Genomic DNA, 55,929 nt, shown 5'->3' on the forward strand with positions numbered 1-55,929 from the left:
CCGTTGTTGGTCTCCCGCACGACGATCTTCCGCGCCTTGCCGCCGGCGACCTCGATGGTCTCCTCGCGGGTCTCGAACGGCACCACCTTGCCGTCGTACTGGTAGCCGTCGCCGGTGATCTTCTCCAGGTAGAGGTCGGTGACGTCGACGCCGGAGTTGGTCAGGCCCCAGGCGATGTCCTGGTTGTGGCCGATTATCACGCCCGGCATGCCCGCGAAGGTGTAGCCGGTGACGTCGTACTGGCAGGTGGCGGAGACGTCGCGGCAGTGCAGGCCCATCTGGTACCAGACGGACGGCAGCGCGGCCGACAGGTGCGGGTCGTTGGCGAGCAGCGGTTTGCCGGTGATGGTGTGCTTCCCGGAGACCACCCAGGAGTTGGAGCCGATGCCGTCGCCGTTGACGCCGACGGCGGTGGGGAGGTCCTCCAGGACCTGCTGGAGACCGGTCAGCTGGCTCTCCAGGGCGGAACCGCCGGTGCCGGTACCCGTCCCGGTTCCGAGGCCCGTTCCGGTGCCGGTACCCGACCCGGTTCCGAGGCCCGTACCCGTTCCGGTGCCGGTGCCGGTGTCCGTGCCCGCCCCCGTGCCGTCCGCGTCCTCGCCCTGCACGTACGCCCCGGTGAGCTGGTCGTACTGACCCTCCTGGACCACCGGCTTGTTCCGGCTGTACGGGTACGCCGGGTACAGGTCGGCGATCTGCTGCGGGCCGAGGCGGCTGGTCATCAGTGCGCGGTCGATCTCGTCCTGCATGTTGCCGCGCAGGTCCCAGGCCATCGCCTTCAGCCAGGCCACGGAGTCGACCGGGGTCCACTTCCCGGGCTTGTAGTCGTTCTCGAAGCCGAGGGCCGCGTACTCCAGGGAGATCTCCTCGCCCTCCTTGCCCTCCAGGTAGGCGTTGACGCCCTTGGCGTACGCCTGGAGGTACTTCTTCGTGGCGGGGGAGAGCTTCTTCTCGTACTCCTCCTTCGCGACCCGGTCCCAGCCCAGGGTGCGCAGGAACTCGTCGTTGTCGACCTGGCCCTCGCCGAACATCTCCGACAGGCGCCCGGAGGTCATGTGCCGGCGCACGTCCATCTCGTAGAACCGGTCCTGCGCCTGGACGTAGCCCTGCGCCATGAACAGGTCCTCGTCGGAGGAGGCGTAGATCTGCGGGATGCCGTAGCCGTCCCGTTTGACGTCGACGGTACCCGTCAGGCCCTTGAGGGTGATCGAGCCCTCGGTCTGCGGGAAGGAGGCGCGCACGGTGCTGACGGACCAGTACCCCCCGTAGGCGACGCCGCCGATCAGGCCCAGCACCAGGACGAGCACGATCAGTCGGGCTTTACGCCCCTTCTTCCTGCCGGACTTGCCGGGTTGCTGACCCGTGGAGGCGGTGGTGTCGGTGGGCATCGCTGTCCTTGCTGTCCTAACGCGAGCGGCAGGTCGGGCTGTGCTTTTAACTGAGCGTTGAGGCAACGATAGGCGCAGGGCCCCGCGGCACTTGACGCGGAGTGGGGAACCAGCCCGGACGGACGTTCGATCATGCCCCCGGAAGCGTCAAGAACGCGTCAAGAGTTAGGTAAGGTAACGAAGTAGTTTGCCGCGAAAGCGGCGGATCGCATGCGATGTACGTGAGCTCACGCGCGCTGCGCCTGAGCCAGGGAAGGGAACGGCCGCTGACTGTCCACCACCTCAACCAGCTCCTGCTCGTCTGCTCGATCGTCCTGCTCGTCGCCGTCGCAGCGGTCCGGATCTCCTCGCGCAGCGGACTCCCCAGCCTGCTCGTCTACCTGGGCATCGGCATCGCCCTGGGCCAGGACGGCATCGGCGGCATCCACTTCGACGACGCCGGGCTGACCCAGGTCATCGGATACGCGGCCCTGGTCGTGATCCTGGCCGAGGGCGGTCTGGGCACGAAGTGGACGGAGGTGAGACCGATCCTGCCCGCCGCCGCCGCGCTCGCGCTGACCGGCGTCGCGGTGAGCGTCGGCGTCACGGCGTCGGCCGCGCACTTCCTGGTCGGGCTGGAGTGGCGGCAGGCACTGATCATCGGCGCGGTGGTGTCCTCGACCGACGCGGCGGCCGTCTTCTCGGTGCTGCGGAAGATCCCGCTCCCCGCGCGGGTGACGGGCGCGCTGGAGGCGGAGTCCGGCTTCAACGACGCGCCCGTCGTCATCCTGGTCGTCGCCTTCTCCGCGACCGGACCCGTCGAGCACTGGTACGTCCTGGTCGGCGAGATAGTGCTGGAGCTGGCCATCGGCGCCGCCATCGGCCTCGCGGCGGGCTGGCTGGGCGCCTGGGGGCTGCGGCACGTGGCACTGCCCGCCTCCGGCCTCTATCCGATCGCCGTCATGGCCATCGCGGTCGCCGCCTACGCGTTCGGCGCCCTCGCCCACGGCAGCGGCTTCCTCGCCGGCTACCTCGCCTCGATGGTGCTGGGCAACGCCAGACTGCCGCACTGGCCCGCCACCCGCGGCTTCGCCGAAGGGCTCGGCTGGATCGCCCAGATCGGCATGTTCGTCCTGCTCGGCCTGCTCGTCACCCCGCACGAGCTGGGCGACGACATCGTGCCCGCACTGGTCATCGGACTGGCGCTCACCGTGGTGGCCCGCCCGCTGAGCGTCGTCGTCTGCCTGCTGCCCTTCCGGGTGCCCTGGCAGGAGCAGACGCTGATGTCCTGGGCGGGACTGCGCGGCGCCGTGCCCATCATCCTGGCGACGATCCCGATGGTGCAGGGCGTCGCCGGGAGCGAGCGGATCTTCAACATCGTCTTCGTCCTGGTCGTCGTCTACACCCTCGTCCAGGGGCCGACCCTGCCCTGGCTGGCCCGCAGACTGCGCCTGGGCTCGGACTCCGCCGCCGACCTCGGCATCGAGTCGGCCCCCCTGGAGCGGCTGCGCGGACACCTGCTGTCGGTCGCCATCCCGGCCGGGTCGAGGATGCACGGCGTGGAGGTCGCCGAGCTGCGGCTGCCGGCCGGCGCCGCCGTCACCCTCGTCGTACGCGACGGCACGTCCTTCGTGCCGTCGCCGTCGACGGTGCTGCGCCGCGGGGACGAACTGCTCGTCGTCGCCACGGACCCGGTGCGGGACGCCGTCGAACGGCGCCTGCGCGCGGTCGGCCGGGGCGGCAAGCTGGCCGGCTGGCTGGGCGCCGACGAACCGCCGACGGAACGCTGACGGCTCACGGGCCGGCCGGCGACGTGCCCGATCTCACAGCGGACGGCAGGTGGTCCCTGTAGAATGCAGACGACCCCAGATCGAACCAACTCTGCCTGACGCAGAGCTGGCGCGACCGTATGGCGGCCGGAGCGCCCTGAGCTGTGGCGCCGGCATCTACCGCAGTCAGCGCAAGAGGACAGCTCTCGGCGTGCCCGCACACCGCGCGGGCCGCTACCAGGTGGCGGAAAGGCACGGGCCGTGGCATCCACGGTCACCACGTCGGAGGACCCGGCGGCCACCTCCCGACCGGGCTACGGCCGGCTGCTGCGCACGCGCGGCGCGTGGACGTTCCTGCTCCCCGGCTTCGCGGCGCGCCAGCCGTTCGCGATGCTCACCCTCTCCATCGTGCTGCTGGTGCAGCACACCACCGGCTCGTACGGCGCGGCCGGCGCCGTCGCGGCCGCCACCGGCGTCTCCATGGCGCTGTTCGCGCCCTACAGCGGCCGTCTCGCCGACCGCCACGGACAGCGCGCCGTCCTCGTGCCCGGCGTCCTGGTGCACACGGCGGCCGGACTGGCCCTCACTGCACTGGCGCTGTCCCACGCGCCCCTGTGGGCGCTGTTCGCCGCCGCCGTGCCCACGGGCGCCTCGGTGCCGCAGATCGGACCCATGGTGCGGGCCCGCTGGGGCGTGCGGCTCAAGGACTCCCCGCTGATGACCACCGCGGCGGCCTTCGAGTCCGTCACCGACGAGTTCACCTTCGTCGTCGGACCGCTGCTGGCCACGGCCCTGTGCACGGCCGTCGACCCGGCTGCGGGCCTGCTCACCGAGGCCGGGCTGACGCTGGTCGGCGGCCTGCTGTTCGCCGCGCAGAAGGGCACCCAGCCCGGGGCGGGACGCGACGGGCACGCGCGCGTGGAGCACGTCTCCGCGCTGCGCGTGCCCGGTGTGCGCGTGCTGATCGTGGCCTTCCTGGGCATCGGTTCCGTCTTCGGCGGCATGCAGGTCTCGCTGGCCGCGTTCACCGAGTCGATCGGCGAGCCCGGACTGAACGGCGTCCTCTACGGCGTCTTCGCCGCGGGCAACATGCTCTCCGGCGTCGCCTGCGGCGCGATCGCCTGGAAGGCCGCCCCGCAGCGGCGCCTGGTGATCGGCTACACGGCGCTCGCACTGACCGCGTCGGCCCTGTGGACCGCCCACTCGGCGCTGCTGCTGGCCGGCCTCGGCCTGCTGGTCGGCATGTGCATCGCACCGGCCCTGATCACCGGCTACACGCTGGTGGAGAACCTGGTCCCGGCGGGCGCCCGCACCGAGGCCTTCACCTGGCTGACCGGCGCCGTCGCGCTCGGCCAGGCGGCGGCCGTCACGGTCGCCGGGCAACTGGAGGACCGCCTGTGGGGCGGCGCCGGCTTCCTGGTGCCGATGGCCGGTACGGTGCTGGCCCTCGTGACGCTGCTGACGCTGCGGTCCCGGCTGGCCGCGGGCCCGCACGGACGCACCGCCGCACGTGGCGTGGGTCACCGCAGGCCCGCCGCAGTGGACTGAGCCCGCGGAATACGTCACTATGGACCGTCGTTAGCACTCATCGAGTGAGAGTGCCAGGAGGAAGACAGTGCCGACCTACCAGTACCAGTGCACCGAGTGCGGCGAGGGCCTCGAGGCGGTGCAGAAGTTCACCGACGACGCGCTGACCGAGTGCCCCGGATGCCAGGGCCGCCTGAAGAAGGTGTTCTCGGCCGTGGGCATCGTCTTCAAGGGCTCCGGCTTCTACCGCAACGACAGCCGCGGTTCCTCGTCGAGCAGCTCGCCGACGTCGTCGAAGTCGTCGAGCACCTCGTCGTCGGCGTCCTCCTCCTCGGACTCAGGTGCGGGCTCGTCGTCCGGCTCGGCCGGCTCCTCCGGTTCGGGCAGCACCGCCGGCACCACCGCCGCGTAAGGCCTCTTCCTCCCAGGACCCTGTCGTCGTCCGACGACGGGGTCCTCGGCGTTTCCGGGTGCGGTTAGGGTGCGGGGCATGGCGAACAAGGCGAACGCCGGAATCGGCGTGATCGGCGGCTCCGGTTTCTACTCCTTCCTCGACGACGTGACCGAGGTCCAGGTGGACACCCCGTACGGGGCGCCCAGCGACTCCCTCTTCCTCGGCGAGGTGGCCGGCCGTCGGGTCGCCTTCCTGCCCCGGCACGGACGCGGCCACCATCTGCCGCCGCACCGCATCAACTACCGGGCCAACCTGTGGGCACTGAGGTCGGTCGGCGTGCGCCAGGTCCTCGGGCCGTGCGCGGTCGGCGGCCTGCGGCCCGAGTACGGGCCGGGCACGCTGCTGGTGCCGGACCAGCTCGTGGACCGTACGAAGTCCCGGACGGGCACCTACTTCGACGGGCTGCCACTGCCCGACGGCACGGTGCCGAACGTGGTCCACGTGTCGCTGGCCGACCCCTACTGCCCCACCGGGCGGGCCGTCGCGCTGGAAGCGGCACGGGACCGGGACTGGGAGCCGGTGGACGGCGGCACGCTGGTCGTGGTGGAGGGGCCGCGCTTCTCCACCCGCGCCGAGTCGTCGTGGCACCGGGCGCAGGGCTGGTCGGTGGTGGGCATGACCGGTCATCCCGAGACCGCGCTCGCCCGTGAACTGGAGCTCTGCTACACCTCCCTGAACCTGGTCACCGACCTGGACGCCGGCGCCGAGACCGGTGAGGGCGTCTCCCACGACGAGGTGCTGCGGGTGTTCTCCGCCAACGTGGACCGGCTGCGGGGCGTGCTCTTCGACGCGGTGGCCGCGCTGCCGGCGACGGAGGAGCGGGGCTGTCCGTGCGCGTCGGCGCTGGGCGGCATGGACCCGGGGTTCGCGCTGCCGTAACCGCTCACGCGGCGGAACGTCCCGTTCGGGTGGGGGAGTTCTCCACAGGCTCGCGGTACGTCCACAGGGCCCGGCAGGGCGCGTCGCCAGGCCCCATCGTGGGAGTCGCAAGCCGGTCCCTCGTCTCAGGTGGTGGTCCCCGTGTCCCGTCCTCCCTCCTCGCTCCACTCCCCCTCCCTCACCGTCCCCCGCCCACCCGGCACCACTTCCCCCCGCCCACCCGGCACCGCTTCCCCCCGCCCACCCGGCCCTGAGGTCCCTCCCCCGTGCGAGGTGCCGCACTTCGCCCCGGTACGGGTGCGCAGCGCCCTGCCCCTGCCCGGCCGGCTGGTACGGCACCGGAGGCGGGCCGTGGCGCTCGGCCTCGCGGTCACGGCGGCGGCGCTGGTGGCGGCGGGACCGCGGGACACGGACCGGTCCCGCGGGCACCCCGACGGGTCCGCGGCAGCCCGTGCCGCCGCGGTCTCCCCCGGGGACCGCCCCGCGCGGCACGCGGGTACGACGGTCACGGCGGCGGTGCGGATCGTCGACGCGGCCACGGTACGGCTGCTGCGACCGGGCGACCGGGTGGACGTGATCGCCGCCGGGGAGACGGGGTCCGGGGGCGGGGCCCGCGTGGTCGCGCGCGGGGCACGGGTGACCGAGGTGCCGGAAGCGGCGGCCGGGGCGGACGACGGCGGGGCGCTGCTCGTGCTGTCGGTACCGCGCACCACCGCGGCCGGCCTGGTCGGCGCGAGCGCCACGGCACGGCTGGCGGTGACGATGTGGTGACCGGTGTTCTCCCGGTCCTCGCCCGCACGTGGGGCCCTTTCGCCGGGCGGCCCGGTTGGACCGGCCGGCACCGGTGTGACGTAGGTTGCGGAGCGCTTCCTTCCGCACCGTACGCACGAGAGATGGGGCCCCGCAGTGAGCGACCAGGAGAAGACGAGCACCCTGCAGGGCTTCAAGGCCTTCCTGATGCGTGGCAACGTCGTCGATCTGGCCGTGGCGGTGGTCATCGGCGCCGCCTTCACCAACATCGTCAACACGGTCGTGAAGGGCGTCATCAATCCGCTGGTGGGGGCCTTCGGCACCCAGGACCTGGACGGCTACAGCTCATGCCTGAAGGGCCCCTGCGAAGGCGCCGGCGATGCCGCGACCGGGGTCAGGATCCTGTGGGGCTCGGTCCTCGGGGCGACGCTGCAGTTCCTGATCACCGCGGCGGTCGTCTACTTCCTGATGGTGCTGCCCATGGCGAAGTACCTGGCCCGGGTGGAGTCCCGCAGGAAGGCGAAGGAGGGCACCCGCGAGGTCGTCGAGATCACCGAGCTGGAGGTGCTCAAGGAGATCCGCGACACCCTCGTCGCGCAGCGCGGCACGGGGCAGGGCCCGCGGTAGCGGCGGCCCGTCGGCGGGCGGGTCAGAGGTGGTGGGGCGGCTTCTCGTCGAGGAAGCGCTTCAGATCGGCGGCGCTGTCGCCGGACGGGCGCTCGCCCCAGCCGCGGCCCGTGTCGTCCGAGGACTGCTGGTCCAGCGGATCGTCGAAGACCAGCGCAGGCCGGGGCTCGCTCGGGCGGGGATCGGGAGCGGTGCTCATACGTCCAGGGTACGGCCGCCCCCGACCGGGCAGTACTGGCCCCATGACAACTGACGCTCTGACGGATGTGGCCGGGGTGCGCGTGGGGCACGCGACGCGTACCGGCGACGGATGGCTCACGGGCACCACGGTCGTGCTCGCGCCCGAGGGCGGGGCCGTGGCCGCGGTGGACGTGCGCGGCGGCGGCCCCGGCACGAAGGAGACCGACGCACTCGATCCGCGCAACCTGGTGCGGAAGGTCGAGGCGGTCGTGCTGACCGGGGGCAGCGCGTACGGGCTCGACGCGGCGTCCGGGGTGATGGCCTGGCTGGAGGAGCGGGGACGCGGGGTGCGCGTCGGGCCGGATCCCGCGCAGGTGGTGCCGGTGGTGCCGGCGGCCTGTGTCTTCGATCTGGGCCGGGGCGGCGACTTCCGGGCCCGGCCGGACGCGGCCATCGGTCGTGCCGCGGTCGAGGCGGCGGCGAGCGAGCGGGGCGCGGCGGTGCCGCAGGGGTGCGTGGGAGCCGGTACGGGCGCGGTGGTCGGGCAGGTGAAGGGCGGCATCGGCACCGCGAGCACGGTGCTGGAGTCGGGCATCACGGTGGCCTCGCTGGTGGTGGCCAACGCGGCGGGGTCGGCGGTGGATCCGGAGACGGGGGCGCTGTACGGGGAGCTGTTCCAGGGCCGGGTGCGTTACCCGGAGCCGGAGGTGCACGGGGCCGCGCTGCGGCGGCTCGCGGAGGTGGCCGAGCGGAACGCGGCTCCGCCGCTGAACACCACGCTCGCGGTGGTCGCCACCGACGCCGACCTGTCCAAGGCACAGGCGCAGAAACTGGCCGGCACCGCGCACGACGGCATCGCGCGGGCCGTACGACCGGTGCATCTGCTCAGCGACGGCGACACCGTCTTCACCCTGGCCACGGGCGCCCGCCCGCTGGACGCGGCGGACCCCCTGGCCCTGAACGAGGTCCTCGCGGCGGGCGCGGACCTGGTGACCCGTGCGATCGTACGGGCGGTGCGGGCCGCCACCCCGGTGGACGGTCCGGGCGGTTCGTGGCCGTCGTACGGGGAGTTGTACGGGGGGCGGTGAGCGGGCGGCGAGCGGGCGCTGAAAGGAGGAGACGGAGACCGACTGCCGAAGTACCGTTCACCCAGGAACAATTGACGCACGTCCGGGCGGTTCCGGGAATTACTCGTGTGCCCCGCTCGTTTTTGGCCATACGTTTTCTCGGTTCCTGGACACGACGTCCGGCCGAGGGGCTACGTTATGCACCCACAAGGTGACATGCAGCGACGCCGGGAGAAACCTTGAGCGTTCCGTACGAGACGGCAGCGTACGAACCATCCGACTCGCCCGATTCTCCGGAGGAGCACCTCGCGCGCCTCCTCGGGCGCGCCCTGAACTCCTTCGAGCTGCCGGACGAGACGATCCGGTCGCTGGACTGCGCGCTGGCGCACGACGGTTCACTGCACTCCGCGCACCACAGTGCGGGTCTGCACCGGGAGACGTACCGGCACACCTGGCTGCTCGCCGACGGTTCGGCGCTGACGCTCTGGGAGCTCGTGCACAACACGGTGCCGGGAGACGAACCGCAGCACGAGGTGTACGTGGACGAGGAGGAGCTGCGGACGGCCACGGCCAGGCTGCCGTTGCCGCCGGACGCACCGGACTTCGAACTGCCGGTGACGGTGCAGCTGCCGCCGCCCCCGGTGCTGCGGCACGCGTATGTTCCGGACGGTTCGGCGGATCACGCGCGCCGTTTACTGCGCAGGGCGGAGAACACGGACCGGCCGGGCGTGGAGACGGCCGCACTGCTGGCCACGGCGTGCGCGCACCGGATCACGCAGGCCTTCGGCCGCCCGTCCCTCGCGGGGCGTCCGGGACTGTCCTTCTCGCTCTACGAGCACGCGTTCCTGCTGGGTGACGGCGCGGAGCTGTCCGTGTGGGAGGTCGAGCACACGGTCACGCCGGACGGGCGGCACATGTGCGAGGTGTACGCCAGCGAGGACGCGGCGCGGGACGCGATGGAACGCCGGGCGGCGCAGGTCTCCTGACGCGGCGGCCGGGGCCGCGACTCAGGCCCCTTCGCTGAAGCGCCTCACCAGTACGGCGAACGCGTCGCGCTCCGCCGGGGTGAGCCGTACGGCTTCCTCGCAGGAACCGGTCCGCCGCTGGCGCGGGACCACCGGGGTGCCGTGAGGGGCGTGGCCGGTGTGCCGCTGACGGGCCGCCTCGCCGAAGGGCTCGCGTGCGCGCGTCCGTCCGCGTCGTCGCCGCAGGGCGTCGGCCAGGCCCGCCGCACAGGCCACGGCCACCAGGGTGAGGACGGTGGCTCCCGTCGTCCGCGAGAGCGTCGTGTACTCAGGCATGCGGCCCAGTACACACCACGATCCGGGGCCTTGACCCCGGATCGTGATGATCGTGATCTATATCGCAGTAGGCATGAAACGACCACACCTACCCAAACGGACGCACCGTCGTGCCGCTACGCGGCCACCGGCTGCCCGGTCTTCGTCGACGGCACCGACGTTCCCTCGCCCGCGCCCGTGGTGACCGGGGCCGGCCTGCGCAGGCCCTTGAGGACGGTCACCAGGGCCGTCGTGACGCAGACGCCCGCGGCGATGGCGACCAGGTAGAGGAGCGGGTTGCCGATCAGCGGGACCACGAAGATGCCGCCGTGCGGGGCGCGCAGGGTGGCGCCGAAGGACATCGACAGGGCGCCGGTGACCGCGCCGCCCGCCATGGAGGCGGGGATCACCCGCAGCGGGTCGGCGGCGGCGAACGGGATCGCGCCCTCGGAGATGAAGGAGGCGCCCAGGACCCAGGCGGCCTTGCCGTTCTCGCGTTCGGTGCGGTTGAAGAGCTTGCCGCGGACCGTGGTGGCCAGCGCCATCGCCAGCGGCGGCACCATGCCGGCGGCCATCACCGCGGCCATGATCTTCATTGCGGAGTCGCTGGGGCTCGCGACGGCGATCCCGGCGGTGGCGAAGGTGTAGGCGACCTTGTTGACCGGACCACCCAGATCGAACGTCATCATCAGGCCGAGGAGGGCGCCGAGCAGGACGGCGTTGGCGCCGGTGAGGCCGTTCAGCCAGTCGGTCATGGCCTGCTGCGCCTCGGCGATGGGCTTGCCGATGACGACGAACATCAGGAAGCCGACGACCGCCGTGGAGATCAGCGGAATCACCACCACCGGCATGATGCCGCGCAGCGCCGCCGGGATGCGCACCTTCTGGATCGCGATCACCACACCGCCGGCGATCAGACCGGCCGCGAGACCGCCGAGGAATCCGGCACTGACGGTGAGCGAGATCGCGCCGCCGACGAAGCCGGGCACCAGGCCGGGCCGGTCGGCCATGCCGTAGGCGATGTAGCCGGCCAGCACGGGGACGAGGAAGCCGAAGGCGACGCCGCCGACCTGGAAGAGCAGCGCGCCCCAGCTGGCGGCCTGGGTCCACACGAAGTGGTCCATCACCGACGGCGCCTCGTTGATCTCGTAGCCGCCGATCGCGAAGCCGAGGGCGATGAGCAGACCGCCCGCCGCGACGAACGGCACCATGTAGCTGACGCCGGACATCAGCCATGTGCGCAGCTTGGTGCCGTAGCCCTCGCCGCTGTCACCGGCCCGCTCGACGGGTGTACCGCCGGACGCGGCCGCCGCGGTGACCTCGCCGCGTCCGGCCTTGCCGCGGACCTCGGTGATCAGGTCGGCGGGGCGGTTGATGGCCGCCTTGACGCCGGTGTCGACGGTCGGCTTGCCCGCGAAGCGTTCCTTCTCCCGTACGGGGACGTCGTGGGCGAAGATCACCCCGTCCGCCGCCGCGATCACGGCCGGGTCGAGCCGGGCGAAGCCGGCCGAGCCCTGGGTCTCGACGGTGATCTCGACACCGGCTTCCCGGCCGGCGTTCTCCAGCGACTCGGCGGCCATGTAGGTGTGGGCGATGCCGGTGGGGCAGGAGGTGACGGCGACGATCCGGAACGAACCGCCCTCCTCGGGGGTGGCGGTGCCCGTGGCGGCGCCGGCGGAGGCCGCCGCCGGCGCCGCCACGGAGTCCTCGGGTCCGGCTTCCTCGCCCCGGATGAGCGCCGCGGCCGCCCCCGCGTCGCCCACCGACCGCAGGACATCGGTGAACTCGGCGTTCATCAGCTGCCGGGCCAGCGACGACAGGATCGTCAGATGGGCGTCGTCGGCGCCGGCCGGGGCCGCGATCAGGAAGATCAGGTCGGCGGGTCCGTCCGCCGCGCCGAAGTCGATCCCGGCGGTGCTGCGCCCGAAGGCCAGCGTGGGCTCGGTGACGTGCTCGCTTCGGCAGTGCGGGATGCCGATGCCGCCGTCGAGGCCGGTCGGCATCTGCGCCTCGCGGGCGGCGACGTCGGCGAGGAAGCCGTCCAGGTCGGTCACCCGGCCCAGGGCCACCATGCGCTCGGCGAGGGCGCGCGCCGCCGCCTCCTTGGTGTCGGCGGACAGGTCGAGATCGACCAGTTCCGCGGTGATCATGTCACTCATCGCGGGCTCCTTCGCACGCGTATCGCCCGTGCAGCGGGGTGGGCGGAAGGGGGGACGGGGGTGAGGAGGGGTGGTTCATGGCGCCGGCTCACGCAGCGCGCGGTCGGCGGGCACCTCGGCCGTGACGGTCACCGCGGCCGGGTCCAGGTCGGCCGGGGTCGGCATCACGCTGCCGGGGAGCCGGACGGCTGCCGCGCCGTGGGCCACCGCGGAGGCGAGCGCCTCGGGGCCGCGTCCGCCGGCGACGAGGAACCCGGCGAGCGAGGAGTCGCCGGCGCCCACGTTGCTGCGGACGACGTCCACCGCCGCGGTGCCGAACCAGGCGCCGTCGTCGTCCACGAGCAGCTGCCCGTCGGCGCCGAGGCTCGCGAGGACGGCCCGGGCGCCCATCCCCCGCAGCTCCTCCGCCGCCTTCAGAGCGTCGCCCACGGTGACCAGGGGCCGCCCCACGGCCTCCGCCAGCTCCTGCGCGTTCGGCTTCACCACGTCGGGCCGCTCGCGCAGGGCCGCGAGCAGTGCGGGCCCGGAGGTGTCCAGCGCGATGCGTACGCCGACGGCGTGCACCCGGACGACCAGTTCGGCGTACCAGGAGGGGGCGAGTCCGCGCGGCAGGCTGCCACAGCAGGCGATCCAGTCGGCGCCCGGGGACTGCCGGCGCACGGTGTCCAGCAGCAGTTCCTGTTCGGCCGGCGTCAGTTCCGGGCCCGGCGCGTTGATCTTCGTGAGCACGCCGTCCGCCTCGGCGAGCGCGATGTTGGAGCGGGTGGCGCCGGCGACCGGGACCGGAGCGACCTCGATGCCCTGCGCGTCGAGCAGGTCGGCGACCAGTGCGCCCGGCGCGCCGCCCAGGGGCAGCACGGCGATCGTGCGCCGGCCGGCCGCGGTGACGGCGCGCGAGACGTTGACCCCCTTGCCGCCGGGGTCGACGCGTTCGCCGGTGGCCCGGACGACCTCGCCGCGGTCCAGCGAGGGGACCTCGTAGGTGCGGTCCAGCGACGGATTGGGGGTGACGGTGAGGATCATGCGCGTACCACTTCCGTGCCGCCGCGCTCGATCGCGGCGGCGTCCTGCGGGTCGAGCCCGGTGTCGGTGATCAGCAGGTCCACGTCGCCCAGGTCGCCGAAGCGGGCGAAGTGTTCCTGGCCGTGCTTGGAGGAGTCGGCGAGCAGCACCACGCGGCGGGCGGCGGCCACGGCCGCGCGCTTCACGGCGGCCTCGGCGAGGTCGGGCGTGGTCAGCCCGTGTTCGGCGGAGAAGCCGTTGGCGGCCACGAACAGGACGTCCGCACGGATCTCGGCGTACGCGCGCAGCGCCCAGGCATCCACGGCGGCGCGCGTACGGTGCCGTACGCGCCCTCCGACGAGGTGGAGCTGGATGCCGGGGTGGTCGGCGAGACGGGCCGCGATGGGCAGGCTGTGGGTGACGACGGTGAGGGAGACCTCCGCCGGCAGGGCTCCGGCGAACCGCGCGACCGTCGAGCCGGCGTCGACGATCAGCGTCCCGTCGACCGGGAGTTCCGCGAGGGCGGCCCTGGCGATGCGGTCCTTCTCGTCGGCCGCGGTGGTCTCCCGCTCGGCGAGGTCCGGCTCGAAGTCGAGGCGTCCGGCCGGGATGGCGCCGCCGTGCACCCTGCGCACCAGGCCGGCGCGGTCCAGCGCCTTCAGGTCCCGGCGGATGGTCTCGGCGGTCACCTCGAACGCCTCGGCCAGCGAGACCACGTCCACCCGGCCGCTGTCGCGGGCGAGCCGGAGGATCTCCTGCTGGCGTTCCGGTGCGTACATGTCCGCCACCCCCTGCCCCTTCATGCCCGAACGTGTGGTTTCACTCGGAGAGTACGTCGAGATGTCCGGAAAGTAAACGGGCGAAGGAGGGGATCGGACATGAACAGACTTCCGCTTGTGTCCGTTCTCTGTGCCAGGGGATACCGGAGGGGCCCGGCACCCCCTGTGTGCCGGGCCCCTCCCGTCCGCCGCCCGCGTCCGCTCAGGACACCGGTTCCAGCTCCTTTTCCACCGTCTCCGGGGCCTCCGCCGCCCCCTCCACGTGCTGGGCGGGGCGCTCGGGCAGGGCGAACATCAGCAGGAGGATCACGCCCAGCACCGCGGCCACCCAGCCCAGCGCGTGCTGGAAGCCGTCCGCGAAGGCCGGGCCCACCTCGGCCGGGGCGAGGTGTTCGTCGATCACCCCGAAGAACACCACCGACACCAGGCCGAGCCCCAGCGCGTTCCCCATCTGCTGCACGGTGTTGATCAGGCCCGACGCCGACCCGGCGTGCTCGCGCGGCACCTCGGACAGCACCGCGTCCGTCAGCGGGGCCACGATCAGCCCCATGCCGACTCCCATGACCGTCAGCGGGAGCGCCATCTGCCAGGAGGTGATGTCCATGCCGTAGCGCTCGGACTCCCAGATGTAGAGCAGGACGCCCGCCGCCATCACCAGCGCGCCCGCCTGGAGCACCTTGCGCCCGTAGCGCGGTACCAGCAGCTGCACCGACGTCCCGGCCGCCGCGGAGACCGCGACGGAGAACGGCACCCCGGTCAGCCCGGCCCGCAGCGCGCTCCAGCCCAGGCCGATCTGCATGTACAGCGTCCAGACCAGGAAGAAGATGCCGAGGCCGACCCCGAACACCGTCTGCACCGCGATGCCCGCGGCGAAGCTCTTCACCCGGAACAGCGACAGCTCGATCAGCGGGGAACCGTCCCGCGCCCCCTTGCGCCGCTCGTACGCCACCAGCGCCCCGAAGACCACCAGCGCGCCGGCCATCGACACGTGCCCCCACAGTGGCCAGCCCAGCTCACGGCCACGGATCAGCGGGTAGAGCAGCATCAGCAGACCCAGCGTGACCAGCGCGACGCCCACCAGGTCCAGTCTCAGGGCGCGCGGCGCCTTCGACTCGGTGATGAAACGGCTGCCGAGGATCAGGCCCGCGACGCCGACCGGCAGGTTGATCAGGAAGATCGGCCGCCATTCCAGGCCGAACAGGTTCCACTCGGTCAGCAGCGCGCCGAGCAGCGGCCCGGACACCGCGCCCAGGCCGACGATCGCGCCGAACAGCCCGAACACCTTGCCCCGCTCGTGCGGCGGGAAGGTCGCGTGCACGATCGACAGGACCTGCGGCACCATCAGCGCCGCCGTGGCGCCCTGCAGGATGCGGGAGACGACCAGCATCTCCGGGTTCACGGCGAAGCCGCACAGCGCGGAGGCGAGGGTGAAGCCGCCGATGCCGAGGAGGAAGATCCGCTTGCGGCCGTGGATGTCGCCGAGCCGGCCGCCGGTGACCAGCCCGGCGGCGAAGGCCAGCGCGTAGCCGGCGGTGATCCACTGGATCTGGCTGAAGGTCGCGCCCTCGTCGCGCTGGATCGACGGGATCGCGATGTTGACGATCGTGACGTCGACGAGGTCCATGAAGGCAGCGGTCATCACGATCGCCAGCGCGTACCAGCGGCGACGGTCACCCGCGACGGGCCGCGGTGCCTGCGGAGTGTCGGTGGAGTTCATGTCCCGGAAGCTATTCCCCCATTAGGTCGGATCGTGTCCTAGTTGCACGGCATCCTCGTTTCATGACGACGGACACCCCGGCCCGGCTCCTCCAACTCCTCTCCCTCCTCCAGACGCCCCGCGAATGGCCCGGCGGCGAGCTGGCCGACCGGCTCGGGGTCTCCCGGCGCACGGTCCGGCGGGACATCGACCGGCTGCGCGAGCTCGGCTATCCCGTACAGGCGACCCTCGGCGCGGACGGCGGCTACCGGCTCGTCGCCGGCAAGGCGATGCCGCCGCTGGTGCTCGACGACGAGGAGGCGGTGGCCATCGCGGTCGGACTGCGGGCCGGCGCCGGGCACGCGCTGGAGGGCGTGGACGAGGCTTCCGTACGGGCGCTGGCCAAACTGGAGCAGGTGCTGCCCGGCAGGCTGCGCCACCGCGTCAGCACGCTCCAGGCCGCGACCACCCCACTGACCAGCGGCGACGGTGCGACGATCGCGCCGGAGACGCTCACCGTCATGGCCTCCACGGTGGCCGGGCACGAGCGGCTGCGGTTCGCCTACCGGGCCGCCGACGGCACCGAGTCGCGGCGGGTGACCGAGCCGTACCGGCTGGTGTCGACCGGGCAGCGCTGGTACCTCGTGGCGTACGACCTCGACCGCGCGGACTGGCGGACGTTCCGCGTCGACCGGGTGAGCGACCCCTTCGCGACCGGGGTGCGGTTCACCCCGCGCGAACTGCCCACCGGGAGCGCGGCGGAGTTCCTGCGCCGGTCCATGTACCGCGTGCAGGAGTCGTACGAGATGGTCGTCACCTTCGCCGCACCGGCCGGGAGCGTGGCGGCCCGCCTCCCGGGATGGCTGGGCCCGCCCGAGCCGCTGGACGAGAACAGCTGCCGGCTGCGCGCCACGATGAGCGGCGCCAAGGAATGGACGGCGGTACGGCTGGCGACGCTGGGGTACGAGTTCACGGTGCAGGAGCCCCCGGAGCTGGTCCAGGTGGTAAGGGAGTTGGGTGCACGGATGAGCCGGGCGGCGGGCGACGCGGCGTGACACGGCGTCGTGCCCTTCGGAAGCAACCGTGACCTGGCCCGGACTTCCCGGAAGAGCCGTGACCTGGCGTCGAGCCATAGGGAAAGGCTCACCCTCCGGCGTCGGCCCTCCCGAGAAGGACCCGCGCGTCACCGCCGGGCCCACCGGGAACGACCGCGCGTCGCCGCCGGACCCGCAGGAAAAACCGCACGCCGACGTCAAGCTCGCCGGGAACGACCGCGCTTCGGCGTCAGGACCTGCCAGGAGAAACCGCACGCCGACATCAGGCCTGCCGGGAGAAACCGCACGCCGACGTCAAGCTCGCCGGGAACGACCGCGCTTCGGCGTCAGGACCTGCCAGGAGAAACCGCACGCCGACATCAGGCCTGCCGGGAGAAACCGCACGCCGGTGTCACGTCCCCCACGCGAAGCCCCGTAGCGCCGCCAGGTTGGCGACCGCCAGTTCGGCCGGGCCCCGGGGCCCCTCGGCGGGGCCGTCGCCCGCTGCCCAGCTCTCCATGGCCGTGCGCACGGCCGCGCTCGCGACGGCGGCGGTGAAGCACAGCCGGGTGCGGTCGGCAACGTTGCCGGCGTCGTACGGGACGTGAGCGGCCGTCAGCCGCTCCGCCAGCGCCTCCGCCAGGATCCGCTCCGACGCCCGGCACGCCTCCGCCCACACCCGGCGCAGGGCGGGGTTCGCCTCGGCCAGCCGGATCAGGGTGCGCACCCAGTCCCAGGAGGCCGCCGACACCCCGAGGCCAGGGGTGAGCGTGTGACGCACGGCGTCCTCCAGGACCCGCGGCAGGGGCACCTCGGCGGGCGCGGCGCGCACCGCCGCCACCCAGCGCTGGGCGCCGGTGGCGTAGAGCGGGCCGATGGCCTCTTCCTTGCTGGCGAAGTACCGGTAGAAGGTACGCGGGGCGATACCGGCCGCCCGGGCGATGTCCTCGGCACGGGTGGCCCGCAGGCCCTGTCGGACGAAGAGACCGGCCGCCGCGCGGGCGATCTCCATACGGGTCTCGGCCTTGCGCCGTTCGGTCAGCGAGACCGTGGGAGGCGGAGGGGGCGAGGTCGGGGTGGTGCTGCTCACGCCCGGCAGGCTATGCCCATGTGACACAATCTGCCATCTGGCGGGCCACCCCGGGGTTCAGGTCCGGGGTGACCCGCTCGAGCGGCCGCTCGCCCGCACGAGAGAGCCGGGCCCGGCGCCCGGGGGGGGAGGGCGCCGAACCCGGCTTGGGAAGTCCCGGCGCCGGGGGGGTGTGCGTCGGGACGTGGCTCGGTGGGTCGAGGATCTCAGGAGACCCGAAGTCCGAACTCCTGGCCTGGAGTTCTTGTTCCCGGGGTGCGGCGGGTTGAAGCGACGGGGAACGGCCATGTTTTGCGCGGTCCTTCGCCACCCGGCGTGCGCGGCCGGGACCTGACACGGTCCCCATCGCTCCCCCTGTCTCCGGGCGACGGTATCGACGTCAGCGTGTCGGACCCGGCGGTCGCACCGCCGGCGGTCCGACCGTCACACCACCGCGCAGCCCGGATCCTCACGCTCCCACTCCGTCCGGATCCTCACGCCGCCGCGTCGAAGCCGGTGTCGCGGGCCAGCTTCTTCAGCTCGAGCAGTGCGTGCTTCTCGATCTGGCGGATGCGCTCGCGGGTCAGGCCGTGCTCCCTGCCGACCTCGGTCAGGGTGCGCTCGCGGCCGTCCTCGATGCCGTACCGCATCTTGATGATGGAGGCCGTGCGCTGGTCCAGGCGGCCGATCAGGTCGTCCAGCTCCTCGCTGCGCAGCAGCGTCAGCACCGACTGCTCCGGCGACACCGCCGAGGTGTCCTCCAGCAGGTCACCGAACTGTGTCTCGCCCTCGTCGTCCACCGACATGTTCAGCGAGACCGGGTCACGGGCCCAGTCGAGCACGTCGACGACGCGCTCCGGGGTGGAGCCCAGCTCGGCGGCGATCTCCGCGGGCTCCGGGTCACGGCCGTGCTCGCGGTTGAACTCCCGCTGCACGCGCCGTATCCGGCCCAGCTCCTCCACCAGGTGGACGGGCAGGCGGATGGTGCGCGACTGGTCGGCTATCGACCGGGTGATGGCCTGTCGGATCCACCAGGTCGCGTACGTCGAGAACTTGAAGCCCTTGCGGTAGTCGAACTTCTCGACCGCGCGGACCAGGCCGGCGTTGCCCTCCTGGATCAGGTCGAGCAGCGGCAGGCCGCTGCGCGGATAACGACGGGCCACGGCGACGACCAGGCGGAGGTTGGAACGGATGAAGACGTCCTTCGCCCGCTCGCTCGCGTCGACCAGGGCCCGGAGCTCCTCGGGGGTGGCTCCGGCCTTGTTCTCCTCGATGCCGTCGAGGATCTGCTGCGCGAACACACCCGCTTCGATGATCTGGGACAGCTCGACTTCCTTGGCTGCGTCGAGCAGCGGCGTGCGCGCGATCTCGTCCAGGTACATGCCGACCAGGTCGCGGTCGGCGATCTCGCCGCCATGGGCGCGGACATTGCGTGCCGAGTCGGCCGTCTCGCCGGTGGCGGACTGACGACGGGCGACGGCGCGGGTTGCCATGCGTGCTCCCTTGCGATGATGAGGTCAGCGGGTGGTCCTGTGGACGCTCGACACGTCTCCCAGGTCCCTCCGGACTCTGGTCGAGTGCCCTGCATCTGATGGAAACAACGACTGGAATCCGGACAGAATTCCCAACCCGCCCACCGATTTTTCTGATCATGCAGTACCCTGTCCGGCCACGCGAGGAGGCATGACGCCGCCGGAACACGGAGAGGCCCAGGTCAGACCGGACACCGAGGGGACCTGGCGGCTCCCACCGGCCCGTACGACCCCTCCGTACGTGAGACGTCGGTCACCTTCGGCGCGGCGCCCTTCGCTCCGGAGGAGCGCCGCCCCCGACCGCTCCCTCACCCTGTAGACGGCCCGCAGCGCCTGACGGTTGCCGCGGTCACCGGCGCGGGGATCCCGGAGTACACCACCTCCAGTCCCTTCCGCGCCTTGAGCCCGCCTGCGCGACCTCGGCGGAGACGGCGGCCCACCCCGCCTCCGGCGCCGGCCGGCGCGGCATCGGCACGCTCCTCCACGGACCCTCTTCGAGGCCCTGGCGGACGAGGACGTCCACCGCACCCACACCGGCGTCGCCCAGTCGAACGACGCCTCGGCGCGGCCGCACGGGCGTCCGACTGCCGGCACGTCGGCACGTACTCGAAGGTGGGCCGCACGTCCGGCCACTGGTGGGGCGTGGCCTGGTACGGGAAGGAGCTGCACACCCTCCTCGCCCTCGCCGTCCTCAGCCGAACTGCACCGACCGCTTGGCCAGCCCCAGCCAGAACCCGTCGATCACGGACTTCTGCCCCCCGAGCTCCCCCGTGGCGTCCGCGGCACCCATGGCCACGAAGAGCGGGGCGAAGTGCTCGGTGCGCGGGTGGGCGAGCAGGCCCGACGGCGACTTGCGGGTGAAGTCCAGCAGCGCGTCCACGTCCCGCGCCTCCAGGGCCTCCCGCCCCCAGGCGTCGAACTCCGTCGACCAGGCGGGGATGCCGCCCTGCCGCAGCGCGGCCAGGTTGTGGGTGAAGAACCCGGAGCCGATGATCAGCACGCCCTCGTCGCGCAGCGGCGCGAGCCGGCGCCCGATCTCCATCAGTTCCACCGGATCCAGCGTCGGCATGGAGACCTGGAGCACCGGGATGTCGGCCCCGGGGTACATCTCGACCAGCGGGACGTAGGCGCCGTGGTCCAGGCCCCGGTCGGGGACGTCCTGGACGGGCGTGCCGGGGCCGCGCAGCAGCTTGCGCACCGAGTCGGCGAGCGCGGGGGCGCCGGGGGCGCCGTAGGCGACCCGGTAGTAGTGCTCGGGGAAGCCCCAGAAGTCGTAGACCAGGGGGACGGTCTCGGTGGCGCCGAGAGCGAGCGGGGCCTCCTCCCAGTGGGCGGAGACGACCAGGATCGCCTTGGGGCGGGGCAGGCCGGCCGACCAGGCGGCCAGTTCGCCGGGCCAGACGGGGTCGTCGGCCAGGGGCGGGGCGCCGTGACTGAGGTAGAGCGCGGGCATGCGCTCCTGAGTGGCGGCGGTCATGACGGCGACTCCCTTCGGCGGACTCCCGAGAACTTCCGAGAACTCCCAAAGTTACTTGAACTCTCAAATTGCACCACCGACTGTACGTCGTTTTTGTTTAACCTTCAAGAATGCCAGTCGTACAGTGGAGTACATGAACACGGCACCCGCAGCATCATCGGCACCCGTCGGCGGACCCCGCTGGCTCACCGACGAGGAACAGTGCGTCTGGCGCTCGTACATCGAGGCCGCCACCCTCCTGGAGGACCACCTCGACCGCCAGCTCCAGCGCGACGCGGGAATGCCGCACATCTACTACGGCCTACTGGTCAAGCTCGCCGAGTCCCCGCACCGCCGGCTGCGGATGACGGAACTGGCGATGTCCGCGAAGATCACCCGCTCCCGTCTCTCGCACGCGATCGCGCGCCTGGAGAAGAGCGGCTGGGTACGCCGCGAGGACTGCCCCTCCGACAAACGCGGCCAGTTCGCCGTACTGACGGACGAGGGCCAGGAGGTGCTGGACCAACACGCGCCCGGCCATGTGAACGCCGTGCGCCAGGCGGTCTTCGACCGGCTCACCCCGGAACAGCAGAAGTCCCTCGGCGAGATCATGCGGATCGTCGCCGAGGGACTTCAGCCGAGCGGAGCGGGCGCGGACCTGCCCTGGCTCCGCTGACGGGTGGGAGCCGGGACAGGTCCGGGAAGCCGTACGGAGGAGGAGGCGCCCCCTCCTCCTCCGTACGGGCGGGTGAGGGACGAGCGGACCGTCAGTGCATGACCACCGGCACGGCCGCTTCGTCCCCGACGGTCTCGTCGGCGGACCCGGCGACCGCGGTGCCGCCCGGCCGGCCGGCGTTGATCAGGGTCAGGGCGACGGCCGCGGCCGCCACCAGGATCCCGACCGCGAGCCAGATCGCGCTGGTGTAGCCCTGCACCTGCCCCTGGAGCTGGACCAACTGCTGCTCGGACCGGCTCGTGGCGCCGCCGATGTGGTCGGCGACGTAGGACGTGGTGGCCGAGGCCGCGATCGTGTTCAGCAGGGCCGTGCCGATGGCGCCGCCCACCTGCTGCGAGGTGTTGACCATCGCGGAGGCGACACCGGAGTCACGCGGCTCGACGCCCAGCGTGGCCAGTGACATGGCCGGCATGAACGCCGTGCCCATGCCGAGGCCGAGCAGCAGCATGCCGGGCAGCAGGACGCCCGCGTACGAGGTGTCGATCTCCAGCCGGGTCAGGAAGAGCATGCCGAGCGCGGCGACCAGGAAGCCGGGGCCCATCAGCAGCCGGGGCGCGACCCGGGTCATCAGCCGGGTGCCGATCTGGGTGGAGCCCGTGATCATGCCCGCGATCATCGGCATGAAGGCGAAACCGGTCCTGACCGGCGAGTAGCCCTTCACGACCTGCAGGTAGTAGGTGAGGAAGAGGAACAGGCCGAACATCGCGATGACCGCCAGGCCCAGCGAGAGGTAGACCCCGCCGCGGTTGCGTTCGGTGACCACGCGCAGCGGCAGCAGCGGCGCCTTGACCCTGGCCTCGACGGCCACGAAGGCGGCGAGCAGCACGGCGGAGGCGACGAACATGCCGATCGTCAGCGAGTCGCTCCAGCCCTCGGACTCCGCGCGGGTGAATCCGTAGACCAGCGCGACCAGACCCACGGTGGACAGCACCACGCCGGGGACGTCGAGCGACGAGCGGTTGCGGGCGCCCTCGGGCTCACGGATGACGAAGTACGCGCCGGCCGCGGCGACCACGGCGAACGGGATGTTCACGTAGAACGTCCAGCGCCAGTCCAGGTACTCGGTGAGGAAACCGCCGAGGATCAGGCCCACGGCGCCGCCGCCGCCGGCGATCGCGCCGTAGATGCCGAACGCCTTGGCGCGCTCCTTGCCGTCGGTGAACATCACCGCGAGCAGGGACAGGGCGGCGGGCGCGAGCAACGCGCCGAAGACGCCCTGCAGGGCGCGGGCGCCGAACATCATGGCCTCGTTGGTGGCCGCGCCGCCGAGCGCGGAGGCCGCGGCGAACCCGGCCAGACCGAGCACGAAGGCCCGCTTGCGCCCCCACAGGTCGGCTATCCGGCCGCCGAACAGCAGCAGCCCGCCGAAGGCGAGGGCATAGGCGGTGACCACCCACTGGCGGTTGCCGTCGGAGATGCCCAGGTCCTGCTGGGCGGAGGGCAGGGCGATGTTCACGATGGTGGCGTCCAGGACGACCATCAGCTGGGCGAGCGCGATGAAGACGAGCGCCTTCCAGCGGTTGGCGTCCGGCCCGCCCGGGGCTCTCAGGGTCTTTCCGGCCGTCGAGGCTGTTTCAGCCATGGGGATACCCACTTCGGTACTTGTGAGGGAAAGCAAGAACGTGTAACGAAAATCGGGTGTGCTCGAGCAACGACCCGTCCCCCGTGGACGGCCGTCGGAAGTGATGCCCGTGGTCAGGCGGGCGGCGTATGTGGTGTCAGGGGGTCGCTCAGCGGCGCAGGTCCTCCACGGTCACGGCCGAACCCGGCAGGAAGGCCGGGGCCGGGGCCCGCATCCCGTCCAGGAACAGCTGCAGATGGCGGTGGACGAAACGGTCGGCGCTGTCGCAGCCGGTACCGGCCGGGGGCCGGCTCAGCTGGGCGACGCCCACCATCAGATCGCCGTACTCCACGTCGGTACGGAGCTGACCGGCCGCCTTGGCGCGGTCCATCAGCTGCGCGACGAGGCTCTCGGCGCGCCGGCGTGCGTCCTCCAGGTCGGGGTGGTACTGGTCGAAGGTGCTGGAGACCATCGGGCACAGCGCGCTGATCCGCTCGTCGGCAGCCGTGTGCGCGAAGCGCTCCAACGCCTCGAAGGCGTCCCCGGTCTCGCTGAGCGCCTGCTCGGCCGCCCGCACCGTACGGTCCATCACGGAGCAGACGACCTCGCGCACCAGCGCGTCGCGGTCGGGGAAGTTGCGGTACACCGTGGCGTTGCCGACGCCGGCCCGGCGGGCGACCTCGTCAAGCGGCACGTCGGGGCCGAACTCGACGAACATCTCCCGGGCGGCGGTGACGATCCGCTCCCGGTTGCGCAGGGCGTCGGCACGGGGCCGGGGCGCCTTGCGCGCTACGGGGGTGGCGGTCTGCACGGTGCACTCCTGGTCGTGGTGGCGTGATCCTTGTGTCATGTCCGCGATCCGGGGAGGAAGTCCCCGTTTCACCTGGGCACCGTTCCAAACGGGGAAACGATCCCCGGTTATTTCCCGTCCCCGAACCTTCCTCCCGTGATCCGCGTCACACCTGCCGGTCCGTGCGGAGCCACGATCGGACCTCCCGGCGGGCGCCCGCCCGCCCGGCGACGCAGGGTGAGCGGAAGGGTGCAGTCGGAGACCGGCGGCTGCCGTGTGGAGCGGAGGTCCCCGCATGCAGCCGCAGCCGAGCCGACGCCGGATATCCCCGCGCCGGCTGGCCGCCCTGGCATCGGTGACCGCCCTGACCCTCGCGGTCAGCACCTCGGCCGGCAACGGCCGGCTCTCCTCCGACGCCTCCACCGCCGGCGCCGGACCCGCCGCACTGTCCCGCACCTCCGCCCACGGCCCCTGCATGATCACCGCGGACCGGGAGACCCAGATGTCCGAGGGCATCCCCACGGCCCCCGGCTACACCCGCTCCACCGGCACGGTCCGCGCCCTCACCCTGATGATCGACTTCTCCGACGCGCCCGGCGAGGGCGACGCCCTCGACCGCTACCGCGAGTTCTTCCCCGAGACCCGCGAGTGGTTCGCCACCAGCTCCTACGGCCGCCTCGACTACCGCCCCGAACTCCCCGTCCCCGACTGGCTCCGGATGCCCAAGCCGTTCCGCGCGTACGGCATAGAGCGCGGCGCCCCCTTCGACCCCGGCTACCGCGACCTGGTCCGCGACATCGTGGCCGAGGCCGATACCGAGGTGGACTTCCAGTCGTACGATCTGCTGAACGTACTGGTGACCCCCAACGTGGGTCCTGCTGCCCTCGACACGGTCCTGTCCGTCACCTTCGCCGGCAACAAGGAGGCCCCGAGCGCGGACGGCGTCCCCGTCTCCAACGCGTCCTTCGTCTACTCCCGCCAGGACGACGGCTCCGGCTCCTACGACCGCACCGGCTACCGCGTGCTGCCGCACGAGAACGGCCATGTCTTCGGCCTGCCCGACCTGTACACCGCCGAGGGCGGCGGCGCGGTCGGCCACTGGGACATCATGAGCGAGGACTGGGGCGCCAACAACGACTTCCTCGCCTGGCACAAGTGGAAGCTGGGCTGGCTGGACGCGTCCCAGGTCGGCTGCGCGGCGAGCCCGGGCACGCGGGAGTACGCCCTCACCCCCCTGGCACGGGCGGGCGGCCCGAAACTCGTCTTCGTCCCCCTGAACGGCCACTCCGGCTACGCCGTCGAACTGCGCACCCGCGCCGGCAACGACGAGGCGGTCTGCCGTCCCGGCGTCCTCGTCTACCGCGTCGACGCCAACGTGGACACCGGCATGGGCCCGATCACCGTCTACGACTCCCGCCGCGACAGCGGAGGCTGCACCCGCTCCCCCAACGTCCACGCGGAGCTCTCGGACGCCACCTTCGTCCCGGGCGAGAGCTTCGTGGACCGCCGGGCGGGCATCCGGGTGGCGGTGACGGCGGCGGGGGGTGAGGAGTACCGGATACGGGTGACCCGTACGTCACGGAACTGATCCCCGGCATCGGCGCCTCGTCCCGGGCCCACGACGACAGGAAGGCACGACACGACACGACCGGTGACGACCACCGGGCCGGCCCCCCGCGGACCGGCGCCAACTGAAGTGCTTCGTATGTCGGTTGCCCATCGGCGGAGGAGCCTCATGACGGGGACGCAGCGGACGGTTCCGAAGTCCGGGGCGGCAGGAGCGCCCAGGGGACGCACCCGGTGGGGGTGGTCTCCGCACTCCTCGGGCTTCCGGTCCTGTCGGTGACCGGTTTCCTGGCCCTGATGGCGCTCCGGGTGCTGCTCGGCGAGGGCTGACGGGACCTCCGTACGGCTGTCGGTGCGAAGGGCGCCTTCGTGGCAGGCGAGAGGGCGGCACCGGCCGGTGCTCCGCCCACGCCCCACGGCCGTACTGTCCGACCTACCCGCACCAGCACCCGCCGCAGCACTGATCCGGTACCCTGTGGATCGAGCGCCCTGGCAGGCACTGCGGCACACACCGCAGCCGTCGGCTCCGGACGCTCAGGGCTCGACGGAGACATCCGCCCAGGACCGTCTCATGATCAAGCCCCGCCTTCGTAGCTCAGGGGATAGAGCACCGCTCTCCTAAAGCGGGTGTCGCAGGTTCGAATCCTGCCGGGGGCACGGTCTCGAAGGGGCCTCACCATCAGTTCTGATGGTGAGGCCCCTTCGGCTACACCGTGCCGGACTCGTCCTCGCTTGTCCCAGGGAACATCAGTCTCGCGCCGAAGCTGATCGCTCCCAGCGTTCCCAACGCAAGACCGTGACGTACCCACCGCATGTCGCCCTCCCAGTCTCCGGGGGGACCGAATACCACCCATGACGCAACGGCGATGCCGACCACCATGGTCACGATGCCAACTGCACGACTTAACCCAGGGCTCATGCCCTCATGATCCCTGATGCTCATCATGCCCCTCAAGGACAGCCGTACGGGTAGCGTGGCTGAGAACACCGAGGGTGCAGCGAGACATACGCGCACCTGATCGGTCGGCGCACCCGCCGCCGTGGCTGACTGTCGTCGGCTGAGGTTCAACGGGGCACAGCAAGGGTGTCCGCCGTCGCCGAGTGCGGCAAAGCTGGGCCGTCTCTGGGCCGTCCAAGGATGCTCGACAGTGGCCAATGACGACCGACGACGACCACCAGGCGCCCGAGCCCACCGCCCCTGACCAGCAAAAACGCAGATCATCAAGATTCCCGGCAAGACCCAGGGCAAGAAGACACCTGTGTGCGAAGGGCCTTGACCACGTGTGGCCGCGCAGGTCACGAACAGCTGTCCAACAGCACAGCGTGTGCATCATGAGGCATGGGGATTGATCTGGAGCTGCACTCATCACGGCCGGCGCGCAAGAACTGGCGCGCGACGCTCTTGCAGAGTTCCTACGGGCATGGCGACGCTCTGGCCGATGCGCTCGGCTCGCTTCAGCTCCTCGGCGTACCCGGGAGGCTAACTGCCGTCGATCTGTACGGGGACACGTTGATGAACGAGCAGGAGGCCGCAGCCGCCGTCCGTGAGATTGGCGATCTGAAGCAGAGATGCAGTGACGAGCGTCAGCTCGCCGCATTGGACGACCTCGCGAGGATGCTGGGTGAGTGCGCAGCCACTCCAGGCAGTTACCTGTGGTTCGCGGGCGACTGAAGCTCTCATAGCGCCTGCTGGGTGAGTGTCTAACTGCGTGACAACGCCGACGAACAACGGCGGACGAGCGCGGACGGCTGCGGACCATCAGCCCAGGTGAAGGGCACGCCCTCCCAAGGCAGAGCCCCCGTCCGAGTTGCTTCGGGACGAAGAGGTCCGTGCCCCACCCGTGCCCGATCGAGCGGGGAGCCACGGCGACGAGCGGGCACCGCGCAGCACAACGGCCTCTGACCATTTGACCTGGTCAGGGGCCGTTCTGCGGTGGGTATGGGATTTGAACCCACGGTGACTCGCGCCACGACGGTTTCAAGATTGTTGGCCTGCTGCATCGTCGCCTAGATCCGGAGGCAGGTGAGCCACCACCAGGCCGATGGCGTCCTCAGCCGTCGCGACCTCTCCGAGGCAGGTCGTGTAACCGGTCGTGTAGACGCTATAGGGCGGCTCACCCAGCACGATGAACGGCAGATCATCAACCGGAGGCTCGTGCCACGGGGGAGTATCACGGATGAACTTGAGCGTGCCGTGGGTGGGAAAAGGGAAGAGGTTGCGCAGCACAGGCTCCGCGTATGCGGCAGCCGCGATGGGCGACAACGTGTCGTCGAACGAGCCTCGGGTCCTTGGCCGACGCTCCAACAGCCATGTCCACGCAGTCTCAACATCAGTGGCCTCGGGCATGGTCGTACGATCCTGCATCCGACAGACGGCTGGCAAGGTCTCTATGTCGGTACAGCAGCGCCGTACTGCAACCCCAGCAACCGTCCCCGTCCGATACCGTCCCTCCAGGGCCTCGTAGCGGCCGGAATGGCCGTCACTGACCGATCCGGCTAGAGCTACGGATCAGAAGCCCAAGTACAAGGGTTTGCCCGTCAAGGCAGGCCCTTCGGCCGCTCGGGCAACCATCCGATGAGACCTACCCGTCGACGCGCTCGGACGACCAACCTCGGTCGGCTTGCCACTCCTGGAACCAGGCCACGAAGTCGGCCTCAGGCTCGCTTTCCTCCCCCGCGTCCGCGTACGGAGCCGCACATCCGTCCCCTAGCCACCAGACCCGGCCCCGCTGAGACCCCGTGACCACGAGCACCCAGAACTCGCAGTCACGGTTGCCACCCAGAAGGACCGAGCCGTTCTGATAGATGCCGTGGAGTAGAGGTGAGTGCTCATCGTCGTCGTAGTAGTCGTACTCCCACTGCCACTCCTCCACCAGCGGGAACGGCTCGGTGAACTTGCGTTCAGCCGTTCCATCAAATGGTTCGGGGCTGAGCCAACAATCGGCCTTCCAGCTCTGCCAGTTCTCAGGCAGTCTTCCCAGCGGAAGGAATCGGTGAGCCATAAATGCACCCTCCGACGAACCGTTGGAAACCTCCGCGACGAACGTACGGTAGGGCTCTGGTAGCTCGATGCCGTGAGCGGCTTCCCACGCCCGTACGCCAGCCCAGCCGAGGGGAGACCGTCGAAGATCTCCGGGGACAGTATCGCTGAGGGCAGAGATCGCACTTCTCAAGCGGTGCTGCTCTGAACTGCCTGTCATGCACCTAGTGAACACCAGACCGGGCAGCGAAAGCCGCCGCCCGGGTGCGACAAGAGTCAGCTGCCTCACCGCCACCGCAGGGGCGTGCCACTCTCGTGCCAGAACAGGCGGGGACTCACCGGGAACACCGGGAAACCAGCCGGCCGCCCGCCAAGCGCCGGCACTGCCCCGCCGCAGCTCAGCCAGGTGAACCGCTACGAGTCGCCTCAGCTTCCCAAGCTGATGTCTCGGCGGAATCCCCCGGCTCGCAGTCCCCAAGGTGGCCTACCGTTCCACGCATGACTCCGATCAGCACCGGAAACCCGCTGACCTCAGAAGGCGCCCAGGCGTTGCTTGCCATGCTCTCCGCCCGCGTAAAGGTGAAGCGAGGCATGAGCGAGCGAGAACTCGACCGCGTCGAGGAGCGCTGGGGGTTCCGTTTCGCGCCGGAGCACCGAACGCTGCTGGGCGCAGGGCTACCCACGGGGAGCCGCAGTTGGCCCGATTGGCGGGACGGCGAGCCGGAGGACCTGGCGGAGCGGTTGGCGTGGCCGGTGGACGGTGTGCTGTTCGACGTGGAGCACAACGTTTTCTGGCACCCGGACTGGGCACCGCGGCCGGCGGACGTGCAGGATGCCTTGGAAGTTGCTCGCATGTACTTGGCCAAGGTCCCTGTGATGGTACCGATCTACTCGCACCGGTACCTGCTAGCCGATCCAGACCGCACCGGTACGCCCGTGTTGTCGATGCACCAGACGGACATCATTTACTACGGCACCGATCTGGTCGACTACTTCCACCACGAGTTCGGTCGCCCTGTGCCGACACCCGAAGACCATCAGTACGCCACGATCCCCTTCTGGTCCTACTTCCTGGACTGAACGACCCCTGGTTCGAGACCGAGAGGTCGCGTGCCACAACCGTGCCAGATGCAGGGGTCAACTACGGTCAACACCGGTGCCCCGCGGTCGAGTAGCCGCTTGCTCCTCGGCCGGCGAAGCCGCAGCTCAGCCCGCAGATCGCCCAGCCGCTCTCCTAAAGCGGGTGTCGCAGGTTCGAATCCTGCCGGGGGCACAGCGCATTACTGCTCTGACCTGGGGTTTATCCCCCAGGGAGGGCTCCTACTCGGCCTCGGACTCCTCGTCCGGGGCCGTTCTGCGTGAGCGACGGGTACTGCTCGGCCGGTGGCGGGTCTGGACGCCGGGCCTCTTTCCGGTTCAGGCCAGACCGAACGTCTCGGCGTGCACCTGTCGCGCAGGGACCCGCAGGGTCTCGTAGGCCGACGAGCACGGCCCTGGTCATGGCGGGCGGGTGGGCCGCAGACGTACACGTCGCGTTCGGTGATGTCGGGGACCAGCCGGTGCAGGCTGCCCAGGCCGAGCGGCGGGGTGCCGCCCTCGCTGCTTCTGCTGGTGAGCAGGTGCAGCCGCCCGCCCGTAGCGCGACCAGGTGCGCACCTCTTCAGTAGCACGGCGTCGGTCTCGCTGCGCGCCCGGTAGAGCACGACGACGTCGCCGGGCGCCTCCTCCTCCGGCATGGCCCGCACGGGCGTGATCCCCACAACCCCGGCGATCAGTCGCTGCGCCGGGCCGAGTCCGGCGCAGCGAGGTGGACGCCCCGTATGATCCCTCGATGCGGGCGCGGCTGACGAGCAGGACGTTCCGCAGGCCGGCACTGGTTCCTCACTCAACCTGAGCTCACTGTCGGATGCCGGCAGCCAGGGAGGGGGCGTGAGCGAGAGCAGCGTGCCGGACGGATGGCAGACAGTACGCTGAGTCCAGTGGGATCGGGTCCGCAGCACAGCGTCCAGGAGGTGCTTCATGACGGCCGAGATGGTGGCTCCGGCGTGGATGCATGAGCAGATCACGGCGGAGGAGTACGAGTCCTGGTCCGAGGAGCAGTGCGCCGGTATCGAGATCGTGGACGGGATGGTCGTCGTGGGTCCGAGTGCGTCCAAGCGGCACAACCGGCTCGCCCGGATTCTGGCCAATGCCCTGGATGCCGCCGCGGGCCCGGAGTGGAACGCTGACACGGACTTCAACGTCCGGCTTCAGGATGTCCCGCTCACCAATCGCCGCCCGGACGTCATCGTGTACCGCGCAGACACGATCGACATCACCCCCACCCGCCCTGAGCACGTACTGCTGGTCGCGGAGGTGGTGTCACCAGGCTCGGAGACCACCGACCGGATCGTGAAGGTTGACCAGTACGCCAAGGCAGGCATCGGCTTCTACTGGCGGATCGAGCAGGCCGCGACAGGCGTTCCTCTCGTGTACACCTACGTTCTCGACCCAGCGACGAAGACCTACCGGGACGGAGACGTGTTCTCCGGCGTCCTCAAGGTAGTGGCCCCGTTCCTGGTGGAGATCGACTTCGGGCAGGTCTGACCAGGCGCTGCTCGGCAGCCAACAGCGCGTGAGCGATGCGCGAGCGGACTGCCCGATACGGAGCGGCATGAGCCGGATCCAGTGGCTCGCCACGCGGTTCTGACCAGGGGAAACAGCACCGCGCGGCAGCGCTGGGCATCCCCCGGCAAGGATTCGATCCCACTCCTGAAGCAGGTGTCGCAGGTTCGAATCCTGCCGGGGGCACAGAGAGAAGGGCCGGCTCGGGAGGGTTTCCCTCTCGAGTCGGCCCTTCGCCGTGTCCGGGACGGGCGCCTCGGTCAGCCCCTCCGCCTGCTGCGTTTCCACGGTGGGAAACCAACTGCGAAGGAAGGGAGTTCGGAAGAGGATGTCTGCATGCGGGTAGGAGTGGTAGGGCTCGGAATGGGGCTTCACCTCCACCCGCGAGGCCGTCGGCTACGCCATGGCCGACCACCACCGCGCCGAACGCGTCGTCGACGCACTCGGCATGGCCCACGGCCGGGGCGGACCGGAGCCCGGCCGCGTGATCCACAGCGATCGTGGCAGCGCATACACGTCAGCCCGGTTCCGGCCGCGAGTAACGGAGTCGGGGCTGCGGCAGAGCTGCGGACGCACCGGATCATGCTTCGACAGCGCCGCCGCGGAGAGCTTCTGGGTCCTGTCCGGAGAAGAGATCGGCACCCGTACCCGCACCCGGCCCGACCGGGCCACCGCCCGCGCCGGGGTCCTCGACTTCATCGGGACCTTCCACAACCGCCGCCGCCTGCGCAAGCACAAGACCTTCGGCTGTCCCGCCCCGGCCGAGACCAGGCAACGGCATCAGCACACCCTCACCGCGACCGTGCGCCCCGGCGCCTCGGCCCAGGCGTACCCGGCCCGTGCCGCCGGAACCGAGCCGGCCGAACAGCCGGTGGGGCCCACGGCCGTGGGCCCGTCCACGCCGAGCGGCCGCGTGGCGCCGCCCCTCCCCCCGTGCGCCGAAACCTTCCAGCAGGGGAGTGGGCGGACCGCTCGCGGCCTCAGGACCGGAGCAGCTCGACCTTCACGTCCGCCGGGAAGCCCGTCGTCGGCCCGACCCTGCGGGCGAACTCGGCGACCGCCTCCAGCTGCGGGGGGCCGAAGCTGAAGTCGAGGGTGGTGAAGTACTGCGCCAGGGTCGCCTCGTCGAAGGCCTCCCAGCGGGCCGCCTGCTCGGCGACCTTGCCGACCTCCTCCAGGGAGAGGTTGCGGGAGGCGAGGAAGGCCTCGTGCACCTTGCGGGTGATGACCGGCTCGCGCTCCAGGTAGTCGCGGCGCACCGCCCACACCGCGAAGACGAACGGCAGGCCCGTCCACTCCTTCCACAGCGCGCCCAGGTCGTGCACGTCGAGCCCGTAGCGGGGCCCGTCGAGCATGTTCGCGCGCAGGGCCGCGTCCCCGATGAGGACGGCCGCCTCGGCCTCCTGCATCATCAGGCTCAGGTCGGGCGGACAGGTGTAGTAGTCGGGCCGTACGCCGTACCGCTCGGCGAGGAGGAGCTGGGCGAGGCGTACGGAGGTGCGGGAGGTCGACCCGAGGGCGACCCGCGCTCCGTCCAGCCGGTCCAGCGGGACCTGCGAGACGATCACGCACGACATCACGTCGCCGTCGCAGCCGACGGCGATGTCCGGGAAGGCGACGAGCTGGTCCGCGTGCTTGAGGAACTCGACGAGGGTGACGGGCCCGATGTCGAGGTCGCCCTGCACCAGTTTCTCGCTGAGCTTTTCCGGGGTGTCCTTCGTCAGCTCGAAGTCGAGGAGCGTGCCCGTTCTCGCCAGCCCCCAGTACAGGGGCAGGCAGTTCAGGAACTGGATGTGGCCGACGCGCGGCCGGGTGCGAGGATTGTCCACATCGTGAGGCTAGCCCTCGCCGCCGGCGGCCGGGCCCTCCCCCCTCGCTCGCCCACGCGTTCGACCGAGCGCCCGTGATGGACGAGGTGTTCAAACATTCGAGTGACGTGATCTTGACCTCTCTTGCATTCGGGAGCCTGCGTGCTAGGCTCTTCGCAAGTTGCAGTTTGGTTTCCCTTGCAGTACAGAGCCTGCGGAGCATGTGACCGCGGGCTCTCGTCGTTCTCAGACGGATGCACTTGTGCAGAATTGGTCTTCACACTTGCTGGTTCTGGAGCAGGGCAACCCTTTGGGCCCAAGGAGGGCTTATGGCTACCGGAACCGTGAAGTGGTTCAACGCCGAAAAGGGCTTTGGTTTCATCGCCCAGGAAGGCGGCGGCCCCGACGTCTTCGTCCACTACTCCGCGATCAATGCGAGCGGCTTCCGCTCCCTTGAGGAGAACCAGCAGGTGTCCTTCGACGTCACGCAGGGTCCGAAGGGCCCGCAGGCGGAGAACGTCACCCCGGTCTGATCCTCGCCGATCCGGGAACGACTAGCAGTACCCAAGGAGCCCCGCGCCGTCAGGCGACGGGGCTCCTGCCTTTTCCCCTCGCACCACCGAAACGCTCCGGTGAACATCCGGGGAATTCCTCTCAGACGTGCTGCATGACCAGTACGAATTCCGTTCCGGCCTCCAGCGCCTCGTACGTGTGCGGCACATCCCCGCGGTACGTCATGTAGTCCCCGGGGCCGAGTTCCGCGCTCTCCCCGCCGGGCCCCGCCTTCACCCGTCCCGCGCTGACCACGATGTGCTCCACGGTTCCCGGAATGTGCGGATCGGAGGCGCGTACGGTCCCCGGCTCCAGCCCCACGGCGTAGATGTCGCGCCGCGCACCCGGCGGGCTCGCCGACAGCAGGGTGGCGACGTAACTGGACTGCTCGGAGCGCACGGCCGGCCCCTGCCCCGCCCTGATCACCTGGACGGCGGGCGCCGGGGGCTCCACCAGCGCGCTGAACGGCACCCCGAGCGCCACCGCCAGCGCCCAGATCGTCTCCATGCTCGGATTTCCGCTCGCCGCCTCCAGCTGGGACAGCGTCGACTTGGCGATCCCGGCGCGTTTGGCCAGTTCGGAGAGGGAGAGGCCGACGCGGACACGCTCGCGGCGCAGAGCGGCGGCGATCCAGTCGAGAGGCAGGCGGGGAGGGGGTCCATCGGTCATGTCGTTCGCTCCAGCAGTCCGATCGTTCGTCTTGACGAACGGGGTCTCTTCCGTCCATGGTAGGAAACATGCGTTCGGTACAGCGAACACTCCCCGCCTCCCTCGACCCCGGTCTCCTCCGGGACGTGGCCCTGGTCTGTCTGGCCGGGGGCGTCGTCGGCGTGTCGTTCGGGGCGATCGCCGTCGCCGGAGGGCTGCCGGTGTGGGTGCCGGTGGTGATGTCGCTGGTGGTGTACGCGGGCTCCGCCCAGTTCAGCGCGGTGGGCGTGCTGCTGGCCGGGGGCGGTCCGGTCGCGGCGGCGGCCACGGGGCTGCTGCTCAACACCCGTACGGCCGCCTTCAGCCTCGCCGTCGCCGAGCACATCGGCCCGGGAAGGCTCGTCCGGCTGGTCGGGGCGCACCTGGTGACCGACGAGACGGTGGCCTTCACCCTGGCCCAGCGGGACCCGGCACGGCGACGGACGGCGTTCTGGATCTCGGGACTCGGGATGTTCGCCGTGTGGAACACCGGGGTGCTGACGGGCGCGCTGGCCGGCGGCGCGCTGGGGGACACGGCGCGCTACGGGCTGGACGCGGCCTTCCCCTCGGTCCTGGCCGCCCTCGTCCTCCCCGCCCTGCGCGCGGACGCCGGCGTCCGCCGGGCCGCGCTGCCCGGCGCGGCGCTGGCCCTGGCGCTCGCACCGGTGGCGCCGGCGGGCGTACCGGTGCTGGTGGCGCTGGCGGGGCTGGCGCTCCACGGGCGGGGGCGGCCGGTGTGAGCGCGACGGGCGCGGTGATCCTGGTGCTGGCGGTCGGGACGTACGCCTTCCGGCTGGTCGGGCCGGCGCTGCACGGGCGGGTGGAACTTCCGGCCCGGGTGCGGGAGCTGCTGTCCGCCGGTGCGGTGGTCCTGCTGGTGGCGCTGCTGGCGACGGGGGCGCTCACCGAGGGCGGAGGGTTCGCGGGGTGGGCGCGTCCGGCCGGGGTGCTGGTGGGCGGCGTCCTGGCGTGGCGGCGGGCGCCGTTCGCGGTGGTCGTCCTCGGGGCGGCGGCCACGACGGCGGCGCTGCGGGGCGCGGGGGTCGCGTAGCCGTCCCTGGGGCTGTCGGTGGAGACGAGTAGGGTCACCGCCCATGACAGCCGACGACGCCGATCACACAGCCGCCACCCGCACCTTCTACGACGCCATCGCCGAGGACTACGCCGCCCTGTTCCGCGACCAGCTCACGGGGAGGCCGCTGGACCGGGCGCTGCTGGCCGGTTTCGCCGAACTGGTCGGGGAGGGCGGCCGGGTGGCCGACCTGGGGTGCGGCCCCGGAGCGGTGACCGCGCACCTCGCCTCCCTCGGCCTCTCCGTCTTCGGCCTGGACCTGTCGGAGGGGATGCTCGCGATCGCCCGCCGCGAGCACCCCGGCCTGCGCTTCGAGCAGGGCTCGATGCGGCACCTGGACCTGCCCGACGGCGCCCTCGCCGGCGTGGTCTCCTGGTACTCCACCATCCACACCCCGCAGGAAGAACTGCCGGCCGCCTACGCCGAGTTCCGCCGGGTCCTGGCACCCGGGGGCCATCTGCTGCTCGCCTTCCAGTGCGGCGACGAGCCCCGCCGCCACGAGCGTCCCTGGGGCCACCCGGTCACCCTCGACTTCCGGCGCATGCGGCCCGAACGCATCACCACGCTCCTGGAGGCGGCCGGTTTCGCCCTCGTCCAGCAGACGGTGCGCGCGGCCGACACCGGCCAGGGCGAGTCGACCCCCCAGGCGCTTCTGATCGCCCGCGCGGCAGGGTGACCTCCCCGCCGTACAGCCCTCCGCCTCCGCCGCGAGGTCCCACAGGATCTCCTCCCGGCGCAGCTTCATCGACGGGGTCAGGTGGCCCGCCTCCTCCGTGGAGTCCACCGGGAGGACGGTGAAGCGGCGGATCGGCTCCGGGCGGGGGAGCATCCTGCCGTCCCCGTCGGTCGCGCGCCGCGGGAGCGCGTACGACTCCTCCTCATCGGCGGTGGGTTCCGGAGGAACCGGGCGCTTGCCGTTCACCCGGCGCCGGCGGGTGACGCCGGCGGGGCCGAGGGTGGTCGGGGCACGGACGTAGGGGGGCGGTTGTCGCCGGCCACCACGGCCTGGGAGATCAACGGGGGCGCGCGGAGCCGGTTCTCCGGCGGGGCCGGGGCGACGCTCCTGCCCCGCCGGAGGTGGTGACCGGCTCCTTCTCGCGGCCCGTGATGGTCAGACAGCCCTCGTCGTCCGGTTCCCCGAGGTCGGCGAGGTCGGCGAGGTCGGCGGTGGACACTCCAGGATCGCCGTCACCCCCTGTCCGCCCGCCGCACAGATCGGGATCAACCCGCGTGCGAGGGCGTCCCGTTCGGCGAGGAGCTTCGCCAGGGTCGCCACGATGCGGGCTCCGGTGGCGGCGAAGGGGCGGCCGGTGGCCAGGGACGAGCCCGCCACGTTGAGCCGGGCTCGGTCCACCGGCTCCAGCCCCCGCCTCTCCCAGGCGGCCAGCGTGGCCAGCACCTGGGAGGCGAACGCCTCGTGGACCTCGATCAGGTCGAAGTCCGCCATGCCGAGGCCGACGCGCTCCAGCATGCGCGGGACCGCGTACGCGGGCGCCATCAGCAGGCCGTCCTCTCCGCCGACGACGTCCCCCTGCACGAAGTCCACGGCGGCCGTCCCGTACGCGGTGAGGAAGGCCAGCGGCTCCAGGCCCCGCTCCGCCGCCCACTCCTCGCTCGCGAGCAGCACCAGCGCCGCGCCGTCGGTGAGCGGGGCCGAGTTGCCCGCCGTCATGGTGGGGCCGGGTGCGTCGGGGCCGAACACCGGCTTCAGCGCGGCGAGTTTCCCCACCGTCGTGTCCGGCCGCAGGTTCTGGTCGCGGGCCAGTCCCCGGAAGGGCGCCACCAGGTCGGTCAGCAGGCCGCGTTCGTACGCCGCCGCCAGCCGCCGGTGGCTGGTCGCCGCCAGTTCGTCCTGGGCCTCGCGGGTGATGCCCCAGGCGCGTGCGGTGACCGCGGCGTGCTCGCCCATGGACAGGTGCGTGCGTGGTTCGGCGTTGCGCGGGACGTCGGGGACGAGGTGGCCTGGGCGCACCTTCGCCGGCGCCCTGAGGCGGGCTCCGAGCGACTTCGCGCGCCGCGCCTTCCAGCAGCACCTTGCGCAGGTCGTCGTTGACGCCGAGGGGCGCGTCGCTCGCGGTGTCGGCGCCGCCGGCGACCGCGGCGTCCGTCTGGCCGAGGGCGATCTTGTTGGCGGCGGCGACCGCCTGGAGCCCGGTGCCGCAGGCCTGCTGGATGTCGTACGCGGGGGTGCGGGGGTCGAGCGCCGAGCCGAGGACGGTCTCGCGGGCGAGGTTGAAGTCGCGGCTGTGCTTGAGGACCGCTCCCGCGACGAACTCCCCCACCGCGCCCGGCGCCCGCAGCCCGTACCGCCCGACGAGGCCGTCCAGCGCGGCGGTGAGCATCTCCCGGTTGGAGGCGGTGGCGTAGGGGCCGTCGGAGCGGGCGAAGGGGGTGCGGCTGCCGCCGATGACCGCGACGCGCCGGACGGCGGCCGGCTCCGGGGTGCTCATCTCGACCTGCTCCTCACCGGCACCATAGGATTACCTCCGGTAACTTTACTTCAGAGTAAGCACGTTCGGAGCAGGCACGGAGGAATCCCATGGCCGACCGCCATCTCAGCTTCACCGGCACCGCGCCCGGTCGCCTCCTCACCCGCCGGCTGGGCGTGCCCCAGCCGGCGCCGCTGCGGCGCCGGTCGCCGGAGCGGCCGGACCTGGACGGCGGCCTGCTCCACCTCACGGCCGGAAAGTCCGGCCTCGACGCCCTGGTCCACAACGCGGGCGTCACCCGAGACCGCCGTCTGGTCAGCATGCCCGCCGAGCGCTGGAGTTCCGTACCGGAGGTGAACCCGGCGAGCGTGCTGCGCACCACCGACGCGCTGCTCGCCGCCGGGACCCTGAAGCGGGGCGGGCGGATCGTCGCCACGGCGTCCATCGCGGGCATCGCCGGGAACGCCGGCCAGACCAACTACGGGGCGAGCAAGGCGGGAGTCACCGGCCTGGTCCGCGCCCTCGCGCCGCACGCCCTCGCCGAGCACGGGGTGACGGTGAACGCCGTGGCGCCCGGCTTCATCGAGACGAAGACGACGGCCGCCCTCCCGCTGTTCGTCCGCGAGGCGGGCCGCCGGATGAACTCCCTCGCCCAGGGCGGCCTGCCCGCCGACGTCGCCGAGACCACCGCCTGGCTCGCCCACCCGGCCTCCGGCGCGGTGAACGGCCAGGTCGTACGGGTCTGCGGCCAGAACCTGCTGGGAGCGTGACCACCCCGTGACGTCCGCACCAGCGCCCACCGTGGAACTCTCCGCACCCCCCGCCCTCGCGCCGCTCCTCGCCCGCGGCGCCCTGCTGTCGCCCTTCAAGCGCCCGCGTCCCGGCGCCGCCCACCCCCGTACCCGGCTGGTGCTGCCCGCGCTGCGCATCGACATCGCCCGGCTCGCCGCGTACGAGCGGGTGTGCGGCTTCCCGACCGGTGAGGACGCGCTGCCGGTGACGTACCCGCACGTGCTGGGCTTCCCGCTCGCCATTCGGCTGATGAGCGGGCCGGGCTTCCCGCTCCCGCTGCTCGGCCTCGTCCACACGTCGATACGGATCACCCGGCACCGGGCGACGGCGGCCACGGGCTCGTACGGGCTGACGGTGCGCGTCGACGGACTGGCCCCGCACCGGCGCGGCACCCAGGCCGCCGTGGTCACCGAGATGCGGGACGGCGGGGACGTCGTGTGGGAGTCGCGGAGCACGTACCTGGCCCGGCACCGGACCGCCTCCGCACACCCGGCCGACGCGGGGGAGGCCCCCGCCCCCCTGCCCGCCGTCGAGGAGTGGCGGCTGGCCGGGGACGTCGGACGGCGCTACGGCGTCGTCTCCGGCGACCGCAACCCGATCCACCTGCACCCGCTGACCGCCCGGCTCTTCGGCTTCCCCCGCGCCGTCGCGCACGGCATGTGGACCGTGGCCCGCTGCCTCGCCGCCCACGGCACCCCGGACGCGGCCGAGGTCCGCGCGGACTTCCGGGCGCCGGTGCTGCTGCCGGGGACGGTGACGTACGCGGCGGCGGGCGGGCGCTTCGCGCTGCGCGGCGACGACGGCCGGGTTCACGTGACCGGGGAGGTCCGCCCGGTCTGAGCCCCGGTGGCGCCGGTGATGGGCCCGGAGTCGTCGGGCGGGGTCCAGCGGCGGCCGGCCATCAGGTCGCCGAGACCCGCCCAGGCGAAGTTCATCAGGGTCGCCGCCGACTGCCGGGCCGTGACACCCGGCGTGGCGTTGGCCCAGTCCGCGAGGGACTCGGCGGCGCCGACCAGCGCCTCCGCGAGTCCCGAGACCTCACGCTCGGGCAGGTCCGGGTCCCGGTGGGCGTCGCGGGCGGCGGCGAGGATGAGCTGCGTCACGAACGCCACGATCTCCGCGCGCATCGCGGCCACCTCGGCGGCGAAGACCTCGCCGTGGGTGCGGGCCTGGAGGTGCAGCACCGCCCAGCCGTCCGGGTGCCGGGCGGTGTGCGTGAAGAACGCCGTCAGCCCCGACCAGAGCTGGCGGTCGGCCGGCAGACCGGGGCGGGCGCCCGCGCGCACCGCCTCGGTGAGGGCCGTCCCCTCCCGCCGGATGCACGCGGTGAACAGGTCCTCCTTGGAGTTCAGGTACAGGTACACCAACGGCTTGGAAACCCCCGCCAGTTCGGCGATCTCGTCCATCGACGCGGCCATGTACCCCCGTTGCCCGAAGGTCCGTACGGCGGCGTCCAGCATCTGCTGTTCACGGACCGCACGCGGCATCCGCTTCGTCTTCACGGCACCCATGGGACACAGCGTACGGTCCGTCCCTCACCGCGGGTCCCGGCCGCCGTCCCCCGGCACCGTCCGGTCGCCGGGGACGGGCCGGTCGCCCGCCGTCAGCCGCGGCAGCAGCTGCGCGGTGAACAGCGTGGACAGCGCCGAGGTGTCGGCGCCGCCGTCGGTGCGCACCACCACCGGCTGCGGGGCCTTCCCGGCCAGCTCCGCGCCCACCTCGAGGCGCCTGCGGGCCAGTTCGTACTGGAGCACCGCCCGGTTGTCACGGTAGGCCTTGGCCAGGGCGCGCTGGGCGCGGGCCTCGTTCTCGGCCGCGATGAGCCCGCTGCGGCCGCGCGTCTCGATCTCGAACCGCACCCGCTGGGCCTCGGTCTCCTGCCGCTCCAGCAGCTGGGCGACCTCCTCGCGGGCCCGGTTCAGCGCCGCCCGCACCTCGACGATCCGGGCGTCGCGCACCTTCTTGGCCCGCTCGATGTCCATGCCCAGGCTGTCGATGCGCCGCTTGCGGGTCAGTCCCCACTCCTGCTCGTAGGCGGTGCGCTCCTTGGCGATCCGCTCCCGGGTGGCCAGGTGGTGCTGGTACTGCGTCGGCAGCTGCACGTCGGGGATGTTGCACCCGGTGATGCGCACGCCGTAGCCGGACAGCTGCCGGTTGAGCAGTTCCTGCATGTCGGCCACGTCCGAGCCGCGCAGGTCGTAGGCGCGCTCGGTGCGCATCCTGCGGGCCCGCTGCCGGATCGCGTCCTGCACGGCGCTGGACAGCACCAGGTCGAAGTTGCCGGCGCCGATGGTGCGGACGAACAGCACGGCGTCGGTGATGCGGAACTTCAGGAAGAACTCGATCGAGCGCAGCGGCACGTTCTCCTGCGTGGGGCAGGCCATGACCGGCGCCGAGTAGGGGATCTCGGTGGCCGTGTCGACGACGAAGTCGACCCGTGACCAGGGGTGCCACAGGTAGTGCCGGCCGGCGTCCAGGGTGCGCACGACGGCGCCGTAGCGGGTCAGCACGCCGTTGGTGCCCTGCTCGATCTCGACGATCGAGGAGCGCCACCACCACAGCGCGCCGACCAGCAGCAGCACCACTGCGGCGACGTAGGAGACGGTGGCCAGCGCGCCGTGGGCGAGGCCGGCCACGCCGTCGGAGTCGGCCTCCCGCAGTGTCAGCATCACACCCGTCAGCAGGGCGTGGACACCGAGCCAGAGCGGCAGCATCCACCACAGCCGGCGGCGGTGACGGGGGATGATCACCGGAATGAGGGTGTCGGCCTCGCCGCCGCGCAGCAGACGGGCGATGTCGCTCCAGGGGGCGACTGCCTCGGAGATGACCGAACGGCGGCGGGTACGGGCGGAGCTCACTGCTGGGCCTCCTCGGCGGACTCGGACACATCACTCGCCGCGGACACGGGCGCCTCGCCCGCCCCGGCGCCCTCGGGCACCTGCGGCACCGTCGGCCGCTCGGCCGCCAGCAGCGCGCCGATCTCCTCCTCGCGGGCGGCGATCCGCTCGGACACCTCCGTCAGCCGGTCCCGTACGGCGGCCATGTCCGCGTCGGAGAACAGCTCGGCCCCGCGCTCGCCGACCAGTTCCCGGGCCAGTTCGAGGAAGTCGATCCCGGCCGCGCCGGTGCCGTCCACGCCGCCGATGCGCACCAGCCGGGGCAGGTGGTCGGCGACCTGCTCCAGGGTGTCGAGCACCTGCTGCTGGTAGCGGTACTCGAGGATCTCCGGCGCCTGGGCCGCGGTCACCGCGCGGATGTCCAGGGCCTGCGCCTCCAGCAGCGCCGCGTTGGCCTTGGCCTCCGACTCGGCCTGGACGTACCGCTGGCGGGCCAGCGCCTCGGCGCGGTTGGTCTCGCGCTCCACGGCGGTGTCCATCTGCGCCTGGTACTGGGCGATGTCGGCCTGGATCGCGGAGAGCGTCTCCTGGCTGGAGGCGAGCTCCCGGGTCAGGTCGCCCTCGTCCTGCTCCTTGCGCAGCTGGAGCGCGTACTCGTGGGTGTACGCCTCCTTGGCCACCCGCACCATCTCGGGGGCGGCCAGGTCCATCCGGTAGCGCCGGTCCGAGGGCTCGGCGTGCGTGATGTTGGCGTTGGTCAGCTCCACCGCGGGCCGGAACTGCTGGTTGAGCTGCTCCAGCAGACGACCGCTGTCCTCGCCGACCATGTCGTAGATGCCGGACGCCTCCTGCTCGTAGATCAGGCTGCGGATGGTCTCGCTGACGGCGTTGCCCAGCTTCTCCTCGAACCCGCGCACGGCGCCGAGGGTGTAGACGAACTCGACCGGGTCGCTGATCCGGAACTGGATGAACAGGTCGATGGACGCCTTCACCCCGCCCTTGGTCGGGGCCTCGCGCACCGGCGCGTTGAACGGGTACTCGCGGGTCGTGTTGACGATGTACGACACCCGCTTCCACGGGCTGAGCAGGGTGACCCGGCCGGGGCCGACGACCTTCTCCAGCTTGCCGAACCGGGTGATCATCGCCTGGCAGCCGTCCGGCACCATGACCAGGCCCTGCCGCCACCACACGAACGCGACCGCGAGCAGCGCGACGATCCAGTAGTGCACTCCGAACAGCGGGTTCGTGAGCCCGCCGGCGCCGACCGCCGACGCGACGGAGGTGCCCACGGCGCCGACCACCAGCAGCGACAGCACCGGCAGCATGGACAGCAGGGAGCGGCCCCTGGGCATCACCATCGGGCAGATGGCGTGCACCACCTTCCCGTCCTCGCGCAGCTGCTCGCTGCGGCCCAGCGCCTCCCCCGCCTCGTCCAGCGGGACCGTCTTCTGCCGCATGACGGTGTCGACGGAGCTCCCGTCCTGTTCCCTGGCCGCCGGGAAGTCGGCCGGGTCCATCCCCTCGCCCTCGGCCTCCTGACGTCCGCCGTGCTCGTCCCCGGTGTTCCGGGACGGTGCGCCGCCCCCTGCGGTGCGGCGGCGCAGTTCGTCCTGGGCCGCCGTGCGCGGGTCGGTGCCGGACGCGACCGCCTCGGCGACGTTGCGCAGACTCTGCGCCCGCGTGCGTGCCACGGTCTCCCCCTTCGTGTGTGGTGCTGATCCCTGCCGGATCATCGACATGGTCCACCTGCGTCGTACGACGCAGGTGGACCATGTGATTCCACACCATCGGGAGGACGGCGATAAGGGGCGCTCCCAGCAACGGACACCCACCGGTGGTTGCCGGGATGCGCCCCCTGTGCCCGGGGTCCGGTGACGGTCAGGCCACGGCGGGCACCCGCTGGGGCTCGTCGGACGGGGTCTCGTCGGACGGGTCCTCGTCGACCGGGGAGGAGTGGACCGAGTCGTACGCCTTCCGGTCGAGCAGCCCCTCGCGGGCCGAGACGATGACCGGGACCAGCGCCTGGCCGGCGACGTTCGTCGCCGTGCGGATCATGTCCAGGATCGGGTCGATGGCCAGCAGCAGGCCCACGCCCTCCATGGGCAGACCCAGGGTGGAGAGGGTGAGGGTGAGCATGACCGTCGCGCCGGTGAGGCCGGCCGTGGCGGCGGAGCCCACCACCGAGACGAACGCGATCAGCAGGTAGTCGCCGACGCCGAGCGGGATGTCGAAGATCTGGGCGACGAAGATCGCGGCGATGGCCGGGTAGATCGCGGCGCAGCCGTCCATCTTCGTCGTCGCGCCGAACGGGACGGCGAAGCTCGCGTACTCCTTCGGCACGCCGAGGCGCTCGGTGACCTTCTGGGTCAGCGGCATGGTGCCGACGGAGGAGCGGGAGACGAAGGCCAGCTGGATCGCGGGCCAGGCGCCCTTGAAGAACTGCACCGGGCCGACCTTGCCGACGGTCGCCAGCAGCGCCGGGTAGACGCCGAAGAGGACGATGAGGCAGCCGACGTAGACGTCGGCGGTGAAGGTGGCGTACTTGCCGATCAGGTCCCAGCCGTAGGTGGCGATGGCGTTGCCGATGAGGCCGACGGTGCCGAGCGGGGCGAGGCGGATGACCCACCACAGGGCCTTCTGGAGGAGTTCGAGGACGGACTCGCTCAGGGTGAGGATCGGCTGGGCCTTCTCGCCGAGCTGGAGGGCGGCGATGCCGGCGACGACGGCCATGAAGACGATCTGCAGCACGTTCAGCTCGGTGAACGGTGTGATCACGTCGGTCGGCACGATGCCGGTCAGGAAGTCGATCCAGGAGCCGGTCCTCTCCGGTGCGGCGCCGTCCGCCGGGGTGAGGCCGGTGCCCGCGCCCGGGTTGGTGACCAGGCCGATGACCAGGCCGATCGCCACCGCGATCAGCGAGGTGATCATGAACCAGAGGAGGGTGCGCGAGGCCAGCCGGGCCGCGTTGTTGACCTTCCGCAGGTTGGTGATGGAGACCAGGATCGCGAAGAAGACGAGCGGGGCGACGGCCAGCTTCAGCAGGCCGATGAAGGTGCCGCCGACCTTCTCCAGGGTGGTGACGAGCCAGGAGAGGTCCTGGCTGCGGGCGAGCCAGCCGAGCAGGACGCCCAGGACGAGGCCGGCGAGTATCTGGGCCCAGAAGGGCGCGCGCAGGGGCAGCTTGAACTGCGTGTTCGTGGACACGGACATGCTCCGTTGTGATCCGTCTGTGGGGACGCGTGAGGAAGGGTGACGTGGGGTTCGGGTGGCGCGGGACGTCAGGGACGACAGTTCGCGGCGGTGACCCGGCAGAGGTCCACGTGCAGGCGCGCCACGAGCGGAACACTCCGGGGCGTGGGGAACACGGCTGCTGGCTTCACCCGAGAACCGTAACACCTGAGCTTTGGGATCCTCAAAGCATTGCTTTGGGAGGTGGAGGGCCGCAGGCTTCCGCACAACGCAAAGCGCCCCGGTTTCCGGGTCAGTTCGGAAACCGGGGCGCCCGAGTGCGGTGCGCGGATGTGACGGACGTTACGAGGCCTGCGTCCGCGTGCGGGCGGTCTCGTCGGCCGCGTCCTCCTGGTTGCGGTTGGCCTCCAGGTTGGCCTTGGCCCGGTTCACCCGCTGGACGATCCGCTCGGAGGCCTGGTCCCGCTGCTTGCGGAGCACGACGAGGCTGATCGGGGCCGAGATCACCAGGGCGAGCAGGATGATCCACAGTCCGTTGGAGTCACCGAGGCCGCGCGGGGCGAGGCCGGAGTGGACGAGACCCCAGACGGCCACGAGGCAGCCCACGAAGATCCCGAGGCGCATCAGCGTGTAGCGGAGCATCTCGTCCACTCTCCCTTCCTACGGTCAGAACGCCCCAAAGGGACAACCTCCAGTGAAGCACGACCGGGCAGGGATCTTTCAGCGGGGTACGGGCCTCAGGTCAGCGGCAGCAGCATGACGACGTCGTCGCGGTCGTCGCCGGGGGCCACGCGGATGGCGTCCGGGACCCGGCCGACCTCCTTGTAGCCGCAGGAGGCGTAGAAGCGCTCCAGGCCGAGACCGCCGCGGCAGGTGAGCCGGATCGCCTCGACGCCGTCGAGGGTGCGGGCGGCCCGCTCGGCGGCGGCCAGCAGGTCGCGGCCGTAGCCCCGGCCCTGGTGGCGGGGGTGGACCATCACCGTGTAGAGCCAGATCCAGTGGGTCATCAGCTGATGGGTGTTGAGGGTGAGGAACGCCGTCGCGGCCACCCTGCCCTCCTCGTCGTGCCCGACGAGGAGACGGGAGCGCTCCTCCGTCATCGACACGAGCTGCCGCACCAGGTTGGGGCGGATGTCCTCCCGCGTCACGGGCGGTACGAACCCCACCGCTCCACCGGCGTTGGTGACATCGACCCACAGGTCGAGGACGCCGTCGCGAAGTGCGGGGGTGACGACGGGATCGAACGTGAAAGTAAGGGGCATGGGCCGATGGTAAGCATTACCTCGGCGCACGCGCAGCCGCTTTCGCGCCGGACGCTCCCCCTCTGCCGAGCCGGGCGGGGCGGGCGCAGGCCGGCCCGCAGGGGGCTCCCGCCCCCTGCGGCCGGAGGGGCGGCCCCCTTCAGACGCGCATCGGCTGGGGGGACTCCCGTCGCGCCGGGTCGGGACCGTCGTACTCCCGGATGATCTCGTACCGCGTGTTCCGCTCCACCGGCCGGAACCCGGCGTCGCGGATCAGGTCCAGCAGGTCCTCGCGGGTCAGCTTGTTCGGCGTGCCGTAGTTGTCCGCGTCGTGCGTGATCTTGTACTCGACCACCGACCCGTCCATGTCGTCCGCCCCGTGCTGCAGCGCCAGTTGCGCCGTCTGCACGCCGTGCATCACCCAGAACACCTTGACGTGCGGCACGTTGTCGAACAGCAGCCGCGACACCGCGAACGTCTTCAGCGCCTCCGCGCCGGTCGCCATCTGCGTCCGCGCCTGGAGCCGGTTGCGTACCTTGCCGTCCTTCATGTCCACGAAGTCGTGCTGGTAGCGCAGCGGGATGAAGACCTGGAAGCCGCCGGTCTCGTCCTGGAGTCCACGCAGCCGCAGCACGTGGTCCACACGGTGGCGGGGCTCCTCGACGTGCCCGTACAGCATGGTGCACGGGGTCCTGAGCCCCTTCTCGTGCGCCAGCCGGTGGATCCTCGACCAGTCCTCCCAGTGCGTCCGGTGGTCGACGATGTGCTGCCGCACCTCCCAGTCGAAGATCTCGGCGCCACCGCCGGTCAGCGACTCGAGGCCCGCGTCGATCAGCTCGTCGAGGATCTCGGAGGCGGACATCCCGGAGATGGTCTCGAAGTGGTGGATCTCGGTGGCCGTGAACGCCTTCAGCGAGACGTCCGGCAGCGCGGCCTTCAGCTCCCGCAGCGAGCGCGGGTAGTAGCGCCACGGCAGATTGGGGTGCAGTCCGTTGACGATGTGCAGCTCGGTCAGGTTCTCCGGCTCCATCGCCTTGGCGAGCTTCACCGCCTCCTCGATGCGCATCGTGTACGCGTCCTTCTCCCCCGGCTTGCGCTGGAAGGAGCAGTAGGCGCAGGAGGCGGTGCACACGTTCGTCATGTTGAGGTGGCGGTTGACGTTGAAGTGCACGACGTCGCCGTTCAGCCTCGTGCGCACCTCGTGCGCCAGCCCGCCCAGCCAGGCCAGGTCGTCCGACTCGTACAGCGCGATGCCGTCCTCACGGGTCAGGCGTTCGCCCGCCCTGACCTTCTCCTCCAGCTCGCGCTTGAGCCCGACGTCCATGCCGATCCCTCTTTCCCTCTTCAGACAGACCCGGTCAACCGTACGCCCCGGTCACTCCCCCTCTTCGGGCAGCTCACCGACGCGGTTCTCCCACTTGGTGGAGAGCACGATGGTGGTACGGGTGCGGGAGACGCCCTTGGTGCCGGACAGCCGGCGGATGGTCTTCTCCAGGCCGTCCACGTCGGAGGCCCGGACCTTGAGCATGAAGGAGTCGTCGCCGGCGATGAACCAGCAGTCCTCGATCTCCTTCAGCTCCTTCAGCCGCTGCGCCACGTCCTCGTGGTCGGCGGCGTCGGAGAGCGAGATGCCGATCAGGGCGGTGACGCCGAGGCCCAGCGAGGCGGCGTCCACGGTGGCCCGGTAGCCGGTGATGACACCGGCCGCCTCCAGCCGGTTGATGCGGTCGGTGACGCTGGGTCCCGACAGGCCGACGAGGCGCCCCAGCTCCGCGTAGGAGGCCCGGCCGTTCTCCCTGAGGGCCTGGATGAGCTGCCTGTCCACCGCGTCCATCGAATCGAAGCCTTCCGCTGAAGAGGTCTGAGAGTTCTGCACGTGCCGAGGTGTCGCGGGGGCGCTCAGTCCGGACGGGACCCGCCGCCGAGTCCGCCCTTCCAGCGGCGGTAGAGGCGGTGCTCGACGCCCGCCGCGTCGAGTACGCGTCCGGCGACGAAGTCCACCAGGTCCTGGATGTGCGTCGCGCCCGCGTAGAAGGCGGGCGAGGCGGGCACCACGGTCGCGCCCGCGTCGTCCAGCGTCACCAGGTGCCGCAGCGTCTGCCCGTTCAGCGGGGTCTCCCGTACGGCCACGACCAGCGTGCGGCCCTCCTTCAGGGTGACGCTCGCCGAACGCTGCAGCAGGTCCTTGGACAGCCCGATCGCCACCCCGGCCACACAGGCCGTGGAGGCGGGCACGATCAGCATGCCCTTGCTCGGGTACGACCCCGAGGACGGCCCGGCCGCGAGGTCGCCGGCGGCCCAGTGCCGTACGCCGTCGAGGTCGACGGTGAACGTGTCCGGCTTGCCGTCCGCACCCCGGGACAGCCATTCCCGCAGGTCGTCCTGCCAGTGGGCGTCCCGGAAGGCGATGCCGGTCTCGTCCAGCAGGGTGAGCCGGGAGGCCCGGCTCACGACGAGGTCGACGCTCTCTCCCGCCGCCAGGAGCGCACGCAGCACAGCGGCTGCGTAGGGCGTCCCGGACGCCCCCGACACCCCCACGATCCAAGGCTTGCGCCGCGTTTCTCCTGCGTTCACATCTTGAGCCTACCGGCGGAGGGCAGGCGTCCGTTCCCAGGACCGGTCGGACGGCTTCGGGCCCGAGCGGCACGGGGCCCCGTCCTCGGCCCGCACCGCAGGGCCCCGGACGGCTGGAGCGCGGATCCGACGGGACGAGGGGGGAACGATGGCCAAGGTCGACGTCAGTCCCGACGCCGAACTCGTGGTGGAGGTGATGGTCCTGGCGGGGGTCGGCTCGCCCCGGGACGCGATCGAGGTGGTCGTACGGGACTGCATCGCCCGCGGCCACCGCGCCGAGGCGCGCACCGGGCCCAAGGACCGGGGCCTGCGCGAGATCGACGTCAAGCCGCAGGAACCCAGGACTGGCTCCCGGCCGCGCGCCGGCCTCCCCTACACGGTCAGGCCCCGCACCAGCAGGTCCAGCAGCGCGCACACGAACAGGGCGATGCCGATGAAGCCGTTGACGGAGAAGAACGCCCGGTTCAGGCGGGACAGGTCGTGGGGGCGGACGATGGTGTGCTCGTAGACGAAGGCCCCGGCCACGACCAGCAGGCCGAGCCAGAAGAAGACACCGGCGTCGGTGAGGAGCGCGTACCAGACGAGGAGGGCCGTCGTGACGGCGTGGCAGCCGCGGGCGCCCCGGATCGCGGCGGGGATGCCGAAGCGGGCCGGGACCGACTTCACGCCGGTCTCGCGGTCGGTGTCGACGTCCTGGCAGGCGTAGATCAGGTCGAAGCCGCCGATCCAGACGCCGACCGCGAGGCCGAGGACGGCGGCGTCCCAGGACCACTCCCCGGTGATCGCCAGCCAGCCGCCGACCGGGCCCATCGCCTGCGCGAGCCCGAGGATGGCCTGCGGGAAGTCGGTGAACCGCTTGCCGTACGGGTACACCACCATCGGGACCACTGCGACGGGGGCGAGGGCCAGGCAGAGCGGGTTGAGGAGGGCCGCGGCGCCCAGGAAGACGGCGAGGGCGATGAGTGCGCCCGTCCAGGCGTGCCTGACCGACATCGCGCCGGTGACCAGCTCGCGGTGGGCGGTGCGCGGGTTGCGGGCGTCGATCTCGCGGTCGATGATCCGGTTGGCGGCCATGGCGAAGGTGCGCAGGCCGACCATGGCGAGGGTGACCAGGAGCAGCCGGCCCCAGTGGATGTTCCCGTCCCGCTCGTACATCGCGGTGAGGGCGGCGATGTAGGCGAAGGGCAGGGCGAAGACCGAGTGCTCGATCATCACCAGGCGGAGGAAGGCTTTCGTGCGTCCCGGCTGCTGCGGAAGCGCGGCGGAGGCCGAGGTCACAGTCCGTACTCCTGCCAGCGGCGGTCGACCAGCGCGGCCGTGTCCGGGTCGGACTCGACCATGTCGGGCCAGCCGCCGTCGCGCGTGTACCCCTCCTCGGGCCACTTCCGCGTCGCGTCGATGCCCGCCTTGCCGCCCCAGAACTGCTGGTACGAGGCGTGGTCGAGATGGTCGACGGGACCTTCGACGACGGTGAGGTCACGGGCGTAGTCGGTGTTGCCGAGGGCCCGCCAGGACACCTCGTGCAGGTCGTGGACGTCGCAGTCGGAGTCGACGACCACGATCAGCTTGGTCAGCGACATCATGTGGGCGCCCCAGATGGCGTGCATGACCTTCTGCGCGTGCTTGGGGTACTTCTTGTCGATCGAGACGATCGCGCAGTTGTGGAAGCCGCCGGACTCGGGGAGGTGGTAGTCCACGATGTCCGGGACGATGATCTTGAGGAGGGGCAGGAAGAAGCGTTCCGTCGCCCGCCCCAGCGGGCCGTCCTCCGTCGGGGGCCGGCCGACGACGATCGACTGGAGCAGCGGGCGCCTGCGCATGGTCACGCAGTCGATCCTCAGGGCCGGAAACGGCTCCTGCGGGGTGTAGAACCCGGTGTGGTCGCCGAACGGCCCCTCGGGCAGCATCTCGCCCGGCTCCAGCCAGCCCTCGACGACGACCTCCGCCTGCGCCGGCACCTGAAGCGGAACGGTCTTGCAGTCGACCATCTCGATCCGCTTGCCCTGCAGGAACCCGGCGAACAGGTACTCGTCGATGTCGCCGGGCAGGGGCGCGGTGGAGGCGTACGTCACGGCGGGCGGGCAGCCGAAGGCGATGGCGACGGGCAGCCGCTCGCCGCGCCGGGCGGCCACCTGGTAGTGGTTGCGGCTGTCCTTGTGGATCTGCCAGTGCATGCCGATGGTGCGCTTGTCGTGTCGCTGGAGGCGGTACAGGCCGAGGTTGCGGATGCCCGACTCGGGGTCCTTGGTGTGGGTGAGGCCCAGGTTGAAGAAGGAGCCGCCGTCCTTGGGCCAGGTGAAGAGCGCGGGGAGCCGGTCGAGGTCCACGTCGTCGCCGTGCAGGACGACCTCCTGGACGGGCGCGTCCTTCACCTTCTTCGGCGGTACGTGCGTCATCGCGCCGAGCTTCCCGAACGCCTCGCGCACCCCGACGAACCCGTGCGGCAGCTCGGGCTTCAGCAGCCCGCCGATCTTCTCGGAGATGTCCGCGTACGACTTCAGGCCGAGCGCCTTCAGCAGCCGGCGGTCGGTGCCGTACACGTTCATCGCGAGGGGCATGCTCGAGCCGCGCACGTTCTCGAAGAGCAGCGCGGGACCGCCGGCCTTGTTCACCCGGTCGACGATCTCACCGACCTCCAGACACGGGTCGACCTCGGCCTTGATGCGCTTGAGGTCGCCCTCGCGCTCCAGCGCCCTGAGCAGGGAGCGAAGATCGTCGTAAGCCATGGGGTCAAGTATCCCCGAGCGGTTACCCTGGCCCTGTACCGCCCACCGCTTTCGCTGGAGAGGCCCCATGCTGCGGGTGCTGATGTTCCTCGTGCCACTGGCTCTGAGCGTGTACGCGTTCATCGACTGCATCAGCACGAAGGACGACGACATCCGGCACATGCCCAAGCCGCTGTGGGCGATCCTCGTGCTGCTGTTCCCGCTGGTCGGCTCGGTCTCGTGGCTGATCGCCGGCAAGAAGCGGCGCCCCGCGGGCGGTGCCGGTCCCACCCGGGGCCGGGGTGGCGGCCGGCAGCAGTGGGTCGCGCCGGACGACAACCCCGACTTCCTGAAGTCGCTCGGCGAGGACAAGCCGGACGAGGACCGCGGCAAGGACCCCAAGGACGGCTGAGCCCCGACCGCGTACGGCGCCGCGGGGACCGTGATCACACGAGGGTCTTGATCCGCGCGGCGTCCAGGGCCCGGTCGAAGACCCGTACGTCCCGGACGGCGCCGGGGAAGAAGTCGACGGCCCGGCCGCCGTACGACGCCCGGCCGATGACGAGGGGGCCGGTGGCGGACATGGGGCCGGTGTCCTCGGCCTCCGCCTCCTGCACGCCGTTGACATACAACCGCAGGGTGCGCGCCCGGCTGTCGCAGACGCCGGCGAGGTGGGTCCAGACGTTCACGGCGGGCTCGCTGCGGCCGGTGGCGCGTCGGCCAGGGCGGGAGAGGGCCCAGCGGTTCCCCTCGACGGCGTACTGGAGGTAGAAGGCGCTGGCGTCCCCGGAGTCCTGGCTGACGGCGGTGGCCCAGTTCCCCGGTACGGCGGAGAGCCGGACCCAGGCGGCGACCGTGAAACTCCGGCCCTTCCCGGTCTCCACCACCGGGCCCCCGGTCACGATCTGGCTGCCCTGCCCGTCGAAGACGGCTCCGCCTCCGCCGGGCAGCCAGGTCACGCCGGTCGCGGTGCCGTCGTGCCGGCCGCCCGCGGTGTCCCGCGCGACCGTGCCCGAGGTCTCGTCGAGGGGCCAGTGCCCGACGGGCCGGGCGGGCCGGGGACCGGCAGCGGGCGAGGCCGAGGGGGAGGCCGAGGAGGAGGGCGCGGCCCGGTCCGCGGCGGCCGGCCGGTTGAACCGGAACCCCGCCCCGACGCCGGCCGCGGCGACCGCTCCCCCGCCGACGCCAAGGAGCAGGAAGGTCCGTCGGCTGCCGCCGCGTTTCCGGCCCGCCCGGCGGCCGGCCGGTTCCGTGGCGGCGGGTGTCGGCTCCGGGGCGGCGCCCACCCGGGTGGCCCGGTCGTGGAAGTGCGGCGCCACCATGGTCGCCCGCTGCGGGAGGGCGCCGGGTCCGCCGTCGCGCGGAAGGACGTTCGTGAGGGCCCTCGGGTCCGTGGGACGGGCGCCCGGGAGGGCCGTCCCGGCCTGGGCCGGGGACGCGGGAACACTCCCTGCCGGCCAGGGGCCGGGGAGCCGCAGGGCCATCGTGCTCTCGCCGTCCAGCGCGCCGACCCGGGTGAGGATCTCGCGCGGGGTGGGACGGCGGGCCGGATCCTTGGCGAGGCAGTCGCCGATCAGGGTGTGCAGGGCCGGGTCGGTGACGGCGCCGATGTCGGGGGTGTTGTGCACCACCCGGTAGAGCAGCGCGGGGGTCGGTCCGTCGCCGAAGGGGTTGGCGCCGGTCGCCGCGAAGGCCAGCACAGCGCCCAGACAGAAGATGTCGCTGGCCGGGGTGATCGTGTCGCCATTGACCTGCTCGGGCGACATGAATCCGGGCGAGCCGGCCACGAGACCGGTGCCGGTGATCGAGTCCGCCTCGACGCTGCGGACGATCCCGAAGTCGATGACACGGGGCCCGTCCTCGGCGAGCAGCACGTTGGAGGGTTTGAGGTCGCGGTGGACGAGGTTCACGGCATGGATCGACACCAGCGCCTCGGCCAGCCCGGCCGCCAGCGCGAGGACCGCCCCCGCCTCGAACGGCCCCCGCTCGACGACCGCCTGCTCCAGCGAAGGACCGGCGATGTAGCTGGTCACCAGCCACGGCAGGGGCGCGTCCGGGTCGGCGTCGATCACGGGGGCGGTGAAGGCGCCGCTGACCTTCCGGGCCGCCTCGACCTCACGCCGGAACCGGTCACGGAACTCGGGCCGGCGCACCAGTTCGGCGTGCACCACCTTCACCGCGACGAGCCGTCCGCCCGGGGAGCGGCCGAGGAAGACCCTGCCCATACCGCCAGCGCCCAGCCGGTTCAGCAACCGGTACGCCCCGACGGAGTGCGGGTCGTCCGGCTCCAGCGCTGACACAGATGCCTCCCGGCGTGCGATCTCGGCCCATGGGGCGGGGCCAAGCATAAAGGCATTCGCACCCGTGTTCGTCGGAGTACCTTACGCCGTACGGCACTTCGACCGCCGTGCTCCTCTCGAGCGGCGCGCGCCGGGAGCTGCGGGACGCCCACGGGACGGGCCCCGGTCGTGTCCTCCGGCACCGGAGCACCCATGACGTTCCTCTCCGCCCCGCCCGCCGCCTGCACGGCGATGACCGGGCCAGGGCACAGAGCACGTACGACGGGCCTTCGACGGGGGACACCGGCGTCATGGAGCCGATCGAACAGGTCACCGCCCGCGCCTGTCCCGCCGCCGTCCTCCGCAGGCCCGTACCGGGCCTGCGAAGAGCGGCGGTCCCCCTCGGAGCCGCGCCGTACGGCGCCGGCGGGACTCCGCTCGGCCGCGGCCACAACCCCCCGCGTCCAGGACGACGGCCCGTCGGCGCACGCGGAGACCGCCGCCCTCCGCTGCGGGACGGCAGCGGTCGTACCGCGGTGCGACGACGGTGACGGCGCTCCCCCCGTTCCGGTACCGCTCGGGGCTCGTCCGGCGGTCCGGCATCTCCCGGATGGTGATCGGCGGGCGGTCGCCTTCCGCGGCGGGCACGACTGGCCGGCCACGGCGTGGGGAGCGTGCTACTGGACGATCCGGAGCGCGCCGCGATGACGCGGGAGTTCGTCGCCCGCCGTCCACGGCTGCGGAGCGAGGACATCGCCGGCTGAACGGCGAAGGCCGGCTCCCGTGACCCAGGTCACAGGGAACCGGCCTTCGTGGCACGCGGGTTCAGAAGCCCACGGACCGCAGCGCGCCCAGGCCGACGTCCGCGTAGGAGTGCTTGCCGGAGACGAAGATGTTGACGCCGTAGTAGTTGAACAGCCAGCAGCCGAAGGCGAGCAGGGCCAGGTAGGCGGCCTTGCGGCCCTTCCAGCCGGCCGTCGCGCGGGCGTGCAGGTAGGAGGCGTAGGCGACCCAGGTGATGAAGGACCAGACCTCCTTGGGGTCCCAGCCCCAGTAGCGGCCCCAGGCGTCGCCGGCCCAGATGGCGCCCGCGATGATGGTGAACGTCCACAGCGGGAAGACGGCCGCGTTGACCCGGTAGGCGAACTTGTCGAGGGACGCGGCGGCGGGCAGCCGCTCCAGGACGGAGGTGGCGAAGCTGCCGGGCCTGCCGCCGCTCGCGAGCTTGTTCTCGTACGCGTCCTTGAACAGGTAGAGGATCACGCCGACCGCGCCCACGTAGAAGACCGCGCCGCACAGGATGGCCGTGGAGACGTGGATGTACAGCCAGTACGAGTGGAGGGCGGGGACCAGCTGGTCGCTCTCGGTGTAGAGGACGGTGACGGCCAGGCCGAGGTCGAGGAGGACCGAGGTGGTCAGGAACAGGCCGAGCCAGCGCACGTTCTTCTTCAGCGCCAGCAGCAGGAGGTACACGCCGACCGCGGTGGTGGAGAAGGTGATGTTGAACTCGTACATGTTGCCCCACGGCGCCCGCTCCACGGACAGCGCGCGGGTGAGCACGCCACCGAAGGCGAGGGCGAACGCGAGCACGGTGAGGGAGATGGCGATGCGCCCGTAGAGGTCGCCCTTCTCGTCCCCGCCGTGCGCTCCGGGCCCGTCGGGCACGTCCCGCGTTCCGGCCGCGGTGCGTACGACGACCTTCGGCCGCTCCAGTACGGCGGTGCCGCCGGCCTGCTTCACGGTGACGGCCGGCGCCTTCCCCGTCTGCGTCCTCGGGGTGAGGGCGGCGGCGGTGCGGGCGACCTTGCTGCGGCTGCCGAAGATCCACTCCGCGATGTACGCGAAGAAGGCGAGGGTGTAGACGGCCATCGCGGAGTAGATCAGCACGTTGCTGATCTCCGCGAGGTTCTCGTTGGTCGCGGCGGCCAGATCTGTTGCGGCGGCGAGAGTCACTTCTCAGCCCCTTCGGCAGGTACGGCTTCGGAATCGGTGGGACCGGACGGGTCCGGGGAGGGCTCGGGCGCGCCCGGCGCCTGGTCGTAGAGGATCCCGGCGAGGTCGCCGAGCTCCTCGGGCACCTTCGCGGACTCGCTGCGGCCGAGGCCGGCCATCTCGACGACGGTCGCACCGTCGTCGCCGCGCACCGCGCGCACCCACACACGGCGGCGCTGGATGAACAGGGAGGCGGCGAGACCGGCGATCGCGGCGACGGAGCCGCCGAGCGCCCAGCCGCCGCCCGGCTCCTGGACGACCTGGAAGCCGGCCCACTCCTTGACGTCCCTCTCGAAGGTGACCGAACCGGCGCCGTCCGGGAGCGTCATGGTCTCACCGGGCATGAGCAGCTTCTTGAACAGCTCGCCCTCGGAGTCCTTGAACTCCTTCATCTTGGTCTTGTCCATCTGGTACACGCTCTGCGGAATGCCGGAGTCGGCCTTCAGGTCGCCGTGGTAGGCGGAGAGCGCGAGCACCGGATAGTCCAGCGCGGGGAACTGGGAGAGCATCGTGCCGGTCGCGGAGCCGCCGAAGGTCGGCACGAAGAAGGCGTTGAAGCCGAGCTGCTCCTTCTCCCCCTTGGAGTTGCGGTAGCCGTCGAGGACCTTGACCACTCCGGAGGAGGTGACGTTGGCGTCGAGCGGCAGCAGCGGCACGGCGTCCTGGTAGACGATCCTCCCCCCGCCGTCGCGGACGGTGACGACGGGCGCGTAGCCGTGGCTGACGAGGTAGACCTTGGCGTCGCCGATCTCCAGCGGCTCGTTCACCTTGATGACGGCCGTCTTCTGCTCTCCGTCGGCCCCCTCGGCGTAGGTGACCTCGGACTGGTACGTGCGCGGGGTGCCCTTGTTGGGCCCGGTGCGCTCGTAGGTGCCGGTGAACTCCTTGACGTCGAAGCTGAACGGCAC

Annotated in this window: 51 protein-coding genes, 1 tRNA gene and 6 pseudogenes (2 of these 58 running past the window's edge); 25 read left to right on the forward strand and 33 right to left on the reverse strand. The window is 71.6% G+C overall.

All coding sequences use genetic code 11. The annotated features are described in order from the left end of the window. Positions 1–1,388 carry the beginning of a penicillin acylase family protein gene (locus tag KYY02_RS15465; RefSeq protein ID WP_371238522.1) on the reverse strand. It extends 1,432 nt beyond the left edge of the window, so 1,388 of the gene's 2,820 nt are visible here — the first part of the coding sequence; the start codon lies at positions 1,386–1,388; its stop codon lies off the left edge, out of view. A gap of 215 nt (positions 1,389–1,603) precedes the next feature. Between KYY02_RS15465 and KYY02_RS15470 the strand changes: the two genes are divergently transcribed. From KYY02_RS15470 to KYY02_RS15495, 6 genes are all read left to right on the forward strand, one after another. Next, positions 1,604–3,157 carry a potassium/proton antiporter gene (locus KYY02_RS15470; RefSeq protein WP_371238523.1) on the forward strand — a complete coding sequence of 518 codons (1,554 nt, stop codon included), beginning with the start codon at positions 1,604–1,606 and terminating at the stop codon, positions 3,155–3,157. 240 nt (positions 3,158–3,397) lie between these two features. After that, a complete protein-coding gene (locus KYY02_RS15475; RefSeq protein WP_371238524.1) occupies positions 3,398–4,684 on the forward strand; it encodes an MFS transporter in 1,287 nt (428 codons plus the stop codon). 67 nt (positions 4,685–4,751) lie between these two features. Further along, positions 4,752–5,075 (forward strand): FmdB family zinc ribbon protein, encoded by a 324-nt coding sequence (locus tag KYY02_RS15480; RefSeq protein WP_371238525.1) that lies wholly within the window; start codon positions 4,752–4,754, stop codon positions 5,073–5,075. 78 nt (positions 5,076–5,153) lie between these two features. After that, positions 5,154–5,996: an S-methyl-5'-thioadenosine phosphorylase gene (locus KYY02_RS15485; RefSeq protein ID WP_371238526.1), complete on the forward strand. Its 843-nt coding sequence runs from the start codon at positions 5,154–5,156 to the stop codon at positions 5,994–5,996. Positions 5,997–6,269: 273 nt separating this feature from the next. After that, positions 6,270–6,767, forward strand: a complete 498-nt coding sequence (locus KYY02_RS15490) for a hypothetical protein (protein WP_371238527.1) — start codon at positions 6,270–6,272, stop codon at positions 6,765–6,767. Positions 6,768–6,953: 186 nt separating this feature from the next. Beyond that, positions 6,954–7,373 (forward strand): MscL family protein, encoded by a 420-nt coding sequence (locus KYY02_RS15495; RefSeq protein WP_371238587.1) that lies wholly within the window; start codon positions 6,954–6,956, stop codon positions 7,371–7,373. 22 nt (positions 7,374–7,395) lie between these two features. Here the strand turns inward: KYY02_RS15495 and KYY02_RS15500 are convergent, their stop codons facing one another. After that, positions 7,396–7,572 (reverse strand): hypothetical protein, encoded by a 177-nt coding sequence (locus KYY02_RS15500; RefSeq protein ID WP_371238528.1) that lies wholly within the window; start codon positions 7,570–7,572, stop codon positions 7,396–7,398. 43 nt (positions 7,573–7,615) lie between these two features. On the opposite strand from KYY02_RS15500, the gene KYY02_RS15505 reads away from it, so the two are divergent. Together KYY02_RS15505 and KYY02_RS15510 are read left to right on the forward strand one after the other, a co-directional pair. Further along, a complete protein-coding gene (locus KYY02_RS15505; protein ID WP_371238529.1) occupies positions 7,616–8,641 on the forward strand; it encodes a P1 family peptidase in 1,026 nt (341 codons plus the stop codon). A gap of 218 nt (positions 8,642–8,859) precedes the next feature. Then, positions 8,860–9,606 (forward strand): DUF6227 family protein, encoded by a 747-nt coding sequence (locus tag KYY02_RS15510; RefSeq protein ID WP_371238530.1) that lies wholly within the window; start codon positions 8,860–8,862, stop codon positions 9,604–9,606. A gap of 21 nt (positions 9,607–9,627) precedes the next feature. Here KYY02_RS15510 and KYY02_RS15515 read toward each other — a convergent pair whose 3' ends face one another. The 5 genes from KYY02_RS15515 to KYY02_RS15535 all read right to left on the reverse strand — a co-directional run bounded on the left by KYY02_RS15515 (position 9,628) and on the right by KYY02_RS15535 (position 15,557). Further along, positions 9,628–9,921, reverse strand: coding sequence for a hypothetical protein (locus tag KYY02_RS15515; protein WP_371238531.1), 294 nt, complete (start codon positions 9,919–9,921; stop codon positions 9,628–9,630). Between the two features lie 116 nt (positions 9,922–10,037). Beyond that, entirely contained in the window at positions 10,038–12,059 is a 2,022-nt protein-coding gene (locus KYY02_RS15520; RefSeq protein ID WP_371238532.1) for a PTS fructose transporter subunit IIABC, read from the reverse strand. Positions 12,060–12,134: 75 nt separating this feature from the next. Beyond that, positions 12,135–13,082, reverse strand: a complete 948-nt coding sequence (gene pfkB, locus KYY02_RS15525; RefSeq protein WP_371238533.1) for a 1-phosphofructokinase — start codon at positions 13,080–13,082, stop codon at positions 12,135–12,137. Further along, positions 13,079–13,840 (reverse strand): DeoR/GlpR family DNA-binding transcription regulator, encoded by a 762-nt coding sequence (locus KYY02_RS15530; protein WP_371238534.1) that lies wholly within the window; start codon positions 13,838–13,840, stop codon positions 13,079–13,081. The genes pfkB and KYY02_RS15530 overlap by 4 nt, the downstream gene beginning before the upstream one ends. Before the next feature lie 202 nt (positions 13,841–14,042). Next, positions 14,043–15,557, reverse strand: coding sequence for an MFS transporter (locus KYY02_RS15535; RefSeq protein WP_371238535.1), 1,515 nt, complete (start codon positions 15,555–15,557; stop codon positions 14,043–14,045). Between the two features lie 62 nt (positions 15,558–15,619). Here KYY02_RS15535 and KYY02_RS15540 point away from each other — a divergent pair, with 62 nt between their 5' ends. Further along, positions 15,620–16,591 (forward strand): helix-turn-helix transcriptional regulator, encoded by a 972-nt coding sequence (locus tag KYY02_RS15540; RefSeq protein ID WP_371238536.1) that lies wholly within the window; start codon positions 15,620–15,622, stop codon positions 16,589–16,591. Positions 16,592–16,982: 391 nt separating this feature from the next. Here KYY02_RS15540 and KYY02_RS15545 read toward each other — a convergent pair whose 3' ends face one another. The 3 genes from KYY02_RS15545 to KYY02_RS15555 all read right to left on the reverse strand — a co-directional run bounded on the left by KYY02_RS15545 (position 16,983) and on the right by KYY02_RS15555 (position 20,624). Next, complete coding sequence (locus KYY02_RS15545; RefSeq protein WP_371238537.1) at positions 16,983–17,660, reverse strand: TetR family transcriptional regulator; 678 nt, start codon at positions 17,658–17,660, stop codon at positions 16,983–16,985. Positions 17,661–18,133: 473 nt separating this feature from the next. Continuing rightward, on the reverse strand, positions 18,134–19,132 hold the full coding sequence (locus KYY02_RS15550; protein ID WP_371238539.1) for a sigma-70 family RNA polymerase sigma factor: 999 nt from the start codon (positions 19,130–19,132) through the stop codon (positions 18,134–18,136). Positions 19,133–19,862: 730 nt separating this feature from the next. Next, complete coding sequence (locus KYY02_RS15555; protein WP_371238588.1) at positions 19,863–20,624, reverse strand: dioxygenase family protein; 762 nt, start codon at positions 20,622–20,624, stop codon at positions 19,863–19,865. 157 nt (positions 20,625–20,781) lie between these two features. Here KYY02_RS15555 and KYY02_RS15560 point away from each other — a divergent pair, with 157 nt between their 5' ends. Then, entirely contained in the window at positions 20,782–21,303 is a 522-nt protein-coding gene (locus KYY02_RS15560) for a MarR family winged helix-turn-helix transcriptional regulator (RefSeq protein WP_371238540.1), read from the forward strand. A 91-nt stretch (positions 21,304–21,394) separates the two neighbouring features. On the opposite strand, the gene KYY02_RS15565 is transcribed toward KYY02_RS15560, so the two are convergent. Together KYY02_RS15565 and KYY02_RS15570 are read right to left on the reverse strand one after the other, a co-directional pair. Next, a complete protein-coding gene (locus KYY02_RS15565; RefSeq protein ID WP_371238541.1) occupies positions 21,395–22,945 on the reverse strand; it encodes an MFS transporter in 1,551 nt (516 codons plus the stop codon). A 148-nt stretch (positions 22,946–23,093) separates the two neighbouring features. After that, entirely contained in the window at positions 23,094–23,735 is a 642-nt protein-coding gene (locus tag KYY02_RS15570) for a TetR/AcrR family transcriptional regulator (RefSeq protein ID WP_371238542.1), read from the reverse strand. 274 nt (positions 23,736–24,009) lie between these two features. On the opposite strand from KYY02_RS15570, the gene KYY02_RS15575 reads away from it, so the two are divergent. The 3 genes from KYY02_RS15575 to KYY02_RS15585 all read left to right on the forward strand — a co-directional run bounded on the left by KYY02_RS15575 (position 24,010) and on the right by KYY02_RS15585 (position 26,952). Beyond that, positions 24,010–25,302, forward strand: a complete 1,293-nt coding sequence (locus tag KYY02_RS15575; protein ID WP_371238543.1) for a M6 family metalloprotease domain-containing protein — start codon at positions 24,010–24,012, stop codon at positions 25,300–25,302. Positions 25,303–25,864: 562 nt separating this feature from the next. Beyond that, positions 25,865–25,937 (forward strand) — tRNA-Arg (locus tag KYY02_RS15580). 682 nt (positions 25,938–26,619) lie between these two features. Further along, positions 26,620–26,952, forward strand: coding sequence for a hypothetical protein (locus KYY02_RS15585; RefSeq protein WP_215205260.1), 333 nt, complete (start codon positions 26,620–26,622; stop codon positions 26,950–26,952). Between the two features lie 306 nt (positions 26,953–27,258). Here the strand turns inward: KYY02_RS15585 and KYY02_RS15590 are convergent, their stop codons facing one another. Together KYY02_RS15590 and KYY02_RS15595 are read right to left on the reverse strand one after the other, a co-directional pair. Further along, positions 27,259–27,645, reverse strand: coding sequence for a DUF6193 family natural product biosynthesis protein (locus KYY02_RS15590; RefSeq protein ID WP_371238544.1), 387 nt, complete (start codon positions 27,643–27,645; stop codon positions 27,259–27,261). A 217-nt stretch (positions 27,646–27,862) separates the two neighbouring features. Further along, positions 27,863–28,480 (reverse strand): SMI1/KNR4 family protein, encoded by a 618-nt coding sequence (locus KYY02_RS15595; protein ID WP_371238545.1) that lies wholly within the window; start codon positions 28,478–28,480, stop codon positions 27,863–27,865. 278 nt (positions 28,481–28,758) lie between these two features. Here KYY02_RS15595 and KYY02_RS15600 point away from each other — a divergent pair, with 278 nt between their 5' ends. From KYY02_RS15600 to KYY02_RS15610, 3 genes and pseudogenes are all read left to right on the forward strand, one after another. After that, entirely contained in the window at positions 28,759–29,340 is a 582-nt protein-coding gene (locus KYY02_RS15600; RefSeq protein ID WP_371238546.1) for a hypothetical protein, read from the forward strand. A 939-nt stretch (positions 29,341–30,279) separates the two neighbouring features. Continuing rightward, the gene (locus KYY02_RS15605; protein ID WP_371238547.1) at positions 30,280–30,846 is read left to right on the forward strand and encodes a Uma2 family endonuclease; all 567 of its coding nucleotides are present in this window, start codon (positions 30,280–30,282) and stop codon (positions 30,844–30,846) included. Between the two features lie 409 nt (positions 30,847–31,255). After that, positions 31,256–31,951 (forward strand): annotated as a pseudogene (locus KYY02_RS15610) (DDE-type integrase/transposase/recombinase); the annotation flags it as partial. Here KYY02_RS15610 and KYY02_RS15615 read toward each other — a convergent pair. Next, on the reverse strand, positions 31,845–32,693 hold the full coding sequence (locus tag KYY02_RS15615) for a menaquinone biosynthetic enzyme MqnA/MqnD family protein (protein ID WP_371238548.1): 849 nt from the start codon (positions 32,691–32,693) through the stop codon (positions 31,845–31,847). The pseudogene KYY02_RS15610 and the gene KYY02_RS15615 overlap by 107 nt on opposite strands. 308 nt (positions 32,694–33,001) lie before the next feature. Here KYY02_RS15615 and KYY02_RS15620 point away from each other — a divergent pair, with 308 nt between their 5' ends. Further along, positions 33,002–33,205: a cold-shock protein gene (locus tag KYY02_RS15620; RefSeq protein ID WP_003992177.1), complete on the forward strand. Its 204-nt coding sequence runs from the start codon at positions 33,002–33,004 to the stop codon at positions 33,203–33,205. A 121-nt stretch (positions 33,206–33,326) separates the two neighbouring features. Here KYY02_RS15620 and KYY02_RS15625 read toward each other — a convergent pair whose 3' ends face one another. Next, complete coding sequence (locus KYY02_RS15625) at positions 33,327–33,893, reverse strand: helix-turn-helix domain-containing protein (RefSeq protein ID WP_371238549.1); 567 nt, start codon at positions 33,891–33,893, stop codon at positions 33,327–33,329. 68 nt (positions 33,894–33,961) lie between these two features. On the opposite strand from KYY02_RS15625, the gene KYY02_RS15630 reads away from it, so the two are divergent. The 3 genes from KYY02_RS15630 to KYY02_RS15640 are packed head-to-tail and all read left to right on the forward strand — an operon-like array spanning position 33,962 to position 35,659. Then, positions 33,962–34,651, forward strand: coding sequence for an AzlC family ABC transporter permease (locus KYY02_RS15630; RefSeq protein ID WP_371238550.1), 690 nt, complete (start codon positions 33,962–33,964; stop codon positions 34,649–34,651). Further along, positions 34,648–34,962 carry an AzlD domain-containing protein gene (locus tag KYY02_RS15635; RefSeq protein ID WP_371238551.1) on the forward strand — a complete coding sequence of 105 codons (315 nt, stop codon included), beginning with the start codon at positions 34,648–34,650 and terminating at the stop codon, positions 34,960–34,962. The genes KYY02_RS15630 and KYY02_RS15635 overlap by 4 nt, the downstream gene beginning before the upstream one ends. A gap of 43 nt (positions 34,963–35,005) precedes the next feature. Then, entirely contained in the window at positions 35,006–35,659 is a 654-nt protein-coding gene (locus KYY02_RS15640) for a class I SAM-dependent methyltransferase (protein ID WP_371238552.1), read from the forward strand. A gap of 3 nt (positions 35,660–35,662) precedes the next feature. On the opposite strand, the pseudogene KYY02_RS33945 reads toward KYY02_RS15640, so the two are convergent. After that, positions 35,663–36,128, reverse strand: a pseudogene (locus tag KYY02_RS33945) (long-chain fatty acid--CoA ligase); the annotation flags it as partial. Continuing rightward, a pseudogene (locus tag KYY02_RS15645) lies at positions 36,095–37,433 on the reverse strand (acetyl-CoA C-acetyltransferase). The pseudogenes KYY02_RS15645 and KYY02_RS33945, both read right to left, overlap by 34 nt. A 149-nt stretch (positions 37,434–37,582) precedes the next feature. Between KYY02_RS15645 and KYY02_RS15650 the strand changes: the two are divergent. Beyond that, positions 37,583–38,182: pseudogene (locus KYY02_RS15650) on the forward strand (SDR family oxidoreductase); the annotation flags it as partial. A 7-nt stretch (positions 38,183–38,189) separates the two neighbouring features. Further along, on the forward strand, positions 38,190–39,044 hold the full coding sequence (locus tag KYY02_RS15655) for a MaoC/PaaZ C-terminal domain-containing protein (protein WP_371238553.1): 855 nt from the start codon (positions 38,190–38,192) through the stop codon (positions 39,042–39,044). Here KYY02_RS15655 and KYY02_RS15660 read toward each other — a convergent pair. From KYY02_RS15660 to KYY02_RS15705, 10 genes are all read right to left on the reverse strand, one after another. Further along, a complete protein-coding gene (locus tag KYY02_RS15660; protein WP_371238554.1) occupies positions 39,014–39,715 on the reverse strand; it encodes a TetR/AcrR family transcriptional regulator in 702 nt (233 codons plus the stop codon). The two genes, KYY02_RS15655 and KYY02_RS15660, sit on opposite strands and share 31 nt — an antisense overlap. Before the next feature lie 24 nt (positions 39,716–39,739). After that, positions 39,740–41,062, reverse strand: coding sequence for an SPFH domain-containing protein (locus tag KYY02_RS15665; protein WP_371238555.1), 1,323 nt, complete (start codon positions 41,060–41,062; stop codon positions 39,740–39,742). Next, entirely contained in the window at positions 41,059–42,732 is a 1,674-nt protein-coding gene (locus KYY02_RS15670; protein WP_371238556.1) for an SPFH domain-containing protein, read from the reverse strand. The genes KYY02_RS15665 and KYY02_RS15670 overlap by 4 nt, the downstream gene beginning before the upstream one ends. Positions 42,733–42,919: 187 nt before the next feature. Then, on the reverse strand, positions 42,920–44,251 hold the full coding sequence (locus KYY02_RS15675) for a dicarboxylate/amino acid:cation symporter (protein ID WP_371238557.1): 1,332 nt from the start codon (positions 44,249–44,251) through the stop codon (positions 42,920–42,922). A gap of 68 nt (positions 44,252–44,319) precedes the next feature. Continuing rightward, on the reverse strand, positions 44,320–44,421 hold the full coding sequence (locus KYY02_RS15680) for a putative leader peptide (RefSeq protein WP_371238558.1): 102 nt from the start codon (positions 44,419–44,421) through the stop codon (positions 44,320–44,322). A 151-nt stretch (positions 44,422–44,572) separates the two neighbouring features. After that, positions 44,573–44,872 carry a DUF4229 domain-containing protein gene (locus tag KYY02_RS15685; protein WP_371238589.1) on the reverse strand — a complete coding sequence of 100 codons (300 nt, stop codon included), beginning with the start codon at positions 44,870–44,872 and terminating at the stop codon, positions 44,573–44,575. A gap of 95 nt (positions 44,873–44,967) precedes the next feature. Further along, complete coding sequence (locus KYY02_RS15690; RefSeq protein ID WP_371238559.1) at positions 44,968–45,492, reverse strand: GNAT family N-acetyltransferase; 525 nt, start codon at positions 45,490–45,492, stop codon at positions 44,968–44,970. Positions 45,493–45,631: 139 nt separating this feature from the next. Next, a complete protein-coding gene (mqnE, locus tag KYY02_RS15695; protein ID WP_371238560.1) occupies positions 45,632–46,795 on the reverse strand; it encodes an aminofutalosine synthase MqnE in 1,164 nt (387 codons plus the stop codon). Positions 46,796–46,846: 51 nt separating this feature from the next. After that, on the reverse strand, positions 46,847–47,305 hold the full coding sequence (locus KYY02_RS15700) for an Lrp/AsnC family transcriptional regulator (protein WP_371238561.1): 459 nt from the start codon (positions 47,303–47,305) through the stop codon (positions 46,847–46,849). A 65-nt stretch (positions 47,306–47,370) separates the two neighbouring features. Then, the gene (locus KYY02_RS15705) at positions 47,371–48,045 is read right to left on the reverse strand and encodes a UbiX family flavin prenyltransferase (RefSeq protein WP_503167865.1); all 675 of its coding nucleotides are present in this window, start codon (positions 48,043–48,045) and stop codon (positions 47,371–47,373) included. Between the two features lie 148 nt (positions 48,046–48,193). Here KYY02_RS15705 and KYY02_RS15710 point away from each other — a divergent pair. After that, positions 48,194–48,388, forward strand: a pseudogene (locus tag KYY02_RS15710) (DUF2191 domain-containing protein); the annotation flags it as partial. Between the two features lie 29 nt (positions 48,389–48,417). Here KYY02_RS15710 and mqnP read toward each other — a convergent pair. Together mqnP and KYY02_RS15720 are read right to left on the reverse strand one after the other, a co-directional pair. Next, complete coding sequence (mqnP, locus tag KYY02_RS15715) at positions 48,418–49,323, reverse strand: menaquinone biosynthesis prenyltransferase MqnP (protein WP_371238562.1); 906 nt, start codon at positions 49,321–49,323, stop codon at positions 48,418–48,420. Beyond that, positions 49,320–50,771, reverse strand: a complete 1,452-nt coding sequence (locus tag KYY02_RS15720; RefSeq protein ID WP_371238563.1) for a menaquinone biosynthesis decarboxylase — start codon at positions 50,769–50,771, stop codon at positions 49,320–49,322. Before KYY02_RS15720 ends, mqnP begins: the two co-directional genes overlap by 4 nt. Positions 50,772–50,838: 67 nt before the next feature. Here KYY02_RS15720 and KYY02_RS15725 point away from each other — a divergent pair, with 67 nt between their 5' ends. Then, entirely contained in the window at positions 50,839–51,162 is a 324-nt protein-coding gene (locus KYY02_RS15725; protein ID WP_371238564.1) for a PLD nuclease N-terminal domain-containing protein, read from the forward strand. Positions 51,163–51,196: 34 nt separating this feature from the next. Here the strand turns inward: KYY02_RS15725 and KYY02_RS15730 are convergent, their stop codons facing one another. Further along, a complete protein-coding gene (locus KYY02_RS15730; protein WP_371238565.1) occupies positions 51,197–53,050 on the reverse strand; it encodes a protein kinase domain-containing protein in 1,854 nt (617 codons plus the stop codon). 290 nt (positions 53,051–53,340) lie between these two features. Between KYY02_RS15730 and KYY02_RS15735 the strand changes: the two are divergent. Then, a pseudogene (locus KYY02_RS15735) lies at positions 53,341–53,793 on the forward strand (cytidine/deoxycytidylate deaminase family protein). A gap of 61 nt (positions 53,794–53,854) precedes the next feature. Here the strand turns inward: KYY02_RS15735 and ccsB are convergent. Continuing rightward, entirely contained in the window at positions 53,855–54,982 is a 1,128-nt protein-coding gene (gene ccsB / locus KYY02_RS15740) for a c-type cytochrome biogenesis protein CcsB (RefSeq protein WP_371238566.1), read from the reverse strand. Next, positions 54,979–55,929 carry the 3' portion of a cytochrome c biogenesis protein ResB gene (gene resB, locus KYY02_RS15745; protein WP_371238567.1) on the reverse strand. 771 nt of this gene lie beyond the right edge of the window, so only the last 951 of its 1,722 coding nucleotides appear in the window; its start codon lies off the right edge, out of view — the gene reads right to left on this strand; the stop codon is at positions 54,979–54,981. The genes ccsB and resB overlap by 4 nt, the downstream gene beginning before the upstream one ends.

This window comes from Streptomyces pimonensis (assembly GCF_041380215.1).
Taxonomy (GTDB): Bacteria; Actinomycetota; Actinomycetes; order Streptomycetales; family Streptomycetaceae; genus Streptomyces; species Streptomyces pimonensis.

What these genes read in the sequence shown, in the direction of transcription:
- pfkB (WP_371238533.1), bottom strand. Translation starts at nt 13,082, where the DNA reads ATGATCCTCACCGTCACCCCCAATCCGTCGCTGGACCGCACCTACGAG.
- KYY02_RS15660 (WP_371238554.1), bottom strand. Translation starts at nt 39,715, where the DNA reads ATGGGTGCCGTGAAGACGAAGCGGATGCCGCGTGCGGTCCGTGAACAG.
- KYY02_RS15600 (WP_371238546.1), top strand. Translation starts at nt 28,759, where the DNA reads ATGACTCCGATCAGCACCGGAAACCCGCTGACCTCAGAAGGCGCCCAG.
- KYY02_RS15575 (WP_371238543.1), top strand. Translation starts at nt 24,010, where the DNA reads ATGCAGCCGCAGCCGAGCCGACGCCGGATATCCCCGCGCCGGCTGGCC.
- KYY02_RS15605 (WP_371238547.1), top strand. Translation starts at nt 30,280, where the DNA reads ATGACGGCCGAGATGGTGGCTCCGGCGTGGATGCATGAGCAGATCACG.
- KYY02_RS15640 (WP_371238552.1), top strand. Translation starts at nt 35,006, where the DNA reads ATGACAGCCGACGACGCCGATCACACAGCCGCCACCCGCACCTTCTAC.
- KYY02_RS15595 (WP_371238545.1), bottom strand. Translation starts at nt 28,480, where the DNA reads ATGACAGGCAGTTCAGAGCAGCACCGCTTGAGAAGTGCGATCTCTGCC.
- KYY02_RS15630 (WP_371238550.1), top strand. Translation starts at nt 33,962, where the DNA reads ATGCGTTCGGTACAGCGAACACTCCCCGCCTCCCTCGACCCCGGTCTC.
- KYY02_RS15535 (WP_371238535.1), bottom strand. Translation starts at nt 15,557, where the DNA reads ATGAACTCCACCGACACTCCGCAGGCACCGCGGCCCGTCGCGGGTGAC.
- KYY02_RS15720 (WP_371238563.1), bottom strand. Translation starts at nt 50,771, where the DNA reads ATGGCTTACGACGATCTTCGCTCCCTGCTCAGGGCGCTGGAGCGCGAG.
- KYY02_RS15530 (WP_371238534.1), bottom strand. Translation starts at nt 13,840, where the DNA reads ATGTACGCACCGGAACGCCAGCAGGAGATCCTCCGGCTCGCCCGCGAC.
- KYY02_RS15470 (WP_371238523.1), top strand. Translation starts at nt 1,604, where the DNA reads ATGTACGTGAGCTCACGCGCGCTGCGCCTGAGCCAGGGAAGGGAACGG.
- KYY02_RS15700 (WP_371238561.1), bottom strand. Translation starts at nt 47,305, where the DNA reads ATGGACGCGGTGGACAGGCAGCTCATCCAGGCCCTCAGGGAGAACGGC.
- KYY02_RS15690 (WP_371238559.1), bottom strand. Translation starts at nt 45,492, where the DNA reads ATGCCCCTTACTTTCACGTTCGATCCCGTCGTCACCCCCGCACTTCGC.
- KYY02_RS15725 (WP_371238564.1), top strand. Translation starts at nt 50,839, where the DNA reads ATGCTGCGGGTGCTGATGTTCCTCGTGCCACTGGCTCTGAGCGTGTAC.
- KYY02_RS15515 (WP_371238531.1), bottom strand. Translation starts at nt 9,921, where the DNA reads ATGCCTGAGTACACGACGCTCTCGCGGACGACGGGAGCCACCGTCCTC.
- KYY02_RS15565 (WP_371238541.1), bottom strand. Translation starts at nt 22,945, where the DNA reads ATGGCTGAAACAGCCTCGACGGCCGGAAAGACCCTGAGAGCCCCGGGC.
- KYY02_RS15620 (WP_003992177.1), top strand. Translation starts at nt 33,002, where the DNA reads ATGGCTACCGGAACCGTGAAGTGGTTCAACGCCGAAAAGGGCTTTGGT.
- KYY02_RS15485 (WP_371238526.1), top strand. Translation starts at nt 5,154, where the DNA reads ATGGCGAACAAGGCGAACGCCGGAATCGGCGTGATCGGCGGCTCCGGT.
- KYY02_RS15495 (WP_371238587.1), top strand. Translation starts at nt 6,954, where the DNA reads ATGCGTGGCAACGTCGTCGATCTGGCCGTGGCGGTGGTCATCGGCGCC.
- mqnE (WP_371238560.1), bottom strand. Translation starts at nt 46,795, where the DNA reads ATGGACGTCGGGCTCAAGCGCGAGCTGGAGGAGAAGGTCAGGGCGGGC.
- KYY02_RS15555 (WP_371238588.1), bottom strand. Translation starts at nt 20,624, where the DNA reads ATGCCCGCGCTCTACCTCAGTCACGGCGCCCCGCCCCTGGCCGACGAC.
- KYY02_RS15585 (WP_215205260.1), top strand. Translation starts at nt 26,620, where the DNA reads ATGGGGATTGATCTGGAGCTGCACTCATCACGGCCGGCGCGCAAGAAC.
- KYY02_RS15540 (WP_371238536.1), top strand. Translation starts at nt 15,620, where the DNA reads ATGACGACGGACACCCCGGCCCGGCTCCTCCAACTCCTCTCCCTCCTC.
- KYY02_RS15550 (WP_371238539.1), bottom strand. Translation starts at nt 19,132, where the DNA reads ATGGCAACCCGCGCCGTCGCCCGTCGTCAGTCCGCCACCGGCGAGACG.
- KYY02_RS15520 (WP_371238532.1), bottom strand. Translation starts at nt 12,059, where the DNA reads ATGAGTGACATGATCACCGCGGAACTGGTCGATCTCGACCTGTCCGCC.
- KYY02_RS15560 (WP_371238540.1), top strand. Translation starts at nt 20,782, where the DNA reads ATGAACACGGCACCCGCAGCATCATCGGCACCCGTCGGCGGACCCCGC.
- KYY02_RS15675 (WP_371238557.1), bottom strand. Translation starts at nt 44,251, where the DNA reads ATGTCCGTGTCCACGAACACGCAGTTCAAGCTGCCCCTGCGCGCGCCC.
- KYY02_RS15500 (WP_371238528.1), bottom strand. Translation starts at nt 7,572, where the DNA reads ATGAGCACCGCTCCCGATCCCCGCCCGAGCGAGCCCCGGCCTGCGCTG.
- KYY02_RS15590 (WP_371238544.1), bottom strand. Translation starts at nt 27,645, where the DNA reads ATGCAGGATCGTACGACCATGCCCGAGGCCACTGATGTTGAGACTGCG.
- KYY02_RS15685 (WP_371238589.1), bottom strand. Translation starts at nt 44,872, where the DNA reads ATGCTCCGCTACACGCTGATGCGCCTCGGGATCTTCGTGGGCTGCCTC.
- KYY02_RS15505 (WP_371238529.1), top strand. Translation starts at nt 7,616, where the DNA reads ATGACAACTGACGCTCTGACGGATGTGGCCGGGGTGCGCGTGGGGCAC.
- KYY02_RS15625 (WP_371238549.1), bottom strand. Translation starts at nt 33,893, where the DNA reads ATGACCGATGGACCCCCTCCCCGCCTGCCTCTCGACTGGATCGCCGCC.